71 protein-coding genes and 2 pseudogenes (1 of these 73 running past the window's edge) are annotated in these 51,503 nt (G+C 58.7%); 59 read left to right on the top strand and 14 right to left on the bottom strand.

The genetic code is table 11. The features are described from left to right. The 4 genes from ACIOVF_RS24195 to ACIOVF_RS24180 all read right to left on the bottom strand — a co-directional run. Nucleotides 1-203: the 5' portion of a hypothetical protein gene (locus ACIOVF_RS24195; RefSeq protein WP_401293056.1), read on the bottom strand. The gene continues 55 nt to the left of window position 1, outside the view; 203 of the gene's 258 nt are visible here — the first part of the coding sequence; it begins with the start codon at nt 201-203; its stop codon lies beyond the left edge, outside the window. Nucleotides 204-278: 75 nt separating this feature from the next. Continuing rightward, nucleotides 279-500 (bottom strand): hypothetical protein, encoded by a 222-nt coding sequence (locus ACIOVF_RS24190; RefSeq protein WP_232894495.1) that lies wholly within the window; start codon nt 498-500, stop codon nt 279-281. A gap of 448 nt (nt 501-948) precedes the next feature. After that, the gene (locus ACIOVF_RS24185) at nt 949-1,485 is read right to left on the bottom strand and encodes a DUF4410 domain-containing protein (protein WP_093382423.1); all 537 of its coding nucleotides are present in this window, start codon (nt 1,483-1,485) and stop codon (nt 949-951) included. 24 nt (nt 1,486-1,509) lie between these two features. After that, entirely contained in the window at nt 1,510-2,214 is a 705-nt protein-coding gene (locus tag ACIOVF_RS24180; RefSeq protein WP_401293051.1) for an XRE family transcriptional regulator, read from the bottom strand. A 92-nt stretch (nt 2,215-2,306) separates the two neighbouring features. On the opposite strand from ACIOVF_RS24180, the gene ACIOVF_RS24175 reads away from it, so the two are divergent. From ACIOVF_RS24175 to ACIOVF_RS24105, 15 genes are all read left to right on the top strand, one after another. Continuing rightward, nucleotides 2,307-2,516 carry a hypothetical protein gene (locus ACIOVF_RS24175; protein WP_093382431.1) on the top strand — a complete coding sequence of 70 codons (210 nt, stop codon included), beginning with the start codon at nt 2,307-2,309 and terminating at the stop codon, nt 2,514-2,516. A gap of 28 nt (nt 2,517-2,544) precedes the next feature. Then, nucleotides 2,545-2,751 carry a hypothetical protein gene (locus tag ACIOVF_RS24170; RefSeq protein ID WP_093382436.1) on the top strand — a complete coding sequence of 69 codons (207 nt, stop codon included), beginning with the start codon at nt 2,545-2,547 and terminating at the stop codon, nt 2,749-2,751. 19 nt (nt 2,752-2,770) lie between these two features. After that, the gene (locus tag ACIOVF_RS24165; RefSeq protein WP_093382440.1) at nt 2,771-2,971 is read left to right on the top strand and encodes a hypothetical protein; all 201 of its coding nucleotides are present in this window, start codon (nt 2,771-2,773) and stop codon (nt 2,969-2,971) included. 108 nt (nt 2,972-3,079) lie between these two features. Next, complete coding sequence (locus ACIOVF_RS24160) at nt 3,080-3,832, top strand: phage antirepressor KilAC domain-containing protein (RefSeq protein ID WP_401293046.1); 753 nt, start codon at nt 3,080-3,082, stop codon at nt 3,830-3,832. Continuing rightward, a complete protein-coding gene (locus ACIOVF_RS24155; protein ID WP_401293043.1) occupies nt 3,832-4,611 on the top strand; it encodes a DnaT-like ssDNA-binding domain-containing protein in 780 nt (259 codons plus the stop codon). The genes ACIOVF_RS24160 and ACIOVF_RS24155 overlap by 1 nt, the downstream gene beginning before the upstream one ends. After that, entirely contained in the window at nt 4,608-5,369 is a 762-nt protein-coding gene (locus tag ACIOVF_RS24150; protein WP_401293040.1) for a replication protein P, read from the top strand. Before ACIOVF_RS24155 ends, ACIOVF_RS24150 begins: the two co-directional genes overlap by 4 nt. Beyond that, nucleotides 5,366-5,560 carry a hypothetical protein gene (locus tag ACIOVF_RS24145; RefSeq protein WP_401293036.1) on the top strand — a complete coding sequence of 65 codons (195 nt, stop codon included), beginning with the start codon at nt 5,366-5,368 and terminating at the stop codon, nt 5,558-5,560. The genes ACIOVF_RS24150 and ACIOVF_RS24145 overlap by 4 nt, the downstream gene beginning before the upstream one ends. Next, on the top strand, nt 5,560-5,877 hold the full coding sequence (locus tag ACIOVF_RS24140; protein WP_401293033.1) for a hypothetical protein: 318 nt from the start codon (nt 5,560-5,562) through the stop codon (nt 5,875-5,877). The genes ACIOVF_RS24145 and ACIOVF_RS24140 overlap by 1 nt, the downstream gene beginning before the upstream one ends. Further along, nucleotides 5,874-6,050 (top strand): hypothetical protein, encoded by a 177-nt coding sequence (locus tag ACIOVF_RS24135; protein WP_401293030.1) that lies wholly within the window; start codon nt 5,874-5,876, stop codon nt 6,048-6,050. The genes ACIOVF_RS24140 and ACIOVF_RS24135 overlap by 4 nt, the downstream gene beginning before the upstream one ends. Further along, entirely contained in the window at nt 6,047-6,493 is a 447-nt protein-coding gene (locus tag ACIOVF_RS24130) for a hypothetical protein (RefSeq protein WP_401293028.1), read from the top strand. Before ACIOVF_RS24135 ends, ACIOVF_RS24130 begins: the two co-directional genes overlap by 4 nt. Next, nucleotides 6,486-6,956, top strand: a complete 471-nt coding sequence (locus ACIOVF_RS24125; RefSeq protein WP_401293025.1) for a hypothetical protein — start codon at nt 6,486-6,488, stop codon at nt 6,954-6,956. Before ACIOVF_RS24130 ends, ACIOVF_RS24125 begins: the two co-directional genes overlap by 8 nt. Continuing rightward, the gene (locus tag ACIOVF_RS24120) at nt 6,953-7,549 is read left to right on the top strand and encodes a recombination protein NinG (protein ID WP_401293022.1); all 597 of its coding nucleotides are present in this window, start codon (nt 6,953-6,955) and stop codon (nt 7,547-7,549) included. Before ACIOVF_RS24125 ends, ACIOVF_RS24120 begins: the two co-directional genes overlap by 4 nt. Beyond that, a complete protein-coding gene (locus tag ACIOVF_RS24115; protein ID WP_401293019.1) occupies nt 7,546-7,692 on the top strand; it encodes a hypothetical protein in 147 nt (48 codons plus the stop codon). The genes ACIOVF_RS24120 and ACIOVF_RS24115 overlap by 4 nt, the downstream gene beginning before the upstream one ends. Continuing rightward, nucleotides 7,689-8,366, top strand: a complete 678-nt coding sequence (locus ACIOVF_RS24110) for a hypothetical protein (RefSeq protein WP_401293016.1) — start codon at nt 7,689-7,691, stop codon at nt 8,364-8,366. The genes ACIOVF_RS24115 and ACIOVF_RS24110 overlap by 4 nt, the downstream gene beginning before the upstream one ends. A gap of 82 nt (nt 8,367-8,448) precedes the next feature. Continuing rightward, a complete protein-coding gene (locus ACIOVF_RS24105) occupies nt 8,449-8,919 on the top strand; it encodes a hypothetical protein (RefSeq protein WP_401293013.1) in 471 nt (156 codons plus the stop codon). Nucleotides 8,920-9,161: 242 nt separating this feature from the next. Here the strand turns inward: ACIOVF_RS24105 and ACIOVF_RS24100 are convergent, their stop codons facing one another. Together ACIOVF_RS24100 and ACIOVF_RS24095 are read right to left on the bottom strand one after the other, a co-directional pair. Then, nucleotides 9,162-9,563, bottom strand: a complete 402-nt coding sequence (locus ACIOVF_RS24100) for a type II toxin-antitoxin system HicB family antitoxin (protein WP_258663685.1) — start codon at nt 9,561-9,563, stop codon at nt 9,162-9,164. A gap of 37 nt (nt 9,564-9,600) precedes the next feature. Next, nucleotides 9,601-9,783, bottom strand: coding sequence for a type II toxin-antitoxin system HicA family toxin (locus tag ACIOVF_RS24095; protein WP_016715573.1), 183 nt, complete (start codon nt 9,781-9,783; stop codon nt 9,601-9,603). 133 nt (nt 9,784-9,916) lie between these two features. On the opposite strand from ACIOVF_RS24095, the gene ACIOVF_RS24090 reads away from it, so the two are divergent. The 4 genes from ACIOVF_RS24090 to ACIOVF_RS24075 are packed head-to-tail and all read left to right on the top strand — an operon-like array spanning nt 9,917 to nt 11,351. After that, entirely contained in the window at nt 9,917-10,105 is a 189-nt protein-coding gene (locus ACIOVF_RS24090; protein WP_401293010.1) for a hypothetical protein, read from the top strand. Between the two features lie 55 nt (nt 10,106-10,160). Continuing rightward, nucleotides 10,161-10,706, top strand: coding sequence for a hypothetical protein (locus ACIOVF_RS24085; protein ID WP_401293007.1), 546 nt, complete (start codon nt 10,161-10,163; stop codon nt 10,704-10,706). A 56-nt stretch (nt 10,707-10,762) separates the two neighbouring features. Next, complete coding sequence (locus ACIOVF_RS24080) at nt 10,763-11,086, top strand: peptidase M48, Ste24p (RefSeq protein ID WP_258593563.1); 324 nt, start codon at nt 10,763-10,765, stop codon at nt 11,084-11,086. A 1-nt stretch (nt 11,087) separates the two neighbouring features. Continuing rightward, entirely contained in the window at nt 11,088-11,351 is a 264-nt protein-coding gene (locus ACIOVF_RS24075; RefSeq protein ID WP_258593561.1) for a hypothetical protein, read from the top strand. A gap of 39 nt (nt 11,352-11,390) precedes the next feature. On the opposite strand, the gene ACIOVF_RS24070 is transcribed toward ACIOVF_RS24075, so the two are convergent. Further along, nucleotides 11,391-11,627, bottom strand: a complete 237-nt coding sequence (locus tag ACIOVF_RS24070) for a hypothetical protein (protein WP_401293002.1) — start codon at nt 11,625-11,627, stop codon at nt 11,391-11,393. Between the two features lie 120 nt (nt 11,628-11,747). Between ACIOVF_RS24070 and ACIOVF_RS24065 the strand changes: the two genes are divergently transcribed. Genes ACIOVF_RS24065 through ACIOVF_RS24035 form a run of 7 tightly spaced genes read left to right on the top strand, consistent with a single transcriptional unit; the run spans nt 11,748 to nt 17,282 of the window. Beyond that, a complete protein-coding gene (locus tag ACIOVF_RS24065; RefSeq protein WP_401292999.1) occupies nt 11,748-11,978 on the top strand; it encodes a hypothetical protein in 231 nt (76 codons plus the stop codon). A gap of 8 nt (nt 11,979-11,986) precedes the next feature. Further along, entirely contained in the window at nt 11,987-12,448 is a 462-nt protein-coding gene (locus ACIOVF_RS24060) for a proteasome subunit beta (RefSeq protein ID WP_401292996.1), read from the top strand. Beyond that, a complete protein-coding gene (locus ACIOVF_RS24055; RefSeq protein WP_401292993.1) occupies nt 12,414-13,022 on the top strand; it encodes a putative metallopeptidase in 609 nt (202 codons plus the stop codon). Before ACIOVF_RS24060 ends, ACIOVF_RS24055 begins: the two co-directional genes overlap by 35 nt. A gap of 31 nt (nt 13,023-13,053) precedes the next feature. Next, nucleotides 13,054-13,530: a DUF2280 domain-containing protein gene (locus ACIOVF_RS24050; protein ID WP_401292990.1), complete on the top strand. Its 477-nt coding sequence runs from the start codon at nt 13,054-13,056 to the stop codon at nt 13,528-13,530. Then, nucleotides 13,505-14,824 carry a terminase gene (locus ACIOVF_RS24045; RefSeq protein ID WP_401292987.1) on the top strand — a complete coding sequence of 440 codons (1,320 nt, stop codon included), beginning with the start codon at nt 13,505-13,507 and terminating at the stop codon, nt 14,822-14,824. Before ACIOVF_RS24050 ends, ACIOVF_RS24045 begins: the two co-directional genes overlap by 26 nt. Nucleotides 14,825-14,826: 2 nt before the next feature. Next, nucleotides 14,827-16,206, top strand: a complete 1,380-nt coding sequence (locus ACIOVF_RS24040; protein ID WP_401292984.1) for a DUF4055 domain-containing protein — start codon at nt 14,827-14,829, stop codon at nt 16,204-16,206. Beyond that, nucleotides 16,206-17,282 (top strand): hypothetical protein, encoded by a 1,077-nt coding sequence (locus ACIOVF_RS24035; protein WP_401292981.1) that lies wholly within the window; start codon nt 16,206-16,208, stop codon nt 17,280-17,282. Before ACIOVF_RS24040 ends, ACIOVF_RS24035 begins: the two co-directional genes overlap by 1 nt. A gap of 44 nt (nt 17,283-17,326) precedes the next feature. Here the strand turns inward: ACIOVF_RS24035 and ACIOVF_RS24030 are convergent, their stop codons facing one another. Then, on the bottom strand, nt 17,327-17,821 hold the full coding sequence (locus ACIOVF_RS24030) for a hypothetical protein (RefSeq protein WP_401292978.1): 495 nt from the start codon (nt 17,819-17,821) through the stop codon (nt 17,327-17,329). A 178-nt stretch (nt 17,822-17,999) separates the two neighbouring features. On the opposite strand from ACIOVF_RS24030, the gene ACIOVF_RS24025 reads away from it, so the two are divergent. From ACIOVF_RS24025 to ACIOVF_RS23890, 28 genes are all read left to right on the top strand, one after another. Next, the gene (locus ACIOVF_RS24025; protein WP_401292975.1) at nt 18,000-18,746 is read left to right on the top strand and encodes a DUF6651 domain-containing protein; all 747 of its coding nucleotides are present in this window, start codon (nt 18,000-18,002) and stop codon (nt 18,744-18,746) included. Nucleotides 18,747-18,755: 9 nt separating this feature from the next. Then, the gene (locus tag ACIOVF_RS24020; RefSeq protein ID WP_401292972.1) at nt 18,756-19,724 is read left to right on the top strand and encodes a major capsid protein; all 969 of its coding nucleotides are present in this window, start codon (nt 18,756-18,758) and stop codon (nt 19,722-19,724) included. 42 nt (nt 19,725-19,766) lie between these two features. Next, complete coding sequence (locus ACIOVF_RS24015) at nt 19,767-20,063, top strand: hypothetical protein (protein WP_401292969.1); 297 nt, start codon at nt 19,767-19,769, stop codon at nt 20,061-20,063. Next, nucleotides 20,063-20,431: a hypothetical protein gene (locus ACIOVF_RS24010; RefSeq protein WP_401292966.1), complete on the top strand. Its 369-nt coding sequence runs from the start codon at nt 20,063-20,065 to the stop codon at nt 20,429-20,431. The genes ACIOVF_RS24015 and ACIOVF_RS24010 overlap by 1 nt, the downstream gene beginning before the upstream one ends. A gap of 1 nt (nt 20,432) precedes the next feature. Beyond that, entirely contained in the window at nt 20,433-20,816 is a 384-nt protein-coding gene (locus ACIOVF_RS24005; protein ID WP_401292963.1) for a glutamate 5-kinase, read from the top strand. 3 nt (nt 20,817-20,819) lie between these two features. After that, entirely contained in the window at nt 20,820-21,206 is a 387-nt protein-coding gene (locus tag ACIOVF_RS24000; protein WP_401292960.1) for an HK97 gp10 family phage protein, read from the top strand. After that, nucleotides 21,203-21,610, top strand: coding sequence for a phage tail terminator-like protein (locus ACIOVF_RS23995; protein WP_401292957.1), 408 nt, complete (start codon nt 21,203-21,205; stop codon nt 21,608-21,610). Before ACIOVF_RS24000 ends, ACIOVF_RS23995 begins: the two co-directional genes overlap by 4 nt. 125 nt (nt 21,611-21,735) lie before the next feature. After that, a complete protein-coding gene (locus tag ACIOVF_RS23990; protein ID WP_401292954.1) occupies nt 21,736-22,239 on the top strand; it encodes a KilA-N domain-containing protein in 504 nt (167 codons plus the stop codon). Nucleotides 22,240-22,305: 66 nt separating this feature from the next. Next, nucleotides 22,306-23,475, top strand: a complete 1,170-nt coding sequence (locus ACIOVF_RS23985) for a phage tail tube protein (RefSeq protein WP_401292951.1) — start codon at nt 22,306-22,308, stop codon at nt 23,473-23,475. Between the two features lie 56 nt (nt 23,476-23,531). Further along, nucleotides 23,532-24,047 carry a hypothetical protein gene (locus ACIOVF_RS23980; protein ID WP_401292948.1) on the top strand — a complete coding sequence of 172 codons (516 nt, stop codon included), beginning with the start codon at nt 23,532-23,534 and terminating at the stop codon, nt 24,045-24,047. Nucleotides 24,048-24,061: 14 nt separating this feature from the next. Further along, nucleotides 24,062-24,304: a hypothetical protein gene (locus ACIOVF_RS23975; RefSeq protein ID WP_401292945.1), complete on the top strand. Its 243-nt coding sequence runs from the start codon at nt 24,062-24,064 to the stop codon at nt 24,302-24,304. Nucleotides 24,305-24,908: 604 nt separating this feature from the next. Further along, nucleotides 24,909-25,454, top strand: a complete 546-nt coding sequence (locus ACIOVF_RS23970; RefSeq protein WP_401292942.1) for a hypothetical protein — start codon at nt 24,909-24,911, stop codon at nt 25,452-25,454. Between the two features lie 3 nt (nt 25,455-25,457). After that, entirely contained in the window at nt 25,458-25,898 is a 441-nt protein-coding gene (locus tag ACIOVF_RS23965; RefSeq protein ID WP_401292939.1) for a type II toxin-antitoxin system YafO family toxin, read from the top strand. Between the two features lie 84 nt (nt 25,899-25,982). Then, the gene (locus tag ACIOVF_RS23960) at nt 25,983-26,333 is read left to right on the top strand and encodes a hypothetical protein (protein WP_401292936.1); all 351 of its coding nucleotides are present in this window, start codon (nt 25,983-25,985) and stop codon (nt 26,331-26,333) included. Between the two features lie 56 nt (nt 26,334-26,389). Then, nucleotides 26,390-30,295, top strand: a complete 3,906-nt coding sequence (locus tag ACIOVF_RS23955) for a phage tail tape measure protein (RefSeq protein WP_401292933.1) — start codon at nt 26,390-26,392, stop codon at nt 30,293-30,295. After that, nucleotides 30,292-30,585: a hypothetical protein gene (locus ACIOVF_RS23950; RefSeq protein ID WP_401292930.1), complete on the top strand. Its 294-nt coding sequence runs from the start codon at nt 30,292-30,294 to the stop codon at nt 30,583-30,585. The genes ACIOVF_RS23955 and ACIOVF_RS23950 overlap by 4 nt, the downstream gene beginning before the upstream one ends. A gap of 33 nt (nt 30,586-30,618) precedes the next feature. Then, nucleotides 30,619-31,203 (top strand): hypothetical protein, encoded by a 585-nt coding sequence (locus tag ACIOVF_RS23945; RefSeq protein WP_401292927.1) that lies wholly within the window; start codon nt 30,619-30,621, stop codon nt 31,201-31,203. Further along, a complete protein-coding gene (locus ACIOVF_RS23940; protein WP_401292924.1) occupies nt 31,203-31,805 on the top strand; it encodes a hypothetical protein in 603 nt (200 codons plus the stop codon). The genes ACIOVF_RS23945 and ACIOVF_RS23940 overlap by 1 nt, the downstream gene beginning before the upstream one ends. 2 nt (nt 31,806-31,807) lie before the next feature. Beyond that, a complete protein-coding gene (locus ACIOVF_RS23935; RefSeq protein ID WP_401292921.1) occupies nt 31,808-32,206 on the top strand; it encodes a DUF6950 family protein in 399 nt (132 codons plus the stop codon). Continuing rightward, nucleotides 32,203-35,589, top strand: coding sequence for a DUF1983 domain-containing protein (locus tag ACIOVF_RS23930; RefSeq protein ID WP_401292918.1), 3,387 nt, complete (start codon nt 32,203-32,205; stop codon nt 35,587-35,589). Before ACIOVF_RS23935 ends, ACIOVF_RS23930 begins: the two co-directional genes overlap by 4 nt. Nucleotides 35,590-35,593: 4 nt before the next feature. Next, nucleotides 35,594-36,649 carry a hypothetical protein gene (locus ACIOVF_RS23925; protein ID WP_401292916.1) on the top strand — a complete coding sequence of 352 codons (1,056 nt, stop codon included), beginning with the start codon at nt 35,594-35,596 and terminating at the stop codon, nt 36,647-36,649. An 11-nt stretch (nt 36,650-36,660) separates the two neighbouring features. Then, entirely contained in the window at nt 36,661-37,512 is an 852-nt protein-coding gene (locus tag ACIOVF_RS23920) for a phage tail protein (RefSeq protein WP_401292913.1), read from the top strand. Further along, entirely contained in the window at nt 37,509-37,850 is a 342-nt protein-coding gene (locus tag ACIOVF_RS23915) for a hypothetical protein (protein ID WP_401292910.1), read from the top strand. The genes ACIOVF_RS23920 and ACIOVF_RS23915 overlap by 4 nt, the downstream gene beginning before the upstream one ends. Continuing rightward, complete coding sequence (locus ACIOVF_RS23910; RefSeq protein ID WP_093382574.1) at nt 37,847-38,074, top strand: hypothetical protein; 228 nt, start codon at nt 37,847-37,849, stop codon at nt 38,072-38,074. Before ACIOVF_RS23915 ends, ACIOVF_RS23910 begins: the two co-directional genes overlap by 4 nt. A gap of 58 nt (nt 38,075-38,132) precedes the next feature. Next, nucleotides 38,133-38,942, top strand: coding sequence for a phage tail protein (locus tag ACIOVF_RS23905; RefSeq protein WP_401292907.1), 810 nt, complete (start codon nt 38,133-38,135; stop codon nt 38,940-38,942). Nucleotides 38,943-38,951: 9 nt separating this feature from the next. Then, nucleotides 38,952-39,575, top strand: a complete 624-nt coding sequence (locus tag ACIOVF_RS23900; RefSeq protein ID WP_401292905.1) for a glycoside hydrolase family 19 protein — start codon at nt 38,952-38,954, stop codon at nt 39,573-39,575. Beyond that, nucleotides 39,572-40,087, top strand: a complete 516-nt coding sequence (locus ACIOVF_RS23895) for a DUF2514 family protein (protein WP_123567487.1) — start codon at nt 39,572-39,574, stop codon at nt 40,085-40,087. The genes ACIOVF_RS23900 and ACIOVF_RS23895 overlap by 4 nt, the downstream gene beginning before the upstream one ends. A 1-nt stretch (nt 40,088) precedes the next feature. Beyond that, complete coding sequence (locus ACIOVF_RS23890; RefSeq protein ID WP_123567488.1) at nt 40,089-40,298, top strand: hypothetical protein; 210 nt, start codon at nt 40,089-40,091, stop codon at nt 40,296-40,298. A 3-nt stretch (nt 40,299-40,301) separates the two neighbouring features. Here ACIOVF_RS23890 and ACIOVF_RS23885 read toward each other — a convergent pair whose 3' ends face one another. Beyond that, nucleotides 40,302-40,607, bottom strand: a complete 306-nt coding sequence (locus ACIOVF_RS23885) for a hypothetical protein (protein WP_045194397.1) — start codon at nt 40,605-40,607, stop codon at nt 40,302-40,304. 660 nt (nt 40,608-41,267) lie between these two features. On the opposite strand from ACIOVF_RS23885, the gene ACIOVF_RS23880 reads away from it, so the two are divergent. Genes ACIOVF_RS23880 through ACIOVF_RS23870 form a run of 3 tightly spaced genes read left to right on the top strand, consistent with a single transcriptional unit; the run spans nt 41,268 to nt 43,504 of the window. Further along, on the top strand, nt 41,268-41,690 hold the full coding sequence (locus ACIOVF_RS23880; RefSeq protein WP_401292900.1) for a hypothetical protein: 423 nt from the start codon (nt 41,268-41,270) through the stop codon (nt 41,688-41,690). A gap of 42 nt (nt 41,691-41,732) precedes the next feature. After that, nucleotides 41,733-42,410: a hypothetical protein gene (locus ACIOVF_RS23875; protein ID WP_401292897.1), complete on the top strand. Its 678-nt coding sequence runs from the start codon at nt 41,733-41,735 to the stop codon at nt 42,408-42,410. Nucleotides 42,411-42,412: 2 nt separating this feature from the next. Further along, on the top strand, nt 42,413-43,504 hold the full coding sequence (locus ACIOVF_RS23870; protein ID WP_401292894.1) for a hypothetical protein: 1,092 nt from the start codon (nt 42,413-42,415) through the stop codon (nt 43,502-43,504). A gap of 69 nt (nt 43,505-43,573) precedes the next feature. Here ACIOVF_RS23870 and ACIOVF_RS23865 read toward each other — a convergent pair. Further along, a pseudogene (locus ACIOVF_RS23865) lies at nt 43,574-43,648 on the bottom strand (integrase); the annotation flags it as partial. Between the two features lie 63 nt (nt 43,649-43,711). Between ACIOVF_RS23865 and ACIOVF_RS23860 the strand changes: the two are divergent. Beyond that, a pseudogene (locus tag ACIOVF_RS23860) lies at nt 43,712-44,909 on the top strand (IS3 family transposase). A 200-nt stretch (nt 44,910-45,109) separates the two neighbouring features. Then, on the top strand, nt 45,110-46,054 hold the full coding sequence (locus ACIOVF_RS23855; RefSeq protein ID WP_401292891.1) for a hypothetical protein: 945 nt from the start codon (nt 45,110-45,112) through the stop codon (nt 46,052-46,054). A 909-nt stretch (nt 46,055-46,963) separates the two neighbouring features. Here the strand turns inward: ACIOVF_RS23855 and ACIOVF_RS23850 are convergent. The 4 genes from ACIOVF_RS23850 to ACIOVF_RS23835 all read right to left on the bottom strand — a co-directional run. Then, nucleotides 46,964-48,829: a DUF3732 domain-containing protein gene (locus tag ACIOVF_RS23850; RefSeq protein WP_401292888.1), complete on the bottom strand. Its 1,866-nt coding sequence runs from the start codon at nt 48,827-48,829 to the stop codon at nt 46,964-46,966. Beyond that, entirely contained in the window at nt 48,826-49,305 is a 480-nt protein-coding gene (locus ACIOVF_RS23845; protein WP_401292885.1) for a three component ABC system middle component, read from the bottom strand. The genes ACIOVF_RS23850 and ACIOVF_RS23845 overlap by 4 nt, the downstream gene beginning before the upstream one ends. Further along, the gene (locus ACIOVF_RS23840) at nt 49,302-50,516 is read right to left on the bottom strand and encodes a hypothetical protein (RefSeq protein ID WP_401292882.1); all 1,215 of its coding nucleotides are present in this window, start codon (nt 50,514-50,516) and stop codon (nt 49,302-49,304) included. The genes ACIOVF_RS23845 and ACIOVF_RS23840 overlap by 4 nt, the downstream gene beginning before the upstream one ends. Before the next feature lie 513 nt (nt 50,517-51,029). Continuing rightward, on the bottom strand, nt 51,030-51,503 hold a 474-nt coding region (locus tag ACIOVF_RS23835), incomplete at its 5' end, for an IS3 family transposase (protein WP_401292880.1).

Here is a 51,503-nt window from a genome sequence, read left to right as displayed (position 1 = left end):
TCATCGCTATCGAGGAAGCGAATCGCCCAAGGCATCAACGTCTGGACGGTGCCGTCAGCCATTTCGACGATGGTGACGCTGAAATTGCCCGGGCCACTCTCGAACTCCTCGTATTCAACGCCCCATGCGTGAAACTTGCCCTCGGCTGCGTCTTCGATTCCCGTCCGGCGTCCACGATCGTCGTGCAGCGCCTTCATGGTCATAACTGGTCGCATTGTCTTGCCCTCCAGGGCGGTTGATTTCCCGTCTGGCCCTGTCGCCAAGGCCAGCCAGTGAAATCAGGCAGCGCGAGCCAGTTCAGCCTGTGCCAGCAGCTCCGCTACAGCCTCGGCCGGGGTGCAGCCATCGGCGTAGAAGTCATGCAGATCGCTTTCTTCTCGCGAGCCCAGGCCAACCTGGTGGCCAAGCAGCTCGGAAGCCTTGTCGATCCAGCGGTAGTAGGCGCGCTCTTCAGCGTCGATGCGGCATTCATCAGCCGCCATGGTTGCCATGTTGAACATCGTGAATCCCTCCGGTTGATTTTCCGGATGCCCCTCGCAAGAAGGGCATCGAGGAAATCTGCCGCGACCCGCTACTGGCGTCGGTCGCTGGCTTGAATCGTGCTGTTCCTCCAGCCGCGGGCCTTTCGGCTTGTTCTCCCGCTGGATAACTGGTCTCGGCGCTTTACGCTGCACGCCCGGGGCAGTTGCCACCCCTCTGGACTGTTGAGGCCTGTCCATCGCTGCCTTTGAATCTGGGCCGGTGTCGATCCGGCAAGGTGTTTCGCTAAAGAACGGGGCCGCTTGAGGGCCTAGCGCCTTCTTGATTCGGCGTTGAGGCAAATTTAGAAAACTTAACAAGATCGGTCAAGGCCTATTTTTAGAAAACTTAACAAAAAGTTTAAGGGGGGTGATTTTCAGGCACAAAAAAACCCGCACTGAGGCGGGCTTGCTTGTGAGCGGGGCTGCCCTATTTAGGCTTAGCGCTTTTGATGTCTTCGATGATTTGCTTCGAAATCGCTCGAACCTGCTTTTCGGTCATGGCAGACATGACCCCCTCCCACGCTGTAGAGGTCGTGTCGTATGTACGCGTGCCAACCTTCCTTCCTGTCGTGAGGTCTACGAAATCGGCACTGGAGTTGACCCAGGCGTTACCCGTCATCGAGCCAGCGCCGTAGCGAGCACCTGTGGTGAGGAATCGGAAGTTGCTTACACTCACCAGCACTAGAACACCGTCTTGCTTAGGTGGCGTGGTTTCAGGGTCGGTCTGGGTAATGCGATATCCCTTTTCAGCTCCTTCAGCTTTCAGGGATTCAGCCCAGGTTCGCTGGAGCAGCGACCAGTCAGAGTTAGCCTCTACCTTGCTGTTTCCTTTGAACGCGACGGTTACGTTCTGCTTGGCCGGCTCCGGAATCACAAGCGTACCTAGGCCGCCGCGTTCAACGGTGGCGGCGCAGCCGCTGAGTACAGCAGTGGAGATCAAGCATGCAGCCAGGAGGTGTTTCATAGAAGGTCCTTTTCTTAAGAGATATCAGCGGGAGTACATCGCCCACCAGAAAACGTGGCCGAGAATCACAATCTGCTGCTCCTGGATTTGTTCGAAGGTGTAGTCCTCGTCCGGGTGCTCGTCACGATTAAAGCTGCGAAGCCTGATGCCGGTAGGGAGGCGGTAGAGCTGCTTCACCCGAAGCTGGCCGTTATGGCTGATGGCGTACATTTCCCCGTCGACTATGTCTCGTAGGGCGTTTTTACCCATATTCACGCCGACCGTTGCGCCGTCGCGTAGCACCGGGATCATGCTGTTGCCGCTGATCATCACGCACCTGGCGTTGTCGTACTGAACGCCATTATTGCGCAGGTCCTTCTTGAAGAACCGCAGTTTAGCGGTATCGCTTTCCTCAACCGCAGATCGTCCTGATCCGGCTGCCAGCTCAACCTCCTGCAGGAATGGTACGTACACCTCATCTTCACCGAGCGGCGTCTCGTCGTCCCACGTCTCAATAGTGCTGAGCGAGACCTGCTTATGTGTCTCTGGAGACCCCACCCCATCTGAGAGCCAGTCCGGCGAGCAATCCAGGGCTTTTGCTAGGGCGAGCAGGTTCTTGCCCTTAGCCCCATTCGTGCCAGCCAGCCAGAAAGAGACTGTCGCTCTAGAGACGCCAGTCATTTCGCTTATGTCAGTCGCGCGCAGGCCCTTGGCCTCCATTCGACTATTCAATCGTTCGCTGAAATTCATATTTAGGATTCTAAACAAGCGTCTGTTTAGATAACTTGCGCTTTTCTGTTAACATTTCTAAACTCGGCAGCAGTGAAGTGGAGAAACCTTAAATGACCTATGACCAAGCCCTGCAGTTCTTCGGCACGCCAGGCGCCATCGGTGAAGCCCTGCGCGTCACCCGTAGCCGCGTTTCGCAGTGCCGATCTGCCGGTGGCTTCTCCTACCCAATGCAATGCGTGTTGGAGAAGGAGTCCGCCGGAATGCTCACCGCGAGCCGTAGCGACGACCCTGCCAACTCGACCAAGCAAACCGCCGCCTAATCCATCCAACCGCAAGGAGCAGTAACTCATGGGCTTCAAAGACCCAATGACCCAGCGCCGTGACTTGGCCAGAAAGGTTCGCCTTTATCCATTGCTCGATCGGCAGCTTCAGCGCGCAGCTCACAAAAGCCGCCGCGAGTACGCGACATACCTTTTTGAAATGCTCGAGTGGGCCGCCGTGAATGGTGGCATCGAAGCCCTCATGCCCGACGACCTGAAGGATATCGCGGGCTAGAGGCCCTCAGGAGGGCACGATGGAATTTACAGAAGAAAACGTGCCGCCCGAGACCAGAGCCAAGATCCACAGCCTCATGAAGGCTAGAGGGTGGACGTTCGAGGAGGCGGTAAACGAGATCCTTCTCGAAGCGATCACCTCGGGGGCGACGGTCTTCGTTGGTAGGCGCAAGGCACCAGTTTTGACGCTGGTGGGACTGAAGAGACCCTCTACCGGATAGGTGAGGGTCTCAAGGCGGGCCTCAAGAGGGCCTCAAATTTCAGACACAAAAAAGCCGGGATTCCGCCCCGGCTCTCTGCAACACAAAACTCTGAAGGGAATTATGCATATGCAGACCCAAAGTGTACAGGCCCTCAAGCGGGCCGCGCCACAAAATGCGAACGGCGAAAACGTGGCGCGTACGATGAGCAGCATCGAACTGCGAGACCTCATCAACGATGCACGCTTTACCGCTGGCGAGCCAAAAGTCAGGAATGACCAGTTCCTTTCACGGGTCGAGGACGAGCTGGGCGATGAGCTTGAGGGGGTGCAAAAATATTACACCCCTGTTTACGGCAACCAAGTCGCCACCTACAGCCTGACGCTGGATCAATGCATGCTGGTTGGCATGCGTGAGTCGAAGGCTGTCCGTCGAAGTGTCCTGGCCAAGCTCAAGTCCCTCGAAGCGCCACGCGTCATTGCAACACTGCCGGACTTCTCCAGCCCGGCAGCCGCCGCCCGCGCGTGGGCTGAGCAGTACGAGCTGCAGCAGGCCGCCAACCAGGCCCTGGCAATTGCCGCGCCCAAAGCCGATTTCGTCGATCGCTATGTGGAAGCCACAGGCCTGAAGGGCTTCCGCCAGACCGCCAAGCTCCTACGGGCTAATGAGGCCCGCTTCCGCGAGTTCCTGCTCGACAAGAAGATCATGTACCGCATGGGCGGGGAATGGCAGGCGTACCAGCAGCACATTGACGCCGGCCGGTTCGATATCAAGACCGGCACCACCGATGGCGGCCACGCATTCAACCAAACCAAATTTACCCCGAAGGGCGTCACCTGGGTGGCCGGCCTGTGGGCTCAGTACAACCTGGAGGCCCAATGATGGCCCGCATTCGCACTGTCAAACCCGAGTTCTGGTCGAGCGAGCAGGTCATGTCCTGCAGCCCGCTGGCTCGCCTGTTGTTCATCGGCCTCTGGAACTTCTGCGACGACGGCGGCAATCACCCGCTGGCGCCCCGGACCATTAAGGCCTTGGTGTTCCCCGGCGATGACATTACCACCGACCAGGTGAGCAACCTGCTTGGCGAGCTTGAAGGCGCGGAGCTGACCCTGAGCTACTGGGTGGCTGGGAAAAACTACCTTCATGTCCGCGGCTGGAAGCACCAGAAGATCGAGAAAAAGAACTACAAATACCCCGCGCCACCGGCTGAATCTGGCGATGACTCGGAGAGCGGTCGTCGACAATTCACCGAGGAGTCGTCGACTGGTCGTCGAGCGGTTGACCCCGGAAGGGAAGGGAAGGGAATAGGAGAAGATCAACACAACACTCAACGCGCGGAGCAGGAAAATTCCGCCGACCCAAAGGCGCCCTGCGAAATGACCCTTGAGTGGGTGCCGGACCAGAAGCTCCTGAAGGCCTATGCGCACCGTATGGGTATCCCTGTTGACCACTTCTCTGCCGAAGCCACAGCCGCGTTTGTCTGTCACTACTCGGCGTCTGGCCGCATGGAGACTCAAGCGTCCTGGGTGAGCCTGTTGGTGAAATGGGTGAAGCGCGACGCAGTTGCTGGTAGCAATGTTCGCCAGTTCCCGCTGAAGCGCCAGGCGAATGGTCCTGATTTCAACAGCACCAGCTGGGCTGACGACCTGGGGGCGCTATGAGCAAGCCAAAGCCGCCGCAAAGCGCAACCCAGCTCATGGCCAAGGCCACCAACCTGCCGCCAGTCATTCCGGTCACCGCGCGTCAACTGCCGCCCGGCACAACCGAAGTGGTCAACGCCCTGTTCAAGGAGCTGCAGGCGATCTTCCCGGCGTGGAAGCAGGCCTGGCCAGACAACGAGGCGTTGAACGCAGCAAAGCGCAGCTGGGTTAAGGCGTTCATCGCCGCCGAGATCAACACCCTGGAGCAGATCCGCTATGGCCTGCTCAACTGCCGCCAGTTCGGCGGTGACTTCGCCCCGAGCGTTGGCAAGTTCATCAAGTGGTGCCAGCCGACGCCGGAGATGCTGGGCATTCCGTCGCACGACAAGGCATTCCGCGAAGCGCTGGAGAACTCGCACCCGAGCCGGGCTGACAATCGCGTCTGGTCACACCCAGCGGTGCGCCACGCCGCGCTGCAGTGTGAGCTGCACAACCTGGCTGACCAGATCTCAGAAAAGGCCAGCAAGATCTTTGACAGGGCCTACGACATCACCATTCGCCTGCTGGTGCAGGGCAAGCCGTTGGAAGACATCGCGATCGGCATCGGCCACGACAGCCAGAAGAGCGCCGCTGAGCTTGCCGAAGAGCATGCCAGCCAAAAGCAGGCCCGCCTGCTGGCGGTGCAGCAGATCCCGTCCGGTGCCGCCGCGTGCCGTGCGCAGCTGATGGCCAAGTTGAACATCAAGCGCGCCGGGCAGCCGGCCGGGGAGGGGGTGTGATGGCTACTCAAGAGCAAATCGACAAGCTGATGAGCGCCTGCGACTCATTCTGCCGTCTCTACGGGCGCCTCTGGGATCTCGTTGAGCCGGATGGCGCAGGCTTCCTCTCGCCAGAGTCGGTCAAGGACTACGACGCAATTCACGGGCGCATGCAGGCGGCGCTCGACGACATTCGCGGGGAGAAGCACTGATGGACACCAACAAGATGCGCGAGCAGTTCGAGCAGTGGGCCAAGGATCGATACAGCTGGCATCTGCATGACGATGCCCGTGATCCAGAAGATCGGACCCTCGCTAGCTGGAATGGCGATGCTTACGGCAACCGGATTGTTGAAGGCATGTGGCAAGCCTGGCAGGCCTCCCGCGAGGCCGTGGTGGTGGAGCTGCCGTCCGAGGACACCTGCAGGACCAGTACGTCGAAGGAGGAGGCAGCCCAAGACGCCTACAACCACGCCCTTGGTGAGTGCCGCTCTGTAATCGAGGCCCAGGGCCTGAAGGTGTCTCCATGAGCGACCTCGAACTGATTTTCGTGATCCTGGTGTGCTGGGCCATGGGCATGCAGCTGGGCTATGCCATGGGCTTCCATCGCGCCTGCAATCGCCTGATTCCAGAACTCAACCAAGAGCGTGAAACGGTGGCCCGACTGAAGATGCTGGAGCGCATGCGGGGAGATCAGCCATGACCATCGACAAAGCAAAGCTGATGGCGTCCGCCGAGCGAGCGGCATTGAAACAGCGCCCAGGGGTTTCGGATCCAATTATCTGCATTCCCGTTGCTGCGACCGACGTCCTGGCCCTGCTCGCGGAGATCGAGCGGCTGACTGAGCAGAATGAAAACCTCCTGGAATGCCGAAGCGCGGTTAATGCTTCTGTTGCCCTGGAGAACGAGGCGCTGCGCAAGGAGCGCGTTCCAGCTGGGCTCTATCGAGAGCTTGTAGCGCTTCGCGAACTACGCGACCAGGCCAAAAGTTATGTAGACGGCTACCTGCAGGACGAAGTCGAGGACGCCGATTCGTGCATCTCTGAAGAGCAGCACCTTTCGGCGGCGGCGCTGAGCGAGAGCCTGATGGATGCGTTTGAGGCGCACTGGGATGCGGCCATGGCCAAGGAGGTATCCCATGGCTGACCGCATCAGCGTCAACTGCCAGGCCAAGCTCTCCGAGGCTATCACCTGTCTGACCACCATGTTTCGCGACAAGAAGTTCGTGGTCGTCAGCCTTCGTCCTGGAAAGGACCGCACGCTTGACCAGAACGCCCTTTGGTTCGCGATGTACAAGCGCATCTCCGAAATGACCCAGATCGGCGACGCATCGGAGGCTCGCAAGTACTGCAAGCTGCACCACGGCGTGCAGATCCTTATCAACGAGGATGAGGACTACCGGGCAGCCTGGCACCGAACCACGAAGCACCTCAACTACGAGGAGAAGCTTGGCCTGATGGGCGACTGCAAGCTGCTGGGGCCGGACGGTTTCCCGGTTACCAGTCTCTTCAACCGCGCCCAGGGCATCGCCTACACCAACCGCATCGTTGCTGACTTCACCGCCCATGGCGTGGTCTTCGATGATCTGCTTAGCCAGGAGGCCGCATGATCGCCAAGCAACCGCGACCGAAGAAGTGCAAGAACCCGGCATGCGGCATCAGCTTCCCGCCGCGCCGCCTTGGCCAGGCCGTTTGCAGTCCAGCCTGTGGCTTGGCGATCAAGGACGTGAACCAGGACAAGGCCAAGAAGGCGATTGCCCAGCGCGTGCGCCGTGAGGTCCAGGTGCGCAAGGAGAAGCTCAAGACCCGCGGCGACTACATGCGCGAGGCCCAGGCTGAGTTCAACACCTACATCCGCCTGCGCGACCAGCACCTGCCGTGCATCAGCTGTGACTCGCTACCCAGCGATCACGACCTGATCACCGGCAGCCGCTGGGACGCCGGCCACTACCGCTCTGTCGGCGCCTGCCCGGAGCTGCGCTTTGAGCCGCTCAACGTGCACCGCCAGTGCGTGAAGTGTAATCGCAACCTGTCCGGTAACGCGGTCGAGTACCGCATTCGGTTGGTGCAGCGCATCGGTGCCGACCGGGTGGCCTGGCTGGAAGGGCCTCATCAGGCCTGCAAGCACACCATCGACGACCTGAAGGCCATCAAGGCCGAGTACCGGGCAAAGATCAAACAGCTGAAGGAGGCTGCAGCATGACCACACCATGGGCGTTTTTCATTCTGGCTGTGATGCTCGTGGCATCCGGCGCCGTGCTTGCCTGGGGCGCTGCAGTCGCTCGCAAGCGTAGTAGCGAAGAATTCATCTTGGGGAAATCCAAGCGGGCAGGGGGTGGGCAATGATCTATCAGAACGTGGTTTCCGCAGTAGTCCGGGCCCTGGCCGCCGAGACAATCAACAGCGCTGGCGGGTGCAATGTCGAGCCGCGCGTCCAGACCAGCAAGCTCAAGGGCGAAATTTCGGGGAAGGATGCGGCTCTGCTGGCCGACTCGATCGTGCACAAGCTGTTGCACGCCCAGCTCAGCCCGCGGCACTGGAACGCCCTGGTGGCGAAGTACAGCACGCACAGCGGCAGGAAGATCGACTCTATCGGCCGTCTCGTCTCGGTTGTATCAAGCCCGGCACCACTGCTCTTCACCCAGCGAGCGGTGCTGGTGTGGGCGGTGCCTCAGCAAGCCAAGGGCATTCAGCGAAAGGTGGTTGAAGTAAAGGCGCCCGAACTGCGTGAGAACGAAGAGGCCGGCCAATGGGATTGGCGGAACAAAGCCGCAGCTGCTGCAATCGAGCGTGCCAACAAGCATGCCCGGGCCGTGGCCGAAACGAAACCTGGTGTAATCGTTTTGTCCGAGTCGATCTACGACATGACCAGCTGGGATTCCCAGGGGCTGACAGAGCGCACCTATCAGCGCTGGAACAAGACAATCAAGGGCAATCTGGAGTCGATGGTGGATGAGGCTCTGGTCGAGGCGCAGCACATGCTCGAGGAAGTTGGAGTACTCACCGGCGAGGCGGCGTAAATGAGGCCCTCAAAAGGGCTTGCATGTCATGTCGCCATGTCGCATTATTAACCCATCCTGTCATTTCTGCGCGTGTTGAGGAGTGGCCAAAGAAGCCCGGCCATTGAGTCGGGCTTTTTGTTTCAGCGCTTCCTTGAATGGCGGAGCAGGGCTGTTAAAGTCTGCATCCTTTTTCGAGCCTGAGACGGATCTTATGCAACAGTTTTTCTCCAAGACCTTTGGTGGGCTGACGCCGAGCTACTACATTCGCCAACTGATCTTCGGATCTCTATTCGCAGCCTTCATCATTTTTATGAAGGCGAGGTCGCCAAGCGGCGTCACATTCGACGCGATTTCCTTGGCACTTGTCTGCACGCTGCTCTATCCCTACTCACGCTTCGTCTACGAGAGCGTCATTGGATACATCATGGGAAGCAACGTGTTCTTCGTGAATGCGGCCCTGATGTTAACTGTGAAGGTCATTACGATGCTTATGTGCTGGTTCTTCGCTATTTTTATTGCGCCCGTGGGCCTTGCATATCTCTACTGGCATCACAGTCGCCAGGCTTCCTGAGAAGTGTAGTGTTATCAAATAGCCCAGCCTTAGCGCTGGGCTTTTTCGTTTCTGCAGATGACGCACCCAGGCAGCCGGGCTAAGTCGGTAGTGGCGTCGATCAAAACCGTGCGCTCCCTGATCGGCTACGCGATGAGAGGCTGGGGTATGTAACCCAGCGATCCAGCCCATCAAGCCGGGTAAGCACCGGCCCTCTGCACCTATTCGAGCCTCGACGCTTGCCGAGGTTTTATCGCTTCTTGCTACTTGCCCAGCTTCTCCATGGCCGCGTCGGCCAGGAAAGAAGAGCGGCTCTTGACGTTGTGGTCGCGCACGTACCGGTCGATCCTCTGGATGACAAAGCCGGGCAGGGTCACGTTGACCTTCTCGGTCTTGCCCAGGTACGGCGTAATGTCTATCTCAATCATGCCCCAGCCCATATCCGCGAAGTCTGGATTGCTCCGGTGCGTTGCGGCAGTGGTCGGCATGGGGATGGCTTGGCCATTCGAAGCGATCTCCTCGAGCATGATGTGCGCGACCTCGACGGCGGCGGTGTAAGCCTCCTCGAAGGTGTCGCCTGCGGTTACAGCGCCTGGAATGTCCGGCACCTGGATGCCGATGGCGGTGTTTTCGTCGCCCCACTCGATACAGATTGGATATTGCATTGTCGTCTCCTGCGAAGGTGCAAAGGGTGAAGCCGGGTTATTTCAACCCGGCTCTTTCCTTGATGCTCTTTACCGTGCCTATCGGTAGGTCTTTCTTTGGGTGAGGCACTGGTATCGAGTTTGGGTTGTTGGGGTGCTTGAAGATGTGGTGGCTTCCAGTAACTCGCTTTAGAACCCATCCAGCCGCTTCAAGCTCCTTTATCAACTGCCTGCTTTGCACCTCCGTCTCCTTGTGTGGTTGATGGGGTAATTATACCTCTAGGCGCATAAAGTGTAAATAGTTTTGTGTGTCTGGGGTTATCTTTCTGCCTCGGCATGCTCCGGGGCTTTTTCGTTTCTGGCAGGCGAACCACATGAACGCTTTTCGTGAGTATCGGCGCCGCAACAAGTACCGCCTGTGTTTGATTGACGAGCTGTATTTCCAGCTCAATCTGGCGGAGCCATTTGAAGGGGCGCGTGTCCGAGCTGCCCGCATGAGGCATTTGCTGAAGCTCTTCAAGTACAAGCGGCGAGCCAAGGGCATCAGCCTTTCGCGTAGTTGAGACTATCCATACAGCCCTGGCATTCGCCGGGGCTTTTCGTTCCAGGAGCATGAAGATGAGTGACCAGTCACGGTTTCTGACTGCAGGCAAACTTTCGAGTACTTCTGGCCAGGTCGACATCGATCTCAAGACCGGGGCATTCACCATCAAGGCTCCGACCGGAAGCACGGTCATCGGTGACCTTGAGAAGGGCGACGTTACTGCCCGAATCGATGCCGAGCCTGCCGTCGAGCCACTGCGCCTTGGCGGCGTCACGCTCTACGGTGAGCTGGCCCGTAACCTGCGCGAAGTGCAGTCGATACTGGAAGCCCACGGCGCTGGTGAGTTGAAGGTGGTCAAGCCCAAGGTCGAAGAAGGTAAGGACTTCCTTGTTGTCGATGGGCAGATGTTCATCAGCCAGGCCTGTGTCGACGCTAGCAAGCTCGCAGCTGGATACGCCATCAAGACTGAAACCCTTGGCAACGGCCTTGAGGTTATGGCCGGCTTGGTCGGTTGCAGTCTAATCGATCCCTTGATGCTCAAGATCACCGATCCAGCTGACGCTATCCGCCAAGTCATCCGCGAAGAGCTGCGACCAGGTGGCATGCTGAACTCCCGCTAATCCTGCTGCACCTTACCCGCCTTGAGCGGGCTTCTTTTTTTCATGGAGCACCACCTATGGCCGAGCCAACAAGCGCCGCCGCGAGCGTAGTGCTGGGCAAGTACGGGGTGGTGATGGCTGCATTCATCGGCTCGATTCTCTCGCTTGGCTTTCTGAAGGACCTGACCCGCTTCCAGGCCGCGACTGCTGTTGCAACTGGCTTCGGCTTCTCGGTTTACCTGACCCAGCCTGTCACTGCCTGGCTTGCCCCCAAGCTTGAGCTTGCGGTGACCGATGACCTGCTGTGCGGCGTAGCCTTCGTGCTGGGCCTTACAGCCATGAACATCATCCCGGCAATCAAGGCTGCCATGGGGTCGTTCGTCGCGGCGCGAGGTGCCTGATATGAACAGCATCCTGGTTTCAGCGCTGACCGCCCTGGACGTGTTTCTGTGCGTTCTGGTGGTGGTTGCCGCCTGTGACTACCTGCGCAAGGTTCGCCCGGCTGACCAGCCCTTACTGAGCATCGCCTTCTACCTGGTGGCCATCGGTGGGTTCGGCGCATTCGTCACCGCCCTGCAGGGTCACTGGGTAAACCCATTTGGCGCGATGCTTCACGCGGGCGTGGTCGCCTATGCCTGGGCCCGGCGCGGCCATGTGTTCGGCTGATTCGCGCCACAAATTCAAGGTGCGCCGTTTTGTGACGGATCACTCACTCCTCAACACTGGGAATAACTCAGTGGGATTGCGCGATTCCATGTTCATCTTTGCGCACGCCGCACCTGCCAGGCCTTTGTTTGCATAGCTTGGCTTGAGTCGCACCTTTTCCCGGTTGTCGTAAACATCAAAGCCGCCCGACAGAGTAGTGGCGTAGAAGCGACCACCTGAATGAAACGACTCCGTTGCTATTGGAACAGCTGGAACGATAACGAATCTTGGTTGCATTTTTTGTGCCTCCCCAGGCAGAGATTTAACTATTAGTCACTCATTTGGATGGCTGCCACAAACCTTCGGGATAGGCGACGGGTGGAGTCGACCATGATTCATCGAACAAAGGAGCTACCCATGGATAACCAGCACAAGAAAATCACCGGCTACCGCGACCTTAGCCAAAGCGAGATCGACGGAATGAACTCGATCAAGGCCCTGGAAGCGGACGCCGGCGAGCTGTTCAAGCAGATCGGGCAGATCGAAGGCGTCGACCATCGCACCCTGGCCCTGGCCAAGACCAACCTGCAGCAGGGTTTCATGTGGTTCGTGCGATCGATCGCTAAGCCTGCCGATCCGTTCGTCTGAGGTGCGACATGACCACCATTGCCTACAAGGACGGCGTTATCGCCTATGACTCTCGCGTCACTCGTGGCTCGCTCATCGACCATGATGACTATGAGAAGCTCATCCATAGGAATGGGCATCAGTTCCTGTTCACGGGTTGTGGTCCGGATTTTTCCGCCCTGATGGATGAGTTTTTCGGTGTGAAGGCCGGTGATAGGCCTCTCGACGCGAGCGGCCTGGTCGTCACCAACGGAAGGATCTGTCTGATCGGTCGAGATGCCGAGAGCGGATTCTGGGTTGACGAGGTCTGGATGGAGCGCCCGTTTGCCATCGGTAGCGGACGCGACTTCGCGCTCGCTGCTATGGATATGGGGGCAAGCGCAGAAGATGCGGTGCGCGCAGCCATGAAGCGTGATGTCTATACCGGCGGCAAGGTCCGGACTTTGAGGGTTACTCATGAGCCGACCACTTCCGCCGAGCGATCTGCTTGAGTCACCATTCCTGATCCTCAGGCCCGCTCCCGAACTGTGGGAGTGGATACAGCGCGAGATCCTCACCACCACCGGCAGCATCCACAACGAAGAGCACGCCCATCTGATCGATGCGAGCATCGGCGTGCTCTGGGCCTCCTCAGCCTTCGTGAAGAAGGGGCGCGCCGTACTTGGCCAGGCCGAACAGCTGATGATCCGCGCTGGTGGTTGGCAGAAGGCTCGCCAAGAGCAGCAGATGCGGGACTGGTTCGGGCATGAGCCTGAGTTTCTCATCACCCTGGCCGGCGACTACTGCGCTCAGTGCAGCGAGGCCGAGTTCTGCGCTCTGGTAGAGCACGAGCTGTATCACATCGCGCACAAGCTCGATAAGTACGGAGCTCCGGCGTTCACTGAGTCGGGCATGCCAAAGCTTGAGATGCGCGGTCACGACGTCGAGGAGTTCGTCGGAGTGGTTCGCCGGTATGGGCCAAGCCACGACGTTCAGCAGCTGATTGACGCTGCAAGCAGGCCGCCTGAGGTGGCCAAGATCAACATTTCGAGGGCCTGCGGAACCTGTCTGCTCAAGTTGGCCTGATGTGAGACAGGCATGAGACGGAATCCAATCTATGGCAGCCCTGAAAAGCGATGTTAAAGCCTTCATCGTTCAGGCTTTGGCGTGCTTCGACACGCCTACTCAGGTCTCACAAGCCGTTAAGCAAGAGTTCGACATCGACGTCACTCGCCAGCAGGTGGAGCAGCACGACCCAACCAAGCGTGCCGGGGCCAATCTGGCAGCCAAGTGGCGGACCCTATTCGAAGACACCCGCAAGCGCTTCCGTGAGGAAACGGCGGAGATCCCCATTGCCAACCGCGCGTTCCGCCTGCGCGGCCTTGGGCGAATGGCCGAGAAGGCCGAGAACATGCGCAACCTGGCGCTGACTGCCCAGCTGTACGAGCAAGCAGCCAAGGAATGCGGCGACATGTACGTCAACCGTAAGATCGAACCCGACAAGCCCCTGGGCTCCCAGGCGGACCAGCAGCACGCCGTAGCTGAGTACACCCTGGAGCCTGATGAGAATGTCCCTGCTACCCCGTACCTATGAGGCACCGGTCAAGCTGACGCCGAAACAGGCAAACATCTACGTCTGGGGTTACCAGCGGAATGCGCGCTTCCGTGACGCGGTATGCGGCCGCCGATTTGGCAAGACCTTCCTCGGGAAGGCAGAAATGCGCCGCGCTGCCCGGCTGGCTGCTGAATGGGGTGTGAGCGTCGAGGACGAGATCTGGTACGCCGCCCCGACACAAAAGCAGGCCCGCCGGGTGTTCTGGCGCCGACTGAAGCAGGCTATCCCTCGGGGATGGCGCGACTGCAAGCCGAACGAATCGGACATGCTGATCACGCTCAAGAGCGGTCACTTGATCCGCTGCGTGGGCTTGGAGAACTACGACGACCTGCGCGGCTCTGGCCTGTTCTTTGTCTTGGTGGACGAATGGGCCGACTGCAAGTGGGCTGCCTGGGAAGAAGTCCTGCGGCCGATGCTCTCGACCTGCGAGTACGTCGTCCCTGGAATTGGTAAGTGCAAGGGCGGTCACGCTCTGCGCATCGGCACGCCGAAGGGGTTTAACCACTGCTTCGACACCTACCGCGACGGCCAGCCCGGTGGAGAGCCTGACCACAAGAGCTGGCTCTACACCTCGCTGCAGGGCGGCAACGTTCCAGCCGAAGAGCTGGATGCGGCCAGGCGGAAGATGGACCCGCGTACGTTCCGGCAGGAGTACGAGGCCAGCTTCGAGAACTACGCTGGCGTCGTCTACTACACCTTCAGCCGCAACGATAGCCGGACCAGCGAGCGCATCAAGCCCGGTGAGGCTCTGCACATCGGTATGGACTTCAACGTCATGAAGATGGCGGCGGTGGTCTACGTGGTACGTGAAGGACTGCCACTGGCCCTGGATGAATTCCATTCGGTGCGCGACACGCCCGAGATGATCGAGAAAATCAAGGCACGCTTCCCGGGACATGGTATCGCGGTCTATCCCGACGCCAGCGGCCAGAACACCAGCAGCAAAAACGCCAGCGAGTCAGATCTTTCCCTGCTGCGCAAGGCGGGTTTTACGGTGATCGTGGATAGCCAGAACCCTAGCGTCAAAGACCGGGTGAACTCGGTCAATGCCATGCTCATGAACACCTACGGCGAGCGACGACTGAAGGTGAATGTCGATCAATGCCCACAGCTCACCCTGTGCCTTGAGCGCCAGACCTACAACGACAAGGGCGAGCCGGACAAAGACCCGAAAAAGGGTCATGACCACATGAACGACGCCGCCGGCTACTTCATCTGCAAGCGTTACCCGATCAACGTGGCAATGACCACAAGTCAATCCCTGAGAATGTGACCATGAGCGATAACCCAAGTATCACGCTGCCCGCGGTCGACGCCATGCGCGCCTACTGGGCCGTGATCACGCCGCTCATGGGCGGGACGATGGCGATGCGCGCGGCGGGCAAGACCCTGTTACCGCAATACCCCGCCGAGGATGACGACTCCTACAAGGAGCGTCTGCGCCTCTCGACGCTGCTGCCGGCCTATTCCGAGACGGTTAGCAACATGACCTCCCGGGTGTTCGCCGAGCCGCTGCAGGTCGGTGACGATGTGCCTGAGGCCATCCAGGTGATGGCCAAGGATATCGACTTCGCTGGCAATGACCTCAACTCCTGGTCGGTGGAGTTCTTCCGCGAAGGCCTGAGCCATGGTCTGTGCCATGCGTTCGTTGATCACCCGCCTGCTGAGGGTGTTCGCACCCAGGCAGATGAGCAGGCTGCCGGTGTGCGTCCCTACGTCGTCCTGGTGAAGCCAGAGCAGGTTTTGGGCTGGCGCTCCAAGGGCGGCGTCCTCACCATGGTCCGCTACATCGAGGTGATCGAGGAAGAGGACGGCGACTTCGGCGCCAAGTGCGTCGAGCAGGTCCGGGTGCTGGAACCTGGCAAGTGGCGCACCTACCGCCGCGCCGAGAAGGGCGGCGTGTGGGCGCTGCATGACGAGGGCACCAACAGCCTGACCAGCATCCCTTGGGTCACGTTCTACACCGGCCGCACTGGCTTCATGACCGCGAAGCCTCCGCTACTGGAACTGGCTCACCTTAACGTCAAGCACTGGCAGAGCCAAAGCGACCAGGACAACATCCTGCATGTGATTCGAGTGCCAATTCTGGTGCGGATTGGCGTGCAACCGATGTTCAATGATCAGGGCCAACCGGTGCCGCCAGAGTTCAAGGTAGGCACCGGCGCGCTGACCGACTTGCCGGCCACCGGCGACCTCAAGTATGTCGAGCACACCGGTCAGGCGGTCGAGGCCGGCCGTACGGCGCTGCAGGACCTGATCGGCGAGATGCGCATGGCCGGTGCCAAGCTACTGACTCCTGAAAAGGCTGCGACCAAGACCGCCACGCAAGCGGAGGAAGAAGCAGCTCAAGAGCTTTCTCCGCTGGCGCGCATGGCAAGTCATTTCGGCGACTGCCTAGCGCAGCTGCTGCAGTACATGGCCGACTATCGTGGCCTCGGCGAGGGTGGCGCGGTCGAGATGCGCGGAAACTTCGACGTGGACTACATGCCGGAGGTGTCGCTTCCGACCCTGGTGGCTATGGCGAACGCTGGCATGATCTCCAAGGAAACGCTGTTCACCGAGATGCAGCGCCGCGGTGTGATCAGTGACGAATACGACTGGCCCGAAGAGCTTGAGAAAATCGAGTCCCAAGGCCCTGCACTCGGTGCGCTGTGATGAAGACGGCCAACGAGAGGTTGCTGGATGAACTGATCGGGCATGAGGTTGACCTTTCCAGGCTGAGCAATGGCCAGGTCAGGGCGATCATCAAGATCCTGAACAGCAAGGACGCCGAGCTGCGGGCTGCATTCATTGAGGCGATCGACAATCTCGGTACCGATCTATCGGCACCGGCAGTGGATAGGGCGCTGGCTGAAGTGCTGCGCCTTAACCAGGCCACGTTCGTCGAGATCCGTCAGGCCCTGGACCAGGCCACCGACAGCTTGATCAGCTACGAGCTCGCTTTCCAGCAGGGTGCGCTGCGAGCAGTTCTGCCTGCAGTGGTGCAAGAGGCTTTCCCTGTCGTTACGCCTACGTTCAGCCAGGTCAAAGCCATCGCCCAGGCCAGGCCATTCCAAGGGCGTCTGCTCAGGGAGTGGATGGCCGGCATTGAGGCGAACCGCGCCGCTGCTGTTCGCGATGCCGTCCGCGCTGGCGTGATTGAGGGGCGCACGACTGCCGATATTGTCCGCACCGTCATGGGCACCCGGGCACAGAACTACTCCGACGGCATCCTGCAGAAGCCCAGGCGCGAAGTTGAGGCGGTCGTCCGGTCCGCTATATCGCACACTGCCGAAACGGCCAGTGACGCCGCCTACGAGGCCAACAGCGACATCATCAGCCATGTTGAATGGCTCAGTACCCTGGACACGCGAACTTCGACTACCTGCCGCATCAGAGACCGCCTGCCGTACACGCTGGGCACCTACAAGCCGATCGGGCACAAGATCCCATGGCTTGCCGGACCTGGGCGGGTTCACTTCTGCTGCCGGTCCACCAAGCTGCCGATCCTGAAGAGTGCATCCAGGCTTGGATTCAGCGATAGCGCGACGCGGGCCAGCATGGACGGTCAGGTGCCGCAGTCGACCACATACGCCGACTGGTTGCGTCGTCAGCCAGCAGCCCGCCAGGACGAGATTCTCGGACCGGCGCGGGCGCGGTTAATGCGTGAGGGTGGCCTGAATCTGGAAGTCTTCTACAACGACAAGGGGAGGCTCCTGACGCTGGAAGAGCTGCAGGACCGCCTGAAGTAAATCCGCGCCACGAAATGCTGGTATGTAAGTTCGTGGCGCGGCGCTTAGTTCAAGCAGGCAGTTCTCCTCTGATTGTATTTCTCCATGAGGTCGAAATATGTTGCTGGCCAGCCTTTCATCGCGGTTGTCGCCTCTCCTATGGCTACAATTTTCTCCTCGGTCGTACGAGCCATCAGCCCAATCAGAATCACCCGCGAGAGTTTGTAGGTGGCGACTGTCAGCTCCGGGGAGGAATAGGCGGTTAAGCGCATTGCGCTATCCAGAACGTCTTGGCCAAGTTTGTGAAAACCTTCTTCGGTGAGTTCAGGATCCTGAGATTTGCTTCCCAGTGCCGCGATGCTGGCCAGAAGCAGTTCAGCTTTTTCTCGAATGAGTAATTCCTGTTTGTCCACACGTCGAATGCAACTTTCAGCGGCAGCTTGCTTTGTAGATTGGTGGCTCGAGTACCACGTCATGATCCCTCCGGAGAGAGTGACGACAAGTCCCAGGATTGTGATCAGCGTGGCCCATTTGGTGGGACTGGGGGTAGCAACTTCCAATGCATGCTCCTGAATCTTTTTCTGAAATGGTTAGAGCGAAGCCTAACCTCGATCACTCCGAGTGAAAACCAAACATCCCTGGCCAGGCGCCGGGGCTTTTTATGCCTGCGGTTCGGATGGACGGGGCGCAATGGGGCCGGATGGCTCACCAACTGGCCGGATGGCCCAGAGAGACGAGATGAAACTCAAGACTGTTGAACTGGACGGCAAGCAATACGCTGAGATCCAGGATGGCAAGCCGGTGTATATCGAAGACGATGGCAAAGAGGTCGCCTTCGATGCGGTCGGCACTCGCAACACCATCACCCGGCTGAATGCCGAGGCGAAGTCGCACCGTGAGCGCGCGGACAGCTTCGAGAAGACTGCGAAGGCGTTCGAAGGCATCGAAGATGCTGCGGCCGCCAAGAAAGCCCTGGAGATCGTCGCCAACCTCGATGCCAAGAAACTGGTGGATGCCGGTGAGATCGAGAAGGTAAAGGGCGAGATCAGCAAGGCCTACCAGACCCAACTGGACGAAGCCAACGGCAAGGCGCAGACCTTCGAGCAGCAGCTGTATGCCGAGAAGATCGGCGGCAGCTTCGCCCGCTCGCAGTTCATCGCTGAGAAGATGGCAGTGCCGGCGGACATGGTTCAAGCCACCTTCGGCAACAGCTTTAAGATTGAGGAAGGCAAGGTCGTTGCCTACGACGCCCAGGGCCAGAAGATCTTCAGCCGTTCCCGACCTGGTGAGCTGGCCGACTTCAACGAAGCACTGGAAACCCTCGTCTCGCAGTACCCCCATCGTGACCACATCCTCAAGAGCTCCGGCGCCAATGGCGGTGGCGCTCCTAATGGCGGTGGCAATTCCAAAAACACCAAGGGTAGCTTCGGTGGCGCCAAGGCTGATCGCCTGGAAGCCATCAAGAGCCTGACCGCGAGCGAATAAGGAGGCCCAATGGCCCTTTCGAACATGAAGGTATTCAACGAATACCTCAAACGCATCACCATCGAGACCCTGGCTCAGGACGTCGAGAAGTTCAACGCGTCCTCGGCCGGTGCCATCCGCCTGACCACCCAGGGCATCGACGGCGACTTCCTGCAAGAGTCGTTCTGGGCTGGCCTGCACGGTGCCCAGCGGCGCGTCGATCGTTACGCCGCCAACGGTAACCAGGCCGCGACTCCCCTGTCCCAGAAGCAGTACGACTCGGTGAAGATCGCAGGTGGCTTCGGCCCGATCCTGTGGGAGCCTTCCCAGCTCTCCTGGATCCAGAAGAACCCGGAGGAAGCGCTGGAAGTGATCAGCCGCAACCTGTCCGAAGCCATCATGTCGGACCAGCTGAACACCGCCATCTCGGCCCTGGCCGGCGCTATCGGCAACCAGCCGGGGGCCACCAACGATGTGTCGGCCACCGCTGGCGTGACCTACGTGGCGATCAACAATGCCCACGCTCTGTTCGGCGACGCCTCCCAGCGCCTGGTGGCTCAGGTCATGACCGGCGCCATGTACCACAAGCTGGTCGGCCAGAACCTCGCCAACGCCGAGCGCCTGTTCCAGTTCTCCGGCGTGCAGGTGGTCGACATCCTCGGCAAGGCCGTGATCATCACCGACGCCCCGGCGCTGTACGAGGCCGGCACCCCGAACAAGCAGAAGGTGCTCAGCCTGGCTGACGGCGCCGCAGTGGTGATGGATGGCTCTGACCTGATCACCAACATCGAGACCTCCAACGGCAAGGAGCGCATCGAGACCACTATGCAGGCCGACTACACCTTCGGCCTGGGCCTCAAGGGCTACACATGGGATACCGCCAACGGCGGCAAATCGCCGACCAACGCCGAATTGTCCACCGGCACCAACTGGGACCTGGTGGCGAACAGCATCAAGGCCTCGGCCGGTGTGCTGACCATCGGTGACGCCACCAAGTAACCGGTACCGCGCCCTCCGGGGCGCCTTCCCCAGGAGATCGCCATGAGCGAGAAAGTGATTTACGAGAAGCACCCGGTCAGCCCAGAGCGTAAAGCCGAGCTGCGGCAGAAAGGCTACAAGATCATCGATGCGCGCTTCGCGCCCGATGGCTACGAGCATCCTGAGCCGATCAAGGAGGCCAAAGGCTCGAAGGCCGGTAAGTCCGCCGCCGAGAAGAAGGCTGCCGAAGAAGCCGAGCTGAAGGCAAAGCTGCAGGCGGCCCTGAACGAAAAGGGCGTGCAATTCGGTCCTGACGCGAGCGCGGAAGACCTGCAGAAGCTGCTGGACGAGGCCAAGTAATGACCATCTACATCACCGTCGAGCAGGTAGACGCCCTGCTTGGGCCGACCTGGGCACCCCACGACCAGAAGGCCCGGGCGGTACTGATGACCAACACCTGGCTCACCAATCTCGGCCTGCCTGAGTTCGACCCGGTACCGGACGATGTGGTTCAGGCTGGTGCTGAGGTCGCCCGGGAGGCCGCCGCTGGCAACATCTTTGCGGCCAAGGAAACCGGGGTGCTGAGCAAATCGGTAGATGCTGACGGAGTGTCCAGCAGCAAGACCTACTCGGCGACCGCCCGAAAGATCAGCGCCGGCGAGTCATTCGCCTTGGCGCTACTGAGCCAATACCTGGGCACCGGCCAGGCTAAGATAGTGAGGGGTTGATATGGGCCTTCGAGACGAGCTGCAGGCCGACCTGGCCGAAGCGTTCAACACGGACCTGGCAGATGCAGTGCTGGCCTTCACGGGCGAGTACATGGGGCCTGGCGTTTGGGATCCGGTCAACGAAACCACGACAGCTCAGCCGGTTACCTACGCGGGCCGGGGTGTGCTTTCGCGATATGAAGACAGCCGGATCGACAACATCAACATCCTCGTGGGTGATCTGCGCCTCACTACGCTGGCCAACGAGGTCACCGATACCCCGGATGTCGGGCACAAAATCACGGCCCCCGACCTGATGGATCGTACCAAGCAGGTGGTCTACCTGGTCAAGTCGGTTCGAGCTGATCCGGCCTCGGCCACCTATCGTGTGCAACTGAGGAAGTGACCCATGGCCAAGCGAGGATGGAGCACACCGCCAAGCCTGTTCGCCGGCGTGGTCGAAGAGGCGCTGACTCAGCGGGTGCGGGTGATCACCCTGGCCATGCTCAACGAGATCGTGCTCCGGTCGCCGGTCGATACCGGGCGGTTTCGAGGCAACAACATCGTGAGCGTTGGCGCGCCGGTCTATACGACCACCGAGAACCTGGACAAGAGTGGCGGCGAGACGATCCAGCGCGGCCTTTCCGCCATGAGCGGGCTTGAGCCGTACACGCAGGTGTTTATCCAGAACTCACTTCCCTACGCGCTGTCGCTCGAGCAGGGGCACTCAAAGCAGGCTCCTGCCGGCATTTACGAAGCATCCTTCCACAGCGTTTCCCAGGCCTACAGCAGATGACCTTCGAACAGATCCGCGCCGTCATCATCGGCCGCATGCAGCAGTGGGCGGGGATTCCAGCCGATGCCGTCGACTACCCGAACAATCCACAGGGGCCATTCAGTCCAGCAGGCAAGCCAATCTGGGCCAGGCTGGCGGACGTGCCCGGTCTATCCAGCGCTCCAGAGACCGGTATCGGCCCGTGCGTTCGCCGCACCGGCATCATCATGATTCAGCTGTTCGTGCCCAGCAACAAGGGCACCCTGGCCATCACCAAGGCCGCCGACACGCTGGTCGAGCACTTCCAGTTCTACAGCGACCCGGCCGGGCCATTCGAGTGCTACGCGGCCTCTGCCAACACCATCGGCGACGACGGCCACGGCTGGTACCAGGTGAACCTGTCCATTCCATACCGGGCCTACTGAGGCCCCAGTTTCTGCCGTAAGGCAAACAAACACGCAGCCTAGGCCCGTACAGCCGAACGGTGGATGTTCGTTCATCCGTCCGCCCCGGCTGCGTATCTATTCGCCTGATGAACGAGGTGTCATAGATGATCGAGAGCAACGTCATTCCGTTTCACTACCAAGGCCAAGCTGTGCGCTTCAACAGCGACGGCTGGATCAATGCAACTGATGTAGCCAGGCGCTACGGCAAGAAGCCTGCTGAATGGCTGCGCTTGCCTGAGTCGGTCAAGTACATGGACGCGCTGGCCCGCCACTTAAATGTGGGGGAATCCCACCTTTTAGTTCGAAGCGCAAAGGGGCGAAGTGGTGGGACCTGGCTTCACCCAAAGCTGGCCGTCTCATTCGCCCGCTGGCTGGACGTGGATTTTGCCGTCTGGTGCGACCTCCACATCGATGCGCTCCTACGCGGCGAGCTCAATGAGAAGCAGCAGTTCGACCTCGCTTGCCGGGCCCTGGACGATGCCAAGGAGGTCGCCAGCCTGAGTGGCAGAGAGCTGGCCCGCTGGCGAAACAAGAAGCCAGGCCTGGAGCATAAGGTCGAATACTGGCGTGACCAGTTGCAGATGACCCTAGGCCTTGACGCGGCCTGATTCGAACAAGACCAATGCACCGCCATATGGCGGTTTTTTTACGCCTATTGATAGGAGAAACACGCCATGTCGAGTGGTGCCAAGGTTGCAACCGCGCATATCCGAGAGGTCACGCCAGGCGTGACGCCACCGGGCCCCTGGAACGTGCTGACGCGTACCAGCTTCGGGGTTGGGCCCACCTACAACACCGCCGAGAACAACGAAATCGGCGAAGACCGCATGTCGCAGGGCACCGCCCAGACCACCGTGGACGTGGCCGGCGATGTCGGTACCAAGATGCGCTACGGCGCGCTGGACGAGTTCATGGCCTCCTGCTTCGGCAAGGACTGGGACAACAACGTCCTGACCATGGGCAACGACCGGATCAGTTTCAGCCTGGGCTACTACGCTGCGGACGTCGGTATCGCCGGCAAGGCCACCGGCGCCCAGGTCGCCACCATGAACATTCAGGTGTCGAACGACGGCGAGATCGAGGTGACCACCACCTTCGCTGCGACAGGCTGGCAGGACAAGGCCGACGACACCAACTTCATCCTCACACCCGTGGCCGAGGCCTTCCAGCGCCGCTACGGCTTCAAGGACGTCTCCGGCCTCAAGCTAAACGGGGTCCAGGTCGGCGACAACAACGTCTGCGTCGACACCTTCAACCTGCAGTTCGACAACGCCGTGCAGACCCAGCGCTGCATCGGCAACGGCAACCCCTTCGCCGGCAACATCATCCCGACCACCTTCACGCCGTCTGGCAGCATCACCCTGAGCTGGTCGAAGACGGCCTACGAGCTGTGGAAGAAGCAGCAGACCGGTGACGCGATCAGCTTCGAGTTCACCCTGGGCAATGCCGACGGTGCCTACGACTTCCTGATCCCCGAGATGGAGATCAGCGGCTCCTGGCCAGATGGAGGTGCCACCGACATCATCCAGGTGGAACTGACCTACACCGCCCGCCGCGTGTCGCCGACCATCACCCGCCGCCCGGCACCGCCGGCGCCTACTGGCGTAACCGTGGCGCCGTCGACCGCCAGTGTGGCAGTGGCCGCGACCACCAACCTGGCCGCCACCGTAACCCCGGCTGGCTCGACCCAGACCGTCACCTGGTCCAGCTCCGATGTGAGCAAGGCCACCGTCAGTGCCTCCGGCGTTGTGACTGGTGTGGCAGTCGGCAGCGCGACCATCACCGCCACCAGCACCGTGGATGGCACCAAGAAAGGCACCGCGGCGATCACCGTCACGGCATAACCATTGCCCGGCACGCCCTGCGGTGTGTGCCGGGCCATTCTACCGCAGAGGAATTTATGGCTCTCGTAATCACACAAGCGCCGAAACTGGATCTCGACGGCACCCGCTGGGTAGATATCGAGCCCGGCGTCAGGATCAAGGTGGGGTCGTCAGCAAATCCCAAGTTCAAGTCGCACCATGCGTTGATCCTTCGTCATCAGTCAGCAATCGACGTGCGCTACGGCGTAGGTACTGATGGTTTCGATCCTGCCAACGCTGAGATCGCAAGCCTTGACAGCTCTGACGACATGATGGTCGACCTAGTGTGCAAACACATCATTCTCGACTGGGAGGGCGTGGAGGAGGCTGAGACGCCTGGAGTCATCGCGCCTTACACCAAGGAGCGCGGAAAGCTGTTGATCGCTATTCGGCCAGACATCTACTTCACTGCCCTCCAGGTCGCGACTGACATTGCCATCCGGTCCGAGGAGCGCATCAAGGAGTCGGTGGGAAAGCTCTCGCCGTCTACCGATGGGGCCGCGACTGGGCGGGCGAAGAGAACGAGAAAAAGCGCTGGAAGCGAGAACGCCTGAGCGGCGTAGTTGCGGTGCCGCCGGCCCCGGAGATCGATCCGGTCACTGACCAGCTGCTGGACGCCTACAACGCGATCAGCCGGTCCCGGCAGTACGTCGGCATGATGGCCGCGCCGGCGCCGATCACCGCAGGCATGGTCAGTGAGTACCTGGCCCTACACCCGAGCGCCATTGACCGCGCCGAGCTTGAGGCCGCGGTGTTCGCCCTGGATGAAGAGTTTCGCACCAACTGGGCGGAGCATAGTAGTAACGACTGACGCGGTCAGGCCGTAGGAGCAAGCATGAACATCCAGCAGCATCCAATCGACGGCAGCGAGCCGATCTCAGTTACGTGTGATATTTCCGCCAGGGAATCTGTGAAGGGTGAAGTCCTGCAAGAAGTTTGGCCAGATCTGGTCGACCGTGATACCGGAAGGTTCCCCGGGAATCTTGTGACGCCAGAACAACGGGCACTCCTGGAAAGTGCGGCTGGAAAGCTTCGCGGACTGGCTGTGCGGAGCTTGATGACGACGTGTAGTGATGTTTGACGATCACCACGGCAAACGTTACGCCTCGATGCGTAATCAAGGCTCCTTCAAAACTGCTCAAGCTTACCTCCTAGGTCATCAGCGCCCCAGTCCATGGGCTTTCCGGCAACGGACTGGGTCAGTTCGTTGGAGGCACAAAGCTACTACGGCGCCGAGCGGGCCCGGTACTGGCTTTCCATCCACGCTGGATGGGCGGACAGGAGAGGGTAGAAATAAGCGGGGTATCGGTGTCAGTGGTCTAGAAGGGCAGCAACCACAATTGAGTTGTACAGTCGGTGGCGTTATGCTTCCACCCAAAGCACTATCTGCTTGATTCACGCCCGAGGAGGGCAGCATGTCCAGCGCAAAGGTTCCATTTTCGAAGGTAGCGATGCTCAGCTTGGCGTTGAGCATATCGACCTCGTGCGCTCAAATTGCAGCAGCTGCTCCTCAGGTGGTTGAGATCATCAAGCCTGGCGCCAGCTCGAAACACGAGCTTGAGCAAAAGGCCAAATTGCGCAAAAGCATCAAAAACGCGATGGCTTCACTTCGCCAGCTACACAAGTCGATGGAAGAAACCTGTCAGATCTTTGCGGCTGACATCGTAATCCCAAGGCCTGTGCTTAACGAGCACCCGTATGCAGAGATAATCCAGAGCATTCGTGAGCTGGAGGAGGCGAGCAAGGCAAGCGCCTCGCTTGAGGCGCTTCCGATCATCGGCGAGGAGTACCTAGCTCTGCGCCGTCAGTTGGCTAAGACTCGATCTCTTGCTGTGCGCAATGAGATCTTGATCAATCAGCGCCTCAACACTCCACAAGTATTCCAGAGCGAAATTGATCCTGACGGCCTGAAAGCCCTGGCCGACATGGCAACAAACCGCCTTCATCGCCTTGTGAGCTGATGGATGTCGCTAGTCGTTGAGTTCAACTCCGAGACTTTTGACGCCTTATTCCGCGATGTCCTTATCGATTATCCCGGCCTCCTGAGTGCGCTGATTTCCGATTTCTCTCGGTATATTTCGAGTGATCGACTATGGCTTCCTCAGTACTTCGGAAGAGAGGCGGCTTACGTGAAGCCTGACTCTGCGATTGAGGCGGGCCTGATGCACATTCACATCGCCTTGCCTCCTACTTTGTTCCCTGACAAGCGCCCGCAGCATGATCGTACTTGCCCTATGGGTGCGCCCAATCAGGACGCTGCCCTGGTGTACACCCAGGGCCTGTTCGAAGAAGATCGCTATTCGCTTATTGCATTTCTTCACCCAAACGCCCATGGCAAAGCTCGCGAGCGAGCAATCATGAATTACCTGGTGCGTGTCGCAAATCGATTTCGCGATAAGTACTGAGGCTGGACGGCACTCAAGGATTCAGGATTTTGGCGCTTCCTGCTGATGGTGGTAGATTGCCGGCATCATATGGAGGTGCTGGAAATGATACTGACTCGACCACTACTCATTGCGGCGGTGCTCGCTTCATCAGTAGCTCAAGCGACAGAAGAAGACCCTTGCAAGGCATACGATACAGCGGCAAAGGGTGCAATGGAGTACAGGCAGAAGGGAAAGAATTTGTCCGAGGCACTGGCAATTCTTGATAAGCAGGCCTCGAAGATCGCAGATCCAGCGGAGGCCAAGGTTAACTCGATTGTTCGTATTGCATTTGTCGAGGCTTTCAAGCTACCCAGGTACAGCACCGAGCCTATGAAGGCTTCGGCGGTCAGCGACTTCAGGAATGATTTCTATAGCGGCTGCTTGAGGACCATGGCAGAAACAAGGCCAAGGTAGACCGAAAACAACATGACGACCCGCTCCGGCGGGTTTTTTTACGCCCGGAGAAAGGCATGGCTCAGGAATCCCGCCTCGCGATAGTCATCGATTCGCGGAATGCACGGCAGCAGATCGACCAGCTTCGGGCCAGTCTCAACGGCTTGAGTGACTCCGGCGGCGAGGCTACGGTAAACGTCCGAGGGCTCGGAACTGCTGCACGCGCCGCGGGCAGCGCACTTGCTGCCCTTGGTGTGGGGGCCGTGACGCGTGAGGTGTTGCGCCTCACCGACTCGTTCAAGTCCATGCAAGGCTCGTTGGCACTGGTCAGCACATCGACGACCAATGCGAACGAGTCCTTCCAGAAGCTGCTGGCCATGGCCAACAACACCGGCAGCTCGCTTGAGTCGACCGTATCACTGTACACCAGGCTGGCAAACGCCACTCGAGGCGCAGGTTTCACTCAGGAACAGCTGCTGAATGTAACGGACGCCCTGAACAAGGCGTTCGTGGTCTCTGGCGCAACGATGCAAGAGGCTTCTAACGCAGCGATTCAGCTTTCTCAGGGCCTAGCCTCCGGGACGCTGCGTGGCGAAGAGCTGAACTCTGTCATGGAGCAAGGGCCTCGTATTACCCGGGCCTTGGCGGATTATCTCGGCGTCACAAACGGCGAAATTCGCCAGATGGCAGCTGACGGCAAGATCACATCCGATGTGGTTACGAACGCGCTCCTGCAATCGCTGTCATCGCTGAACAGTGAATTGGACAAGATGCCGCGCCGCTTCGAGCAGGCGTCTGTCGCGCTGAAAAACAACTTCCTGGCCGCTATCGGACAGATCAACGTAGACCCGGTTGTTAGCTCGGTAGACGCCCTGGCCAGTTCGCTCGCCAAGCCTGAAGTGGTCATGGGCATCCAGGGAATTGCCAATGCTCTTGGCAGCCTGGTAGCGGTCGGCGGCGATGGCCTGAAGACGGTGGCGGAAAACACCGATGTGCTCATGGCCATCACTGGTGCCTACGCAGCCAAGGTCGGAACTGGCCTGGTGGTTTCGCTTGCGGCTGCGACCAAGGCTCGCTATGCCGATGTGGCGGCCACACAGCAGCAGGTGGTCGCTGAGAGGCAGGCAGAAGTGGCGGCCACCGTAGCTACGGCGCAAGCCTCTCGGAAGGCCGTGGCCGAGCAAGCCGCTGCAGTTTCGATCACTCAGCGGTCGATAGCCGAGACCGCAGCGGCGAGAGCGGCCCAGGCAAATACCGTTGCCCAGCTTCAAACAGTGCAGCAGCAGCTAGCAGCTGATCGCGCGCTAGAGGCGCAGCGCCTCCAGGCGCAGATCAATGATGTTGGTCGCCAGCAGTCGTTGACCCGACTTGCTGAGATCAGAATGGCCGAGGCTGCAGTCACATTGCAGCAGGCCGCAGCGGAGCGCGCACTTGGCCAGACTGCCGGACAAGAGATCATCATTCAGGGCCAGCTTGCGGCAGGCCAGGCCCGGCTCACGACTCTGCGTGAGGCTGACACGGCTGCTGTCGTGGCGCAAAACGCCGCACAAGTTCGCCTGAATGCCGCGCAATCGCTTGGCGCCCGAGCTTCAGCCGGCCTCATGGCGCTGGCTGGAGGGCCTATAGGTCTGCTCACCACAGCGCTGACCGTGGCGGCAGGCGCCGCCATCTACTTCTCGTCCAGCACCGACAACGCAACTCAGTCGCTGATCGATCAGAACCTGACGCTGGACGACTCGATCGTCAAATACCGTCAGCTCAGCGCCGAGCAGCAGCGCTTTCAGTCAGCCAAATGGATGGAGGCGCAGCGTGACGCGGCAAAGGATGCCAGTAGCGCCCTCGGTGAGTACTTCACCCGGGCTTTCGATGGCCTGAATTCACTGGGGGCCAGCGGTATTGAGTCGACCGACACCTTCAAGCAGATGTTCGAAGAGGTCCGGAATGGACAGCGCTCGCTGGACTCATTGACCGGCTGGCTGACCAGCAACACCCAACTCTCTAGCATCTACCGCGACGAGCTGGTCAGGATCGGCGCCGAGTATTCGTCCAGCAGCCTGAAGGCGGACGACTACGCACGCTTGCTGGATCGCAGCAAGGCCGCGATGGATGGTGCTACCGGTTCGACGAAATCGTTAGCCAGTGCTCAACAGGCATCAGCGGCGGCTGTCGGAGGTGGGGCCCAGGCCTGGGAGAAGTACATTTCCCAGCTGACACAAACCCGCGACCTGGTGGGCGCGAATACCGCTCAAGAGGCTGCCTACACAGCCGCGAAGGCTGGCTTCAACAGTCAGCAAGTTGAATATGCGCGACTGATCGGCGAACAGACGGATCTCCTCAAGAAGTACGAGGAGGCAGTCAAGGATGGCAAGAAGGAAGACCAAGACAGGCTGCGCGTGCAGCTCACGGCATCGATCACCGCGTCTGAAGCCATCAAGTCGCAAATGGAGAGCCAGGGGCGCTCCATGAAGACCATGGCTGAGAACGCCGAGTCGAGTGCCAAGCGCCAGGTTGACGCCATCCAGACGGTGATTGATCAGACTGTCCGGTACGCTAAGGGCCTTTCACTGGTAGAGAAATATGAGCCCAAGCAGAACCTGCAAGGGGCTAGCCTTCTGACCTTTGGTCAGGCCCAGCCTGCTGCACAATCGCAGCCATCGGCAAAAACCAAGACGGTCGCCGAGATGGTTCAAGAGGTTTTGGATCAGATCGACGGTAATACCACCGAGAAGACCAAGACGCCGACCGGGCAGAAAGGACTATCGAGCAAGCTGAACGAGGCCCAAACAGCCTTCGACAACCTCTACAAGGCCGCCCAGCCTGCAAAGTTCGCCCTGCAAGAGTACGTCGAGCGCCAGTCTCAGCTTGAGCTTCTGCTGTCGAAAGGCAAGATCACCCAGCAGCAGTACAACGATGCGCTGGCCCAGTCTTCGACCAACTACGCTGCAGCAATCAAGGGCGCCCAAGGCCTCACCCAGGCAGAGCAGTACCGGGCGCAGATGGAGCGGCAGCTAGCCACGCAGCGCATGGAGTACGCCGCGCAGGCGGACGCCGTGGGCATGGGGCAAAGGGACGCTGGCCGTATGCAAGAGCGCCTGCAGATCGAGCAGGACACCAACAACCGAATCCTTCAACTGCAGACCGAGCTGGCCAATGCCCAGGGCGAGAAGCAGCGTCAGGACCTGCAGGTGCAGATCGATATCGAGCGAGAGTTCCTCCAGAAGCGTGTAGCTGCCCAGCGCGAAGGATGGGCGCAGATCGACCAGGCCCAGGCCGACTGGAGCAACGGTGCCCGCGGCGCCTTCCAGGATTACATGGACAGTGCGAGGGATGTCGCAGGGCAGACTCGAAACCTGTTCAGCAACGCCTTCGGCAACATGGAAGACGCCGTGGTCAACTTCGTGAAGACCGGCAAGCTGTCGTTTAAGGACTTCGCGGACCAGGTGGTGGCTGACCTCATCCGGATTCAGGTGCGGCAGGCCGCTGCCGGCTTCCTTGGATCGGCCCTAGGGTTCTTGGGTGGTGGAGGTGGCGCAGCGGCAGCCGGCAGCGGCACCATGACTGGGTTCAGTGAGACGGTCTCGCGGTCTGGGTTCGCGGCTGGCGGTTACACCGGTGACGGTGGCAAGTTCGAACCAAAGGGAGTCGTACACGGCGGTGAGTACGTGGTTCGCAAGGAGGTCGTCAGCCAGCCAGGTATGCGCGACCATCTCGATCGGCTCAACAGGAAGGGGTATGCCAGCGGCGGGTATGTGGAGTCCGCTGGAGTTCCAGCGCAGGGCTCTGCGCCTGCATCGCAGTCCGGCGCTTCTTCCGGGCTTCCACCGATCATCAATCAGATCGAGATCCACGGCGATCCTGACGCGGCCCAACTTGCAAGAATTGAGGAATCGGTCAATCGTGCGTCTAATCGGGCGTACCAGATGATGCTGTCCGATCTCAAAAAGAATGGACCCGCTATGCAGATGATCAGAGGGAAACGATGAAAATATCTGAGTTAGACGTGAATGAGCTGGTGAGGAAAATCTCGGTTGCGATAGCACCGGTCATCTTCAGCGGTGTGAGCGAGAACACCCCTGCAAGCTTGTCGCGCGAGCGCGTGAAGATCATGTCGGAAATCATGGGTCGCATTGGTGGCGTCTTGGCGAGCGGGGACGAGCTTGGTCCTGACTTGCACGCCCTGATTGCCGCTTACACCGATGGCATGAAAGAGGGGTACGAGGAGTCATTCTCATACCTGCTCAGGCCAAGACCAATTCCAGGCGATACACGCTAAAAGTTACATCGCGCCCTATCAAGGAGTAACCGAATGGCTCTCACGTGGCCGGCTTCGCTGTGCCCGTCAGAAATGACATGGGGCATCGTCAACAACAGCCGGGCGTTCACTTCAACACTGTCGAACGCTCAGCAGATCGTTGGCTACCCCGGGGCGTACTGGCAGTGCACCTTGACGTTCGGCTTGCTGACCAGGGCCCAGGAGCGCGAACTGTCGTCGTTCCTGGGGCGCCTGGACGGGATGTTTGGGACGTTCAACATGCCGGCGTTCACCAGGAGGCGCACGGTCAGCATTGGCGCGCTGACGGTGATATCGGGCAACGCTCAGGCGCGCAGCATGGTGGTCGCCGGGGCTGCGCCAAGCTCCGCCATTTTCAGCGCTGGCGACTACATCACGATTGCGGGGGAGATGTTCGAGGTGACCGATGCAGCGTCGTCGAACGCCCAAGGCCAGGCAACGTTGATGCTGAACAAGCGCATTCGAAAATCGCTGACCGCCGGCGCCGCAGTCGAGTACCTCAATCCATATTCCGAGATGCGCATGACCTCCGACACCTGGTCGATGTCGGTACGCCCGGTAATCGCCAATGGTTCCTATCAGTTCAGGGAGGCCTTCTGATGCCATCCGCATTTCCCTTTAGCCAGAGCGTGGTGAACATCATCGCCACTGGCAAGTTCATGCCGGTTTATGCCGTGCAGTTGGATTTTGCCGACGGCATGGTCTTCGCGCATACCGGTACCGGCCAGCTTGTTGTTGACGGCGTGACCTATGAGGGCGTGGGCAACTTCGGCCAGGTAAGCCAGTCGCAGGAGAGCGACAACTCGGGCTCGCCGATGTCCGTGGAACTGACCTTGAGCGGCCTGGATGCCTACATTCTGTCCGAGACCAATATTCGCGGGTGCCGGGGCAGGGCGGCCAAGGTCCTCTTCATCGTCTTCGATGAGGCCGGCAACTACGCCGCGGACATCCTCTTCTCGGGCCGCATGGATGCCGCCAAGTTCTCGTTCGCCGGTAACGGCCAGGACGGAAACAGCATCACGGTCCCTGTCGTTGACCGGATGGCCGAGTGGAGCCGAACTGGTACCGAGCGTTTCACCGATGAAAACCACCGGGCCCGCCACCAGGATGACCGGTTCTTCTATGCCATTGCGCAAATGTCCGAATGGCCAATCTACTGGGGCTCCAGCAAGGACGCGCCGGCGTTTAACTACGGGAGTTAGCGATGCGACATCGAGACTGGACTACCCGTCTGAACGACGTGATCAAGGCTGCCCAAGGGCGGCCTTTTTCATGGGGCGAATTTGACTGCTGCCTGTTTGCGGCCGACTGCGCTGCCGCCGTTTGCGGCGTCGATCCAGCCGAGCAGTACCGTGGCAAGTACAAGACGGAAACCGGCGCGAAGCGTCAGCTGAAGAAGCAGCACGGGAGCCTTGAGGCTGCCTGGGATGCCTGCTTCTCCAGGGTGTCGCTGGCGTTTATCCAGCGCGGTGACGTTGTGCTGTACGACGCACCAGGTGGCCGAAGCATGGCCGTGTTCTGGGCCGGTGACTACTGGTCGACGACCGAAGACGGCGTTTGCCGCATTGTGTGCGAGCCTCTGGCCGCGTGGAGGGTTGAATGAGCAGTGGCGTCAAGAAGCTCGCCCAAGTAGTGGTAGGGGCCGTAATCGGCTTTGTCCAGGGTAACGTTGTCGGAGCAGTAATCGGTGCCGGCCTGGCCTTCTACGCTGCCGAGCAGCAGGAGAAGCTGAACACCAAGTCCCCGCTACGGGACAACGAGCCCTCCGCGCAGACCGTCCGATCCTCAAAGGCCCCAGTCCGCTTCATCCTTGGCCGGGTTGCCACCGGCGGTGTGCTGGTGTGGGCCCAGGAGCAGTCCGGCACCCAGACCGAAGGGGAATGGCTGCACCTGGTGTATGTGCTGTGTGAAGGTGCGGTGGATGCGCTGGAGGAGATCTACTTGGGCGAAGAGCCGATCGCCTCGTACGGTCAGTTCGCCAGCTATGAGTTGGTGGTGAACCCTACTCAGGTCAATGCCTTCCTCAAAGCCAACTGCCCCGACTGGAAAGACAGCCAGATTGGGCGGGGCCTTTCCTACGTCAGGCTTTCTCTGCAGTACAGCGCCGAGAAGTTTCCGTCCGGCATTCCTGACGCGCGCTTTGTGGTCCGCGGCCGAAACGATCTGTACGACCCACGCACCGGCATGAGCGGCTACTCGGCCAACACCGCGCTGCACCTGCTGTGGTACCTGCGCGCCCGGTGCAATGTGCCTGACGATGAGATTGTCTTCGAGACATTCGCCAGTGCCGCGAACGTCTGCGATGAGTCTGTTGGCAATGCTGACGGCTCGGTAAGCGCGCGGTACAGAACTGCCTGCGTCATCGGTGCCGACGAGCAGAAATCCGGGGTACTGCAGAAGCTTGAGGCGGCCTGTGCAGGCAAGCTGATCCGCGTCGGCGGTCGGTGGATGCTCCAGGCCGGGGCCTACTACGGCCCTTACGACTTCGAGATCACCGAGGACATGGTGATCAGCACCATCAGCGGCAGCACTGAGCCGTCAAACGACGCTGCCATCAACACTGTGCGCGGCACCTTCATTGATCCTACTCAGTCGTGGACCGAGACGGATTACCCCGAGGTGAGCATCGCGGAGTGGGTGGCGCAGGACGGCGGCGAGGCGGCGGAAACGCTGACCTTCTCCTATGTGACAGACCCGTACCTGGCCCAGCGCCTGGCGAACATCGAGCTTCGCCGGCGCCGCGCTGGCGGAGTGATCACCATTCCGATGAACTTCGCCGGCTACAACTGCCGACCCGGGCGCGTTGTTCGCGTGAACCTACCGTCGCTGAACATTCTCGGTGAGTTCATCGTGACCAACTGGTCCATGGGCGACGAAGAGGGTTGCAACGTCCAGGTGCAGCAGTATGAAGCGGCGATCTTCGACGACGCCGTGGGCGAGCCGTACAACCCGATTGGCTTCATCAATCTGCCTTCTGGAGGGCTGGGGTCGCCAACTGGGCTGGCCTGGGTCCAGGAAACGGGTGCCGAGGTCGTTCAGGGAGTACTGACCTGGGCGCCAAGCGGCGGAATCGTGTCGGAATATGCCGTGATCGTCCGCCAGGGCGTGAATGTTGTGCAGTCACACACCATCCAAGCAGCGAGTAATCGCTGCCAGATCAGCGGGCTGCCATCTGGCAACTACACGATGAGTGTTGCAGCGATAGGGCCTATGGCCCGCTCAGGCGAGGCGACCATCAATGTCAGCGTAAATGGTCCTCCTATTCCGGAGTTCTGCGCTGTGCAGTCCTCGCTTGAGTCGATCACGCTGATACCGAGCAATCCATCGGCAGGTTTGAACGGCGGCACCTATGAGTACTTCTTCACGACCAACCCGAATGCACCTTCCAGCGACGCGGTCTACCTCGGGCAGGGCCTGAGCTTCACTCATACTGGCCTCGCGTTCTTCACGAACTACTTCTATTACATCCGCTCAATCAATGCCTATGGGAAGAGTCCGTTCCTGTTTGTCCCTGCATCAACGTCGAACGACGTTAGCGCCTACTTGCAGGCCTTGGCAGGCAAGATTACCGAGAGCGAGCTGGGGCAGGAGTTGTTGAAGGAGATCGAGAAGATCTCCGGCGACGGCCCAGGCTCTGTGAATGACCGCCTGGGTGAGCTCAACGAGCAGTTGCAGGAGCAGATCGGCAACCTGGTTGACGCTCTGGAGTATGACCCGGCGAAACCCTACCTGCAGGATGACGCTGTTCGCCTGGGCCAGCGCCTGTACCAGGCCAAGCAACCGGTACCGGCAGATCCCTCTGGGGCCAATGCGCCACCGAACCCGCTGTACTGGCTGGATATCGGGCAGGTGGTGCAGAGCGCCAATGGGCTTGCTGCGCAGGTAGAACAGAATACGGCCGACATTACCGAACTGGACGGCGTGGTCACCGCCCAGGCAACAAGCCTGCAATCGCTGCAGGCAGCTTGGCGCGCTGACGTTGACGACGATGGCGGCATGTCGGACGCCAACGCAGCCTGGGACGCCCAGGCCGGTATCAGTGAGCAGCGCAAGGTGTTTGCAACTGAGCAGCAGGCATCCGCTGAGCGCTTCATCGCGATTGACGCCAAGGTCGGGCAGAACGCGGCCGGGCTTTCCACCCTGGAAAAGGCGGTGGCCACCCAGAGCGAGGCCACGGCCACGCGCCTGGATCAACTGAAGGCGGAGGTCGACGACAACGCGGCGGATATTCAGGAGGTGTCCGAGGCGCAAGTGACAACCGACCAGGCCGTAGCTTCGATGCGAACCTCTGTCGAGGCGGTTTACACCGCCGGCCGGGACGATACGGGGGAGGGTGACCTGTTGAGCGCAATGGATGCTTGGCAGTCGCAGGCCAAGTTCTCAAGCGATGTTCGCATCCTGGCGGATGCCGATCAGGCCCTGGCCCGGAAGTCCGAGACGCTCGAGGCCTCGATCGGCGAGACCAGCGCTTCGGTTCAGCAAGTCAGCCAGGCTGTGGTGAACCTGGATGGGAAAGTGAGCGCCCAGGTGACCATCAAGGCGCAAACCATCGCTGGCGGCCGAAAGGTGCAGGCGGGGCTAGCGCTTGGAAGTGACGGAGAGACGAGCGAAATACTCAACTTTGCCCAACGCTGGGCAATTGTTGATGAGTCTTCGGGGCAAATTACTGTGCCCGTGGTGGTGCAGGACGGGAAGATGCTCATCAATACCGCGCTGATCAATACCGCGTTCATCAAGGAGCTTGTCGCGGGCATGTCGATCCGTTCAGCAGCGCTCAACTCGCAGGGCCTGCCGTTGCTGGAGATCAACTTCGCTGCGGGCACATTCGTGCTTCGTGGGCAGGATGCCAACGGCTCGACGCTGCTGAACAACGGTGGCCTTTACGTCTATGACGCGGCAGGCACTGAACGTGTTGCCGTGGGGAGGCTGAGCGGTCCGTATGTTTACAACCTGAACTACATCGCCAAATCCGGAATGTGGGAGTGAATTGATGGATCTTTACGGACTTCGAACGAGGGATGCGCCCGGTGTAGTAACGCTCGACACGTCGGTGACGCCGATACGCTCGCTGAAGATGATGACGGTCACCGGTGACGGCAGCTTCGATCAGTACATCTCGATTCCCGAGATCCAGGCGCAGTCGTTCGTCGTCGTCGATACCTTGGCGGACCAAGGGGAATACACCTATTCCCCTGCCGCCTGGTACTCGGCCGGCACCCTTCAGCTGAGGCAGCCGCTCACCAATACCTGGCAGGTGATGATCTTGTCGCAGGGCGGGGAGCCGTTCAGCGCAAATGACACCTACGGCATTCGGACCAGGAACAACAACATTCGAACCCAGATTGACTCGGTGAACCGCGTGCTGACTGTTCGCCACAGTGGCAGCTTCCAGTTCGGCCAGCAGGTGATACCCGGCCAGCAGGCGCAGTTCATCCAGTGGGCGGACATCAACTTCCCGGCGCCGATCACCACATCTGAAAGGCCGTTGGTCTTCTTGAATGCGGCTGACTACATGATGGTCGGCAACTTCTCGGTAAAGGGTGGTCCGGGGAACTGGACGGGGTTCAGGCTGAAGGCCTGGCCACACCCCTTGCACGGGAGCGCCTGGCAGCAGTTCATGACCATCAAGTGGTTCTGCTCGAGCTATATGGTTGACGCCTCGCCAGTCGATCCATACGGGGCTTCGATACGTGACGCAAACGGCGTGCGACTGTTCGTCACGTCGGCCAACATCACTTCGCTGAACAGCCAGCCGGCCACCAACATGTTTGTACAGGCGGGCGACCCCATCAGCGGCTCCGGCAGCTACTCGCCAAGCCAGCAGATGCCCTGGACCGGCAGCTATGACGACTACGTGTTGGCCAATGCCCTGTTCTCCTGCACGAACATCGTGCAAACCACTCAGCCGATACGAGCGAACTTCGGGGGCTTCTGGCCCGGTAACAGGGGAATGCTCCAGATGTATGTCGATAACGGCTCAGGCATCAACCCACTTACCGCCAACGGCCGGACGCTGTTTGCAGCGCGGCCGATGAAGCCGATCTAAAGGAAATCCATATGCCATGGTACAGAACAGGCACGGTCGCCATCACGGCCGGCCAGAACACGGTGACCGGTACCGGCACCGCCTTCTCGGCAAACGCCCGAGTGGGTGATGCTTTCCAGGGGCCTGACGGCCGCTGGTACGAAGTGACCAACATTGCCAGCGGCACGGTGCTCACCATTCTGCCCGCTTACCTGGGGGCGACTGTCGCGGCCGGCACGTATGGCCTTGCGCCGATGCAGGGGTACGTGAAGGAGTCAGCTGATCGGCTGCGCCAGATCGTCGAGCAGTACGGCGCAACGCTGGTTTTGTTTGGTGGTGCTGCTGATGCGGCGACGCTAAGAGTAAACATTGCTGCCGCGACCCGGGGCCAGAACTCCGACATCACGGCACTCCTGGGCCTGACCACCGCGCTCAGCGTTGCCCAAGGCGGCACCGGCGGCAACACAGCTGCAGCTGGTCGCGCCGGGTTGGGGCTGGGGACGGCCGCCACGGCAAATGCGGTGGGCACGGTTTCCCAATCGGGCGGGGTATCGACGGGCGCGATCATCGAGCGCGGCTCCAACGCCTCGGGCCGCTACACGAAATTTGCCGACGGCACGATGATCTGTTCGGCAACGCTGAACTTCTCCCAAGCGATCACTTTCGCCCAGGACGGGCTATTCATCGGAGCCACGCCGACGTTCGGCTTCCCGGCGGCCTTCATCGCGCCGCCTCAGTTCACATTCAGCGCGCGGGCGCAGACGGTTTCCACCCAGCCCAATGCGGTGACCGCGACAACCTATCAGGGCCTGGTCATGTCCATGACTTCCAGGACCATCACAGCAGACTTCGTAATGACAGCCCAAGGCAGGTGGTACGCATGAGACTGAAACTGATACCGATCAACTCGGACGCCTCTCTGATCATTCACAAACTGGGTGACGTGCTGACCATCAATGGCCTGGCCTATGACTTCGGCCCGCTGCCAGATGGCGCCACGCTCCCGGCCGAGGCCATTGGTTGCCCATGGATCAACCAGCCGGTGGAGCGTATCAACGGCGTGTTGGTCATTCCGATCACCATGCCGCACGGTGCCGAAGCCGGGGAGCGATCGCGCTTCCCCGCGGACATTGTCGGGGCCCCGGACGGTCCGATTGCGCTGCCGACCGACCAAGACCCCAAGCCAGCCGTGGCGGAAGCAACAGAGGAGACCGATGCATGATCGACTTCAGCAAGGTCAAAACCGCAGAGCAGAAAGCCAATGAGGCCCGCCAGGCAGAGCGCGACGCGGCGCTGGCGTCCCGGCGTGCGGCCTATACCGCCGAGAGCGATCGCCTGAAGTTCGAGGCTGAATATGACGCGCTGGCTGCCGGCACTGAGCCCGATTACAGCGCCTGGACCGCCGCGGTCGCCGCCATCAAGGAACGCTACCCGCTCCCGCAGTAACAGTCAGAGCGTCAGCGCACCCGCCATCGAGCGGGTTTATTTTTGCCTGGAGAAAAGCATGCCCTGGAGCAGAGCAGGAACAGTGGCCGTAACGGCTGGCCAGAAGACGGTCACCGGTACCGGCACGGCGTTCACCTTGAATGGCCGGGTCGGTGACGCCTGGGTCGGGCCGGACGGCCGGCAGTACGAGGTCACGAACATCATCAGCCCGACGTCGCTGAGCATCGAGCCCGGGTATCTGGGTTCGAGTGTTTCCGCAGGCGCCTACGCCCTGGTGCCGATTCAAGGGTGGCCCAAGGCTGCAGCCGATCGGATGCACCAGATCATTGACCAGTGGGGCGTGGCGCTTTCCTCGCTGGGCGCCGTGTCGACAGAGAACGTGGTGCCGGTGGCCAAAGGCGGGACGGGCGGAACGACGCCGGCGGGTGGTCGGAATGGCCTCGGCCTGAAGACGGCGGCGGTGGCGGATATCGTCGGTACCGTCTCGCAGGCAGCAGGCGTGCCCACTGGCGCGATCATCGAGTCCGGCGCCAACGCGAACGGCGAGTACGTGAAGTTTGCCAACGGCACCCTCATTTGCACTGCAGCGGTTGTGCTCGAGTTCGGTTCGGCCACCACATTGCTCAAGACCTGGCCATTTCCTGCCGCCTTTTCGGCAGCGCCAAAGGTCACCGCCACTCCGATTCAGGGCTCGTCAGCAGACTCAGCGCCAGTAACGTTTGCCGAGTTCGGTCCCGCGATGGCCGCCTCTATCAACACCGTTCAGTGTGTGCCACGCCTGTGGCGCACCGCCGGCGGCACCAACAGCTTCATCAGTACGTCCGTGGCCACCGTGCACTGCCATGCCATCGGCCGCTGGTTCAATTAGGAGAAACTCATGCCCCCTTTGACCGAGCAGCAGTTGCTGCAGATCCTCCCGAACGCCCGCCCAGTCGCGGGCATTTTTTTGCCTGCACTGAACCGGGCCATGGCGCGCCACAAGATCGACAGCCCGGTGCGCGTTGCGGCGTTCCTGGCCCAGGTCGGCCATGAGTCGGGCCAGTTGCGCAACCTGGTGGAGAACCTGAACTACAGCGCCGAGGCGCTGGTGCGCACCTGGCCCAGCCGGTTCACTCCAGTGTCCGCGGCCGCCTGCGCGCGGCAGCCGGAGAAGATCGCCAACATTGTGTACAGCGGGCGCATGGGCAACACCCGGCCGGGGGACGGCTGGCTGTACCGTGGACGTGGGCTGATCCAGCTCACCGGCCGGTCGAACTACGTCGCCGCCGGCGCCGGCCTGGCCCTGCCGCTGGAGGACAACCCCGAGCTGCTCGAGCAGCCCGAGCACGCCGCCCTGTCCGCCGCCTGGTGGTGGTCGACCCACGGCTTAAATGAGCTGGCAGACGCCGGCCGCTTCCAGGATATCGGCAGCGTGATCAACACCGGCAAGCCTGGCCGGATACCGCACGGCGCCGCTGAGCGAAAGGCCCTGTATGACCGCGCGCTGAAGGTGCTGGCGTGATCAGCTGGCGCACGATCGGCGCGGCGGTATCGCTGGCGCTAGTGGCCTGGTCGTTCTGGGGCACCTACGAGCACGGCCGCTCGACCATGGATGCCGAGTGGCAAGCGCGCTGGGCTGTCCGTGATGCAGGTGATCAGCAGGCCTGGGCGGAGGAAGAGGCCAGGGCCCGCAGTGAAGAGCAACGCCGCGCAGCGGCACAGGAGGAGGCGAGAGCAAATGCCCGGGAACAAGAACACACTGCAGCTGTTGATGGCGCTGGCGCTGATGCTGCTGGCCAGCGGATGCGCGACAAGGCTGCCCGATATGCCACCACCGCGGGCAAGTGCGCCGCAGATTCCGCCGCTACCGCCCGAGGCCAGGCAGCCACCCGCGCCGCCATGGTGCTCTCCGACCTGCTCGCACGGGCTGATGATCGAGCGGGAGAGCTGGCGAAAGCGTATGACCGAGCCCGAATAGCAGGGCTTGCGTGCGAGGCGTCCTATACTGCGCTGATCAAGCAGGCGGAGCAGTAGCGTGAAGAAGACCCTGACGGGAGTTGTTGAGGCTGGCGAGCCGCTGATTCAGCAGGCCATCGATGCGCAGCGGCGCTACCAAGCTGCCCAGGACGCCGGCGAACCAGCGGCAGAAATCGAACGCCTGCGCCTGGAGGCCGAATCACTCTATCAGGCTGTCACTGAGTATCAGCTGCGGTCGCTTGGCGGACCTGCGCGCACGCTGCACTGAGCGTTAACCCTTCGGCGGCATTGCTCCCCAGGTGGCAGGGCAGCCCCCAATATGTCGATTCTTCAGCTCGGTGTTTTCTACCAGGGCATCGGACAGCTCCCAGGTCATGCGCTCGATCCTGGCGTTCAGCTTGGTGATCTCGGCGGCCTGCGCTTGGTGGATGGCCACCAGCTTCTCGATGTTGTCCCGGGCCCGGTCTAGCTCATGCCGCAACTGCTCGCACTCGGCTTCGACCAGGCGCGCATGCTGGCGCAACATTTGAACAGGCGTGGGCATGCCCAGCGCGAAGCTGTCGTCTTCGATGATCACGGTGCGGTTTACCAGTGCTGTTTGGATATACAGTAATCGAGGCGGGGTAATTCTGGCCAGCTCAGGGTGACGAGCTGTAGGTGAGAGGGGGTCGTGTTCGGTCGGCAGGACGCCGGAGGAGGGGGAAAAACAGTTCCAAAACTGAAGACGCATACCGTGGTAGAATGCGGCCTGTAGCCGGTCGGTAAGGCGAAAGTTTTGGAACTGAAATCCGGGGCAAAGGTGCAGCGGGCTTGAGTCTTCGTATCGGTCTTGAAAACCGTCGATGGGCAACTATCCTAGAGTTCGAATCTCTACGCTTCCGCCATATTCAAAGCCCTGATTATTCAGGGCTTTTTGCGTTTCTAGGGCAGCGAAATTTGCCCTGCCTACACCCCCATCGTTTCCGCATTTTTCCGATCATTTCCGCAATCTCCCAATTCCGCCCCTCCGAATCAGGCCCAAAACGTCTAGGCTCCTGTTCGTTCCGTGTAAGATTGTGCTGGCTATGCGCCTGCCATTGGGTGCTTGCGGAAAGCTAGCTGAGCCGGCCGGACACGGTTTTCCATGCTCGCCCTCTAGGGTGAGTACTGTGCTTCACGTTAATTGCAATTGTTGCCTGGTTCGTTGATATATAGATAGAATTTGTGTGGAGCGGTTACTATTAGGGAGGAGGATGAGGTGGCAATTACTGCGTACATGTTAGATAAGGATGATCGACTAAATTCATATTGTGTAACTGCGAAATGTACTTACGATCATTTTTTGAATATGACGGAAGGGTCGGAAGGTAACCTCCAGATACAGCGCTCAATAATAAAAGGTGCTAAGGCATATGCCACTCTGAGGAGCGATCTAAAAAGGGGGTGTGTGCTTCCTCCCATTGTGCTTGCAGTGTCTACCGAATTGCAGGGAGGGGCTGAGAGGTTCCTGCGTGTAGGCGGAATGAATGAGCTCTCGTTTATTTTGAGTGGTCTCGCTGCGGAAGATGTTTATATAATTGATGGTTTGCAGCGAACTAATGCAATACGTCAAACGGCAATTGGTTTGGAGGGCGAGCAAAAAGAAGTATTTCTAGCGCGAGAAATTCGTTTGGAGATCTAGCTTAATATACCTTTCGGGGCGATTGCTTACCGGATGTTACTGTTGAATGCTGGTCAGCGTCCGATGTCTGTTAAGCACCAGGTTGAAGTTCTCAGTTCTAAGCTTGTAGATGACTTGCAAAGTGTTCGAGATCTTACCATATTCCGAAATGGTGAAGGTCGTCGTAGGGTACAGCCAGGACAATTTCAGTTGGCGAAGTTGGCCCAAGCATTCCAAGCTTGGCTCCAGGGCCAACCGAATTTGGATTTGCGAAACGCTGTCATGGAGGAGCTCCTGGCAGAATCTGCGATCGAGGTATTGGGGTACAACATCTCAGATAGCACTGCGCCAAGAGCAGTGGGGGAAGATGGATTTAATCAGCTTGTGACTTGGATGGTCGAGCTGGATTTGGCATTGGGCGATGAGAATATTCAGTTTCTAGGGAACGAAACGGTACTTCTCGGCCTCTCAGCGGCTGTAGGAGCGATGGAGCGTAATGCTTCATTGGCGGATAGAGTTTGGCCTGCCTTGAATCAGTTGCTTGATCAGGCGCGTGTGGAGTCGGGTAATGCTTTGGCTCTAGAAGTGTACGAAAATCTGCGGCAGGGAATTGATGCCGGCAAGTCCAACGTTGGTGCTGCTACCCGCGACATGGTCTACAGCGCATTTAAGGAATTTATAAGAGGTGCTGCTGAAACGCATATGTCTGAGTGTTGGAAGATTGGCGCGGCAAGGAATTAATTATGGTCGTGCTAACTCAGATGATGCGAGAGAGCGTTGGCTTGGACGAAGGGGCCTCCGCGGCCGACTTCTTGGCTCTTGGTGAAGACGCTTCAGCAGTGCTAGATGGGCTTTTGTCAAGTGATGAGAGTCGTGCTGCTGCATTGCAGTCCTTAGAAAGGATTAATGACTATCGGATTGAGATATTCGAACAGGGTGGCTCAGTTCAAGAGAAGTTTCTTGAACTCATTGTAGCAGATTCGAACTTACCTGTTTTGATTGGTTTTGTCGGGTCTGATCGTTTGATAGAGCCTGTTACTGGCTTGGAGAATCTTATTTTCTGGTCGCTACTCGATAGCGACTCTCCACTTCAGGGTACGTGGATCGAAGATGAAGGCCCTTGTTACGCAGGGTGGCGGCCATTTCTCTCGGGGAAAGTACTGGTTGCCTTTCCGGCATCAATTGTTGCTGAGTCATTTCGACGTTTGATTTGTGCACTTTTTTCGATTCCTCATGTTGAATTGGCAGGAGTGCGTGCTGTAAATGGTTTGATGGGATCAGTATCGGGAATTACTTTAAGTGGAGATGTAAATAGATACTCTCCAACACAAGCGAGGCTTATATTTGAAGCTGTTTCGGAGACTAATCCAAAGTGGCGTTGCCTCTCGTTTTATAGGATCTTGGAAAACGCATATCTGTCAAATATCCAAAGCATACTTAATGACTCATTTCACTTTGACGCAAAGACTGCGCTGACCATTGCGCAGAAAAGTGTTTCCAGTGAAGTTCAGCAGCTAATAACGCTTGCCGAGTCACTATCTATGCAAGCTCAATTTTTGGCTTTTAATGTCGCCATCGAAGATCTTCTGACGGCAGGCAATAAATATATTAAGGCTTTGGATAAAAGCGCTAGCGATGATAGGGACTTGTACGGGCATAGAGAAATTTGGCGTAAGGCCGTGCTTCGGTTTTATAAGTTGCGGTGTTCAATAGCTCATGGTGGTACTTCGAGTGTTATATATGAGCAGTTTTCTGACGCAAACTCGGCAGCCATAACTCTTCTTCCGAGTATGGAGAGGATCGCCTATAGAAGCTTGGGGCTGGAACTCAGGTAGTCATAAGGCTGCTGGTTCTTAGGCTCTAGAAGAAGTTCGCCTTGGCGAACTTCTTTTTTATTTTTGGATTTATCGTGTTGGTTTTACGATTTCTCCAATTCTTCTGTAAACAGTTTCAGTAATTCGCTTGTCGTCGTGTCCAAGTGTAGTGGTCTACTGAAACCGGACACCCATTTAGGCGAGAATGCTCGCCAAGAGAGGTGTCTGATGACCAAGCAACGCCGTACCTTTACTCCAGAATTCAAGCGCGAGGTTGCCAGCCTGGTGCTCGACCAAGGCTACAGCCACATCGGCGCCGCCCGTTCGCTCGGACTGGTTGAGTCGGCTCTGCGCCGATGAGGCAACCAGCTCCAGAAGAGCGAAATGGTGTGACTCCGACTAGTCAAGCGCTGACGCCCGAACAGCAGAAAATCCAGTAGCTGGAAGCTCGGATCAATCGTCTGGAGCGGGAAAAAAGTATATTAAAAAAGGCCACCACGCTCTTTATGGCCGAGGAACACGAGCGTTCGCGTTAATTGATCAAATCGGTGCTCAAGAGCCTGTTGATCTGTTGTGCTCGGTATTTGAAGTCATCCGACCCTGCTATTACGAGCGCTGCCGCAAGCTCCGATCTCCAGACGTCAAACGGCTGATGTCGCGCAGTCGGGTCAACGAACTGTTTACCCAAAGCCGCAGCGCGGCGGGCAGCCGAAGCATCATGCTCATGATGTGCGAGGACGGCATAGCGATTGGCCGATTCAAGGTGCGCAAGCTGATGAACGAGATGAAGCTGATCAGCAAGCAACTCGGCTCACATGCCTACAAAAAGGCGACGGTGGAGCGGCCAGATATCCCGAACGTGCTAGATCGGGCGTTCACCGTGTCGGTGCCGAATGAAGTTTGGTGTGGGGACATCACGTATGTCTGGGCTCAAGGTCGTTGGCACTATTTGGCAGCTGTGATCGATCTGTTTGCCCGTCGCGTGGTGGGCTGGGCATTCTCATCGAAACCAGACAGCGACCTGGTTATCAAGGCTTTGGGCATGGCTTATGAGCAGCGCGGCAGGCCTCGGAACGTCTTATTTCACAGCGACCTAGGAAGCCAATACGGCAGCCGAAGCTTCCGCCAGCGGCTGTGGCGTTATCGCCTCAAACAGAGCATGAGCCGGCGCGGAAGCTGCCACGACAATGCGCCGATGGAACGGTTGTCGCAGCTTGAAAACAGGGTACCGACTGTAGGCTACATGAGCGCTTCGCTGGCACATCAGGATATTGGCCGGTTTTTTATGCAGCGCTATAAGTGGCAAAGGCCACATCAGTTCAACAGCGGGCTGGCGCCCGCTGTGGTCGAGGAAAAACTTAACGCAGTGTCCGGGATTAATTGGCCACTACAGGGGCAACGCAGCTACGAGCCCAGCGCAGTCTGAGATTTGGCAGTTGACAGGTTGCATTGCTCGCATTAGCTTGTGCGCCAGGTTAGCCCCTACTCCATGGGCCACAACATGGGAAGCAAAGGCAGCGTGATTTGTGGAAATCCACCTAGATTATCCGTCATAGCTCTAACTCCGCCAGGCACATGCTGGTGGTGTGGCACACCGAAACGATGCCTGGCTAGGAAGAGAGTCCTATGCCAAATGAACGCTATACCCTCACCATCTTCAAGCAGAGCTATGCCCTTGAGGTAGACCGCACTGTCTTCGATTCGAAAGATTTCGCTGAAGTCCCGGCGGAAGGTTCGCCGCCTCTCGAAACTCGCGAAGAGCGGAAGAAGGCTCAAGTACACGTACCCCTCACTCAACTCGATCTAGAGCTCGATAGTCGTGCCCGGTGTGCATTCACGGAAATGTGCAAGGTGGTCGAAAATGGCTTGATACCTGTCAAGCTAGCCTCTGGCAAGAAAACGACGATCGCGAAGATCCGAGAGGAGGCCAAGGCTTCCCGCCGGCCTGGTCAAAAGCTCAATCAAGCTTTCGAGAGCTACTCCCAGGAGCATGCAGGGCGCTCCTACTCGGAGATCATCGACGCAGCACAACGTTCGATGATTACCCGATTTGAGAGGCTTTTCGACCAGATTGGTCATCTTGAACCTATGCAGATGACTCATGAAGAGCATGTGGATATGCGGGAGAACTTCACCCACTATCCAGTGTGGACGACTCCGGAAAACCTGTCGGAAATCCGAAAGCTTGCCGACCAAGGCCACGTGTACTCACAGTATCTGGCTGGTGTTCTCTTGGCGACTGTTGCTGGAGACTTCTCGAAAAGCTGCGTCCAGTACCTCGTCATGGCTTACGAGAACAAGGTTCCAGATGCGATGGCGGTCTTGGCCGAGTTCTGCTTCCTGAAGCGTGACTACTTCGGAGCGGTGCAGTGCGCCTTGCTATCGATCGACGGCGGGCATACTAACTCCAAGCGCCTGATTCAGAAATGCTACGGAATTATGTCCATGCAGGTTCATCACGTTGGCAACAGGACAGTCTTCGGTAGCGAGCTGCTCACTCAGGCTCTTCACGAGAGCGGTTTCGCTCCGGTGATTGCGCGCGTGAATGGCAATTCTGTGGAGGGACGTTGATATGTTTGGAATGCATCCAGATCAGCAGGTACCTGGCGACGCCGATGACGACACTTACGTCTGTATAGAGTGCGATGAGCCGTTTGATGCTTCTGACTTCGACCATGTTGATGATGAGCTCAATTCTCAGCGCCCAATGTGCCCGCCTTGTCAGAGGTCGGCGAGACTTGAAGGTGCTGAGTGTGAGATCTGCGGTCGTCCTGCGACTCAAGAGGTAGAGCTCGGCCCGCTGTGTGATGATTGCCATGCTGATTATGTCGATGGCTATTCAGAGCACGACTAGCGTCTGCAGGCGTGCGTAATAAGTCAGAGGGCCTGGAAATCCAGGCCTTCTGACTGTCCGACGGAGGATGGGGCTTCTAGTCGTATCTGAAGACTAGGGGGGCAGTTTGAGAAGTGACCTCGCTGCCTCTCCGGAGCTGGTAGGGTTTTGGCCGGTAACGAGTTTGCCGTCGACCACCATGAATGGCCCAATTTTCGATCTTCTTATACAGCCTTCCCAGACGCTTGAATTCGTCTCCAACGAGGAATGGCAACACACCGGTAGGGCAGAGACCCAAAGTGTGCCAGAGCAGGCCGAGTTGCTTTTCAGTGGCTTCGTTCATGATTTCTCCAAGCATGCGCCGCTCTCCATGGCTGGATGCGGCATTTGATAACTGGAATAGAAGTTGCTCCCTCTCCCAGAACTAATCACTCCGGAGGGCTGGGCAGTGCTTGATCTGGAGATCTACTTCGAGATTGCGGTGGTCGTGATAGCTTTGGTTGTTGATCTAGTGGCCATCTATCTGTATCGCGGGGGCGGCCTTTGAGACGAAAGTCGCCTTGTCGACTTGCCCAGTTTCCCCCCTATGTAGGTGGCGTGCGCCCATAACCATCCCGTCTTCCTTTCGGCTTTCGCACTGCAACAAGTTAGCGGCCCGTACTGTCCGTCGGTCGCCAATGTGCAGGAATCAGAGCATTTTTATCCCGGAACTCCGGTAGCACGGTGACGTTTGCTACGTTCTGGAAGAGCTCGACCGGAACGTGTTCAAGCACGATCATCTGGAACTCCGTGCTATGTTGCTTTCGCATCCGAGTGACGAAGTTCCCAAGCAACTCGAACGCTTGGCTAACCTTTGCCTGGTCGGAGTTCTTGAGATGCACCTCGTCCATGATCTTCTCCTCGCCGTAGTAAGGGCGACTCGGCTGGTCGATGAACAGGAAACTTGGGACAAATTTTCCACCTTTGCTGATGGCCACCTCGTGCAACGCCAGGAACATGAATAGGTGCAGGAACATGTGGTTGGAGCTACTGCCCACGTTTTCTATGAATGACGATTTAGGACGGCGAAGCTGTAGTTTCTTCGCCTCGTAGTTGAACGACGTCAGGAAGGACGCATAGTTGTCCATCGCCGCTGCCGCCTCGCTTAGCAAAGCTAGGGAAACATCATTGATCTGGCCAACGGTACCGTCGCGAACACTGGCCACATCGGTGACTTCCATGGAGCTGAGTTCAGCGTTCAGATTTTTGATCTGCGCGTCGTAGTCTTCAGGGGTGTCCGATTCGACCCTGCTGTAGGTCTCAAGCTTGGTCTCGATGCGGGTGACAAACTTCACCAGTTGGATCGTGTCCTCGAAGGATTTCTGCTCCTTGGGCAGGGAGTCAATGATTCGTTGCTGCTCTGCTTTTTGCTCCACTAAGTCGGCCATCATGGCCGCGACCTGAGTATCGACTGGCTGCCGATTGGCGGTAGCTGCCTTGAGCACGCGCAGGTCGACATTCAAGCTATCGATCAGGTCATGAAACACTTCTGTTTTCAGCAGCTCGGAGGATAGCTGAAGCAGCGTCTGCAATGGTTTCAGGCTGTCCTGGGTAACCTTGAGCGCCGACTTGTATTGCTTGTGTTCGTCAGAGAATTCGCGAAGCCTGCGCACGCGCCGGTTGATCTCAAACATTTTCGATCGTGCATTGGAGAGGCGCTTGGCATCTTCGCCCGAAGCATTCGGGGTGGGCACATCCTTGACGATCCCTTTCAGAAAATCGATGGTGACGACATTTGGCACTTTCTCGATCAGGCCGTACTCAGCTGCCGTTGCCGCAAGCTTGCGAGCCTCGCTTTCAAAGAGATGTCGACCACTACTGATGACAACCTTCTTCTTCTCAAGCTTCTCGATCATGCGTTTGAGATCATCGCGCCGTTCACGTTGAGCAATGTTTTCAAGGCTGTCGATGCCCAAGCCCAGATCCAGAACACGAGGCAGCGCAACGCGATATCGGTCTTCTTGTTGATGGTCGAAGTAGGCAGCGGTGTTGGTGATGATGTCGTCGGATATGGTGTTGAATAGCAGGAAGTAGCGGAACGATACCTGTGTGCCGTAGCGCACGCCTCGGCCGCCATAGAGCACGACACTGCTGTCCAGGCTGAATTCGGCCTGCAAGATCGCTTTGATATCATCGCTGGTAGCGTTGGCAAACGGCTGATCCGGCAGTACGCCAATGCTTGAAAAGTAGAGCGCGTCCGACACGGTTTGAGCATGCGGGCTCTTACGTGCAATCGCGAATTCTTTGTCGTTTATGTAGAGCTTGATGCCATACCAGGCAACCGTGTCGTTGATGACATCATGAGGAATGTTGTGGCTGCTGGAAAGCAGGCAGTAGTCAATGATGTGTAGTAACGAAGTCTTGCCTCGGTTGCTGCGGCCACTAAGCACATTGATTCGTCCTCGATCGAAATCTACGCTGCGTGTCTCGCCGTGATGCGACCAGAGCCGGATGGTGTCGATGCCAAATTTCACAGTTGTATCCTAAGATTCAGGTAGAGCTCTTCTTCCGACGTGTGAAGCAAATTCGCGATCTCGGAAGATGCTTTATCAATCAATACGGCCCGCCTGCCGAATTCGGCAGTGCACTGGAAGGGTGACTGTTGGCTGAGCTGCGAATCAAAGACGGCATAGCCCAGTTCATGCAGCAGTTGTATGCCATTAATCGAGTGTACGAGGCTGGCGTGGTAACGCCGGTCGAAATTGGTGACAAAGTCGGGACGGATAGCGACTAGCGAGGCGATCTCTCTGGAGCGCGTTCTTTCGCTTGCCAGGAATTTAGTGGTCTCGCTGTGCATCACAATCGGCATCACCAAAAGCGCCTTGGCCAACGTTAGGCTCTGAGTGTGATTCAGCACACAGCCGATTGCGACGGCAGCGATGCCCGCATTGTTGTAGCCGCTCCACGCGCGAGGCAGGTCAGGGGAGAGCCCGATCACTTCACCGTTCATAGAGTTTTCCACTCAGGATGCCAGCCGATCACATCCTGCTCCGACAGAATGTAGAGCTCTCCATTGGATTGCTCGGTGCTTAGCTCGTCATCACCCAGTCGATACACCTCGTCACGCATGGCATCAACGATGGCCTGGGCTTTGTCATTGATCTCGTTTTCAGGGCATTTTTTGAATGCCTTTCGGTGTTTGTTGCTCCAGCGCAGCGTGACGTCTTTGTGTAAGGCGGTGACCTCATCCGATACCACTTCGCCCCCGTGCACCCATACTTCCAAACTGCGTGCCATACGCACCTTATGGGTCGACAGCTGCGTAATCTGCTCGCTGTCGTCCCCGCAGATATCGTCGATGGCAATCAGTTGTTTGATGAAGCGCTGCCCGAGCAGGTCTTCGGGCAATGGAGGCTCGAACTGCAGCCGGCTCAATCTTTTCTCGACTGCCTGTGAAACAACGCGGCGATAGCGAGCGCGGAAATCGTCAAACGTGATCGCTGTCAGTGTTCCTGCCAAGATTGAAAAATAGTTGTCATCGCGGATCAAGGTGCTAAGGCGTTCATAGACGCTATCAACGTCTTCAGGCTGCACGAATTTCTCCTCCAGGGCGTCCTTGATCTTCTGGATGACCTCGGTCTCTGCAAGCTGGAAGAAGACCCGCTTGAAAAGCTCCTGCTGAACGATGGGCTCGACAGCCAGTACGGTGTCGATGTAGCCCTTGATCGTGGCGTCCTTGGTTGACCCCGATAATGATTTCGCACGGTCTATAACCGCTTCCAAATTCTCAGTAGAGGCGTATTCCGTGTAAGCCACCAATAGTTGCGTAAATAGGTTGTTCTTGCTCTCGCTCTTGTTGGAAACGAGATGGAATTCGCTCCGCTTTACGAACTGGAGCTGGTCGGCAATCTCCTCCCGGCCATCTTTCGGATCGGTAATCACCCGCGTCCAATTGTGCAGCGTCTTCCACAGGTCACTGTCCAGTTCCGTCAGGGCAATAGGACTGCCGCCTGCCTGGGTCTGGATTGTGTGTTTGAGCTGGAACAGCAATTGAACATCGTTATCCAGATCGCTATGCACGTCGTCCTTTATCTCAAGGCCGATCGACTGGCCTTTCTTCATGTTCAATAAGCGATAAAGGAAATAATGAAACTGGTAATCGAAACCCGCGCCGGTGCCAGGCGCAGTCGATTCTTCCATGAAGGTTTTTTGCGTAGCCATTACTTCTCTCTGCACGGACAGGGCGTACTGCCTGCCAGGGCGAGCGCTTACAAATGGCCTTCCCTGACGTGTTAGCGACGCTAATGAAGCCACAGGGGAGAGGGGCGTGCAACTGTTTTGCCACTACGGTAAAGGGAGTGGCTAATTGGCTGTCTATATGAACAGTGTGTGTATTTATACAGTGCTAAGTGTGATCGGTTATGGTATTTGAGTTTTAGCTCATGCAGATTACAAAATATTGAATGTGATATTGAGCGATGCAGGAACTCATCGTAATGAGTTAGCAGCTAGCAAAGCCTCCGCCAGAGACTCCAGGGCGTCCTCCAAACGTAGATCATCGCGGACGTCACCGTGCGGCCTATGGGTTTGGCAGTGACTTAGCAGGACTTCTGGGTCGTTCTGATTGAGATCGAATTGGATGTGCATACTAAGGCTCTTGAACAGTGAAAATGATCGGGCTGCCTCTGATTGCAGCATGCGGTGCTTTTTGGAGTAGGGATGAGGTTGTAGTGGTCAACTAATCCCGGACACTGCGTTAAGTTTTTCCTCGGCCACAGCGGGCGCCAGCCCGCTGTTAAATTGATGTGGCCGTTGCCAGTTGTAGCGCTGCATCAAAAACCGGCCGATATCCTGCTGTGCCAGCGAAGCGTTCATGTAGCCTACGGTCGGTACCCATTCCGTTTTCAAGCTGCGAAACAACCGTTCCATCGGTGCGTTGTCGTGACAGTTTCCTCGTCGGCTCATGCTTTGCTTGAAACGATAGCGCCACAGTCGCTGACGGAAGCTTCGGCTGCCGTATTGGCTCCCTTGGTCGCTGTGAAACAGAACGTTCTGAAGGCGGCCACGCTGCTCATAGGCCATGTCCAAGGCCTTGATCACCAGGTCGGCATCGGGCTTCGATGAAAACGCCCAGCCCACCACGCGACGGGCGAACAGATCGATCACAGCCGCCAAATAGTGCCAGCGACCTTGAGCCCAGACATACGT

The organism is Pseudomonas sp. NPDC087612 (assembly GCF_044743505.1).
In the GTDB taxonomy this organism is placed as follows: domain Bacteria; phylum Pseudomonadota; class Gammaproteobacteria; order Pseudomonadales; family Pseudomonadaceae; genus Aquipseudomonas.
The sequence above is the reverse complement of the archived record's forward strand: the minus strand, read 5'-3'. Positions and strand labels throughout refer to the sequence as shown.

Bases quoted from the DNA above. Each gene is read 5' to 3' on its own strand.
- ACIOVF_RS24115 (WP_401293019.1), top strand. From the start codon at position 7,546: ATGACCACACCATGGGCGTTTTTCATTCTGGCTGTGATGCTCGTGGCA.
- ACIOVF_RS23930 (WP_401292918.1), top strand. From the start codon at position 32,203: ATGAGCAGTGGCGTCAAGAAGCTCGCCCAAGTAGTGGTAGGGGCCGTA.
- ACIOVF_RS24015 (WP_401292969.1), top strand. From the start codon at position 19,767: ATGAGCGAGAAAGTGATTTACGAGAAGCACCCGGTCAGCCCAGAGCGT.
- ACIOVF_RS23855 (WP_401292891.1), top strand. From the start codon at position 45,110: ATGCCAAATGAACGCTATACCCTCACCATCTTCAAGCAGAGCTATGCC.
- ACIOVF_RS23925 (WP_401292916.1), top strand. From the start codon at position 35,594: ATGGATCTTTACGGACTTCGAACGAGGGATGCGCCCGGTGTAGTAACG.
- ACIOVF_RS23840 (WP_401292882.1), bottom strand. From the start codon at position 50,516: ATGGCTACGCAAAAAACCTTCATGGAAGAATCGACTGCGCCTGGCACC.
- ACIOVF_RS24000 (WP_401292960.1), top strand. From the start codon at position 20,820: ATGGCCAAGCGAGGATGGAGCACACCGCCAAGCCTGTTCGCCGGCGTG.
- ACIOVF_RS24185 (WP_093382423.1), bottom strand. From the start codon at position 1,485: ATGAAACACCTCCTGGCTGCATGCTTGATCTCCACTGCTGTACTCAGC.
- ACIOVF_RS24010 (WP_401292966.1), top strand. From the start codon at position 20,063: ATGACCATCTACATCACCGTCGAGCAGGTAGACGCCCTGCTTGGGCCG.
- ACIOVF_RS23935 (WP_401292921.1), top strand. From the start codon at position 31,808: ATGCGACATCGAGACTGGACTACCCGTCTGAACGACGTGATCAAGGCT.
- ACIOVF_RS24055 (WP_401292993.1), top strand. From the start codon at position 12,414: ATGAGCCGACCACTTCCGCCGAGCGATCTGCTTGAGTCACCATTCCTG.
- ACIOVF_RS24060 (WP_401292996.1), top strand. From the start codon at position 11,987: ATGACCACCATTGCCTACAAGGACGGCGTTATCGCCTATGACTCTCGC.
- ACIOVF_RS24155 (WP_401293043.1), top strand. From the start codon at position 3,832: ATGGCCCGCATTCGCACTGTCAAACCCGAGTTCTGGTCGAGCGAGCAG.
- ACIOVF_RS24100 (WP_258663685.1), bottom strand. From the start codon at position 9,563: ATGCAATATCCAATCTGTATCGAGTGGGGCGACGAAAACACCGCCATC.
- ACIOVF_RS23995 (WP_401292957.1), top strand. From the start codon at position 21,203: ATGACCTTCGAACAGATCCGCGCCGTCATCATCGGCCGCATGCAGCAG.
- ACIOVF_RS24040 (WP_401292984.1), top strand. From the start codon at position 14,827: ATGAGCGATAACCCAAGTATCACGCTGCCCGCGGTCGACGCCATGCGC.
- ACIOVF_RS23990 (WP_401292954.1), top strand. From the start codon at position 21,736: ATGATCGAGAGCAACGTCATTCCGTTTCACTACCAAGGCCAAGCTGTG.
- ACIOVF_RS24160 (WP_401293046.1), top strand. From the start codon at position 3,080: ATGCAGACCCAAAGTGTACAGGCCCTCAAGCGGGCCGCGCCACAAAAT.
- ACIOVF_RS24020 (WP_401292972.1), top strand. From the start codon at position 18,756: ATGGCCCTTTCGAACATGAAGGTATTCAACGAATACCTCAAACGCATC.
- ACIOVF_RS24165 (WP_093382440.1), top strand. From the start codon at position 2,771: ATGGAATTTACAGAAGAAAACGTGCCGCCCGAGACCAGAGCCAAGATC.
- ACIOVF_RS24035 (WP_401292981.1), top strand. From the start codon at position 16,206: ATGAAGACGGCCAACGAGAGGTTGCTGGATGAACTGATCGGGCATGAG.
- ACIOVF_RS24150 (WP_401293040.1), top strand. From the start codon at position 4,608: ATGAGCAAGCCAAAGCCGCCGCAAAGCGCAACCCAGCTCATGGCCAAG.
- ACIOVF_RS23955 (WP_401292933.1), top strand. From the start codon at position 26,390: ATGGCTCAGGAATCCCGCCTCGCGATAGTCATCGATTCGCGGAATGCA.
- ACIOVF_RS24175 (WP_093382431.1), top strand. From the start codon at position 2,307: ATGACCTATGACCAAGCCCTGCAGTTCTTCGGCACGCCAGGCGCCATC.
- ACIOVF_RS23905 (WP_401292907.1), top strand. From the start codon at position 38,133: ATGCCCTGGAGCAGAGCAGGAACAGTGGCCGTAACGGCTGGCCAGAAG.
- ACIOVF_RS24090 (WP_401293010.1), top strand. From the start codon at position 9,917: ATGAACGCTTTTCGTGAGTATCGGCGCCGCAACAAGTACCGCCTGTGT.
- ACIOVF_RS23870 (WP_401292894.1), top strand. From the start codon at position 42,413: ATGGTCGTGCTAACTCAGATGATGCGAGAGAGCGTTGGCTTGGACGAA.
- ACIOVF_RS24065 (WP_401292999.1), top strand. From the start codon at position 11,748: ATGGATAACCAGCACAAGAAAATCACCGGCTACCGCGACCTTAGCCAA.
- ACIOVF_RS24125 (WP_401293025.1), top strand. From the start codon at position 6,486: ATGGCTGACCGCATCAGCGTCAACTGCCAGGCCAAGCTCTCCGAGGCT.
- ACIOVF_RS24110 (WP_401293016.1), top strand. From the start codon at position 7,689: ATGATCTATCAGAACGTGGTTTCCGCAGTAGTCCGGGCCCTGGCCGCC.
- ACIOVF_RS24070 (WP_401293002.1), bottom strand. From the start codon at position 11,627: ATGCAACCAAGATTCGTTATCGTTCCAGCTGTTCCAATAGCAACGGAG.
- ACIOVF_RS24080 (WP_258593563.1), top strand. From the start codon at position 10,763: ATGGCCGAGCCAACAAGCGCCGCCGCGAGCGTAGTGCTGGGCAAGTAC.
- ACIOVF_RS23960 (WP_401292936.1), top strand. From the start codon at position 25,983: ATGATACTGACTCGACCACTACTCATTGCGGCGGTGCTCGCTTCATCA.
- ACIOVF_RS23920 (WP_401292913.1), top strand. From the start codon at position 36,661: ATGCCATGGTACAGAACAGGCACGGTCGCCATCACGGCCGGCCAGAAC.
- ACIOVF_RS24085 (WP_401293007.1), top strand. From the start codon at position 10,161: ATGAGTGACCAGTCACGGTTTCTGACTGCAGGCAAACTTTCGAGTACT.
- ACIOVF_RS24075 (WP_258593561.1), top strand. From the start codon at position 11,088: ATGAACAGCATCCTGGTTTCAGCGCTGACCGCCCTGGACGTGTTTCTG.
- ACIOVF_RS23910 (WP_093382574.1), top strand. From the start codon at position 37,847: ATGATCGACTTCAGCAAGGTCAAAACCGCAGAGCAGAAAGCCAATGAG.
- ACIOVF_RS24005 (WP_401292963.1), top strand. From the start codon at position 20,433: ATGGGCCTTCGAGACGAGCTGCAGGCCGACCTGGCCGAAGCGTTCAAC.
- ACIOVF_RS23945 (WP_401292927.1), top strand. From the start codon at position 30,619: ATGGCTCTCACGTGGCCGGCTTCGCTGTGCCCGTCAGAAATGACATGG.
- ACIOVF_RS23980 (WP_401292948.1), top strand. From the start codon at position 23,532: ATGGCTCTCGTAATCACACAAGCGCCGAAACTGGATCTCGACGGCACC.
- ACIOVF_RS23965 (WP_401292939.1), top strand. From the start codon at position 25,458: ATGTCGCTAGTCGTTGAGTTCAACTCCGAGACTTTTGACGCCTTATTC.
- ACIOVF_RS23845 (WP_401292885.1), bottom strand. From the start codon at position 49,305: ATGAACGGTGAAGTGATCGGGCTCTCCCCTGACCTGCCTCGCGCGTGG.
- ACIOVF_RS24120 (WP_401293022.1), top strand. From the start codon at position 6,953: ATGATCGCCAAGCAACCGCGACCGAAGAAGTGCAAGAACCCGGCATGC.
- ACIOVF_RS23970 (WP_401292942.1), top strand. From the start codon at position 24,909: ATGTCCAGCGCAAAGGTTCCATTTTCGAAGGTAGCGATGCTCAGCTTG.
- ACIOVF_RS24135 (WP_401293030.1), top strand. From the start codon at position 5,874: ATGAGCGACCTCGAACTGATTTTCGTGATCCTGGTGTGCTGGGCCATG.
- ACIOVF_RS23940 (WP_401292924.1), top strand. From the start codon at position 31,203: ATGCCATCCGCATTTCCCTTTAGCCAGAGCGTGGTGAACATCATCGCC.
- ACIOVF_RS24170 (WP_093382436.1), top strand. From the start codon at position 2,545: ATGGGCTTCAAAGACCCAATGACCCAGCGCCGTGACTTGGCCAGAAAG.
- ACIOVF_RS23915 (WP_401292910.1), top strand. From the start codon at position 37,509: ATGAGACTGAAACTGATACCGATCAACTCGGACGCCTCTCTGATCATT.
- ACIOVF_RS24130 (WP_401293028.1), top strand. From the start codon at position 6,047: ATGACCATCGACAAAGCAAAGCTGATGGCGTCCGCCGAGCGAGCGGCA.
- ACIOVF_RS24190 (WP_232894495.1), bottom strand. From the start codon at position 500: ATGTTCAACATGGCAACCATGGCGGCTGATGAATGCCGCATCGACGCT.
- ACIOVF_RS23985 (WP_401292951.1), top strand. From the start codon at position 22,306: ATGTCGAGTGGTGCCAAGGTTGCAACCGCGCATATCCGAGAGGTCACG.
- ACIOVF_RS24140 (WP_401293033.1), top strand. From the start codon at position 5,560: ATGGACACCAACAAGATGCGCGAGCAGTTCGAGCAGTGGGCCAAGGAT.
- ACIOVF_RS23950 (WP_401292930.1), top strand. From the start codon at position 30,292: ATGAAAATATCTGAGTTAGACGTGAATGAGCTGGTGAGGAAAATCTCG.
- ACIOVF_RS24045 (WP_401292987.1), top strand. From the start codon at position 13,505: ATGTCCCTGCTACCCCGTACCTATGAGGCACCGGTCAAGCTGACGCCG.
- ACIOVF_RS24025 (WP_401292975.1), top strand. From the start codon at position 18,000: ATGAAACTCAAGACTGTTGAACTGGACGGCAAGCAATACGCTGAGATC.
- ACIOVF_RS24180 (WP_401293051.1), bottom strand. From the start codon at position 2,214: ATGAATTTCAGCGAACGATTGAATAGTCGAATGGAGGCCAAGGGCCTG.
- ACIOVF_RS23900 (WP_401292905.1), top strand. From the start codon at position 38,952: ATGCCCCCTTTGACCGAGCAGCAGTTGCTGCAGATCCTCCCGAACGCC.
- ACIOVF_RS24050 (WP_401292990.1), top strand. From the start codon at position 13,054: ATGGCAGCCCTGAAAAGCGATGTTAAAGCCTTCATCGTTCAGGCTTTG.